Origin of the sequence: Lentibacillus halodurans, from assembly GCF_900112045.1 — a bacterium.
GTDB lineage: Bacteria > Bacillota > Bacilli > Bacillales > Amphibacillaceae > Lentibacillus > Lentibacillus halodurans.
The window spans coordinates 115191-172861 of the sequence record NZ_FOJW01000006.1; the positions used below are offsets into that span (position 1 = coordinate 115191).

Below are 57671 nucleotides of genomic sequence, written 5' to 3' on the forward strand. Positions count from 1 at the left end.
ACTGTTTTTTGCATGCGGCTCCGTTCGTCAAGTTGTGACATTCAAATATTTTGAAGTGCCAGCGTGCAAAACCTTACTAATGGCTCCTGCCTTACCGGAACTTAAGGAGATTGGCTTAATACCAGGAAAGCATTTTGTGACTATAAATGCGAAAAACTTTTCAGAAAGGGCTGCGTACTATCTGAAAAATACCAAAGAGCGGGAAAGAATTACCGCAGAGGGCTGCCGCTTCGTTCATAACCATCATTCAACCGCTCATCGAGCAAGACAATTAGTCCGACAAATAAAGAAGATTTTATAATCGGGGTATTAGATCCGTTAAACAAAAATGAGGGTGGGACACAACTAAAACTTTCCACGCTAAAGACGAACGATTACAGGGCAGAGGAAGTGCAGCATTTTACTTTTTCAACAGTCACATTTGTCTTGGTGCAGCCTTCCTTCCATTCTGATTTTAGTGGCGTGAGATCATTCGCTCCAGCAGCATACTGCGCTTTCCATGGGCACGGCCTCAGCCTCCTCGGAAAGCAAAGACCTCTTTCCTGCGGGGGCTTTGGCTCGTGCGGTTCCCATAGGAGTCTCCGTATGCTGCCTCCGCTCATGTTGGGGTGTTGATGGTTGAAAGAAAAGAACTTATAGAACGATATTCATTGAACTTGCTGTCACCTTATGAGAACACGATTCTAAGCTGCAGAAAAATGCGACACGCCTGGGGGAACAGCGCGAGCAGAAGATCCACTTTGCCAAGTGTGTTTTTTGCAAAGTTAGCTGAGGCCCTGCCCCGGAAAGGGCGTATTTTTCCGCAGCGACCATCATGCATTCACCAACAAAAGCATGGAAAAAAGCGAATCTAAGGCCAAGTAACTTCTCAGTTGATCGATCATTCGCAACCAATTTTCAACAATACCCTCAAAAGATAAATCCGAACTGTTCCAATCATAGTGGAATCATCGTTCGGATGTATCTTTGGCTAATATCCTTTTGTCCCAGCCTCATTTTTTGCATATTTTGACTGACTTTTTTGTCACGCCACTCACCGTCATTTTAAAAAAGTTCCTGTGATGTGATAACATTAGCTTTCATAAGAATTTGTTCAATTTCGCTCGTTGACATTAGTTCGCTATTGGATTGATATCGTTTGAAGGCCACCTTTGGTAAATTCTCATATCTTTTCTTTACCTCCTCTGAAGCATTGACAGGTAAAATAACATAGTAATTATCATCAAATTTATAAGTGTTGCGAGATTCGGCATTTGATACTAACACCTCATGGAGTTTCTCGCCTGGACGTATTCCAATCTCATTGATGACAATGTCTTTTGTGGCAAAATGTCTTTCCAGAACGTCTATTAAGTCAACAATCCGGCATGCTTTCATTTTCATGACAAATATTTCTCCGCCAATCGCTTGTTCGGATGCATATAACAGCAAATCAATGGCTTGAGAAACCGTCAGGAAGAAGCGTGTCATTTCCCTGGATGTAAGCGGAACTGTATGATGGATTGTTATTTGTTCTTTAAAAAACGGGATGACACTGCCATTTGTACCAATAACATTGCCACCACGGATACAGACAAAACGTGTATGACTGCTTAATTGATTGGCCTGAATGATTAGTTTTTCACCGATCGCTTTCGTTAGTCCATAAAAATTTATTGGTTGAACCGCTTTATCTGTCGAAACATCAATAACTTTTTTTACCTTTTGATTTAAACTTGCTTTGATAATATTCTCCGTACCATATACATTGGTCTTTAACGCTTCTGAAGGCTGGTCTTCACATATCGGTACATGTTTGAGGGCCGAAAGATGGAATATATAGTCGACATTTTTTGCCGCTTCATTTACTGCTTCAAAATCTCTTACATCACCAATTACAAATGTTAAATAAGGATTATCCGAAAATGTCCTTTTCATTTTCACCTGAGCAAATTCATTACGTGAGAAGATCCTTATTTCCTTTGGCTGAAATGAAAGCAGTTTTTTTACGAGTTCATGTCCCCAGGAACCTGTCCCTCCTGTAATCAATATTGTCGTATTTTGAAACACATTTAAACAACTCCCTCCAGCGATAATGGCTACTGTTTATATCATTAGTAAAATAAGTCCATTCGAACAGGGCTGATGATTAGGATGACAGTGATTCTTCTAACAGTAGACTACTTGAATTGGTTTACTCAATCCCTGTTTGATAACCGCCTCATTGAATTTTAAAAAGGTTATACCTCAATTTATGAAGAAAATAGTAGACTGTACATGATATATGTTTAAATAAAGGCAAAAAAGGCTGCTGCGAATCCAGACGTGTTCTTTGTTCCAAAACGCATACATGTGTGTAATGCGATATCGTTTCGATATCCCGTGCTTCTGTTTAGAGTGGGTCATCGAGGATCACACCATGAAAAAACAGCTCTCAGTCAAATGTTGGGGTGAGCTGCTTGCTCACTCCTAATTATGCGACCCGAACTTTGAAATGCTTATATTGATGATGCAATAAAATTTTTAATCTGAATCGGTCAAATCGTTTAAAACCAAATGCATTCCGTTTAATGACTTTAGTTTGATTGTTAATACCTTCAACGAAACCATTATGTAAATCCAATCCAAAACTGTTCATAATCTCTTTCTGCCAATTTTGAAAGGTTTCGATCACCTTTTCGAATTCCTTTATCCCTGACGACTTCACAAGATCATAATACTGATAATGCCTCTCTTTGATCTCCTTTAGACCATTTGGAGCTAAACGCTTCGCGGTTTTAAACCACAAACGATAAGCTTCTTTTAATTGATAAGCATTCTTTAGCTTATCTGATTTTTCCAAGTAGTAATTTAAGTACCATAACTGCCTGTCCGTCAGGTTTTCATAATGCTTATAGAACACATGACGCATTCGTTTACACTTCTTACGGTCGTAATCATCAAAATCATTCTGTACTTTCCGCCTTACCCTCTCTAAAGCCCAATAGATATATCGACAAAAGTGAAAACGGTCAGCTACCACCACTGGTCCTCCTAAAGCCTGATCAACAGCTGCTTTAAAGGAATGGCTCATATCCATCACGACAACTTTTACGTTATCTCCATGTTGGCGTAAATATTCCTTTACGGTTTCTTTTTTGCGGTCTTTAAGAATATCTAAGGGCCTCCTTTCAATTGGATCTGCAATGACAGTCTGATACTTTTCGCCGCCTGTATCTCCCTTGTACTCATCAATCGCAATGACTTCTGGTAACTGTTTCGTCTCGCTTAACATCGAGAAACTAATCTGATCAAAACGACGCATAACGGTTGTCGGTGACGTGTCAAAGCGAGCAGCCACATCCTTAAAATTCTTCCCATTGATTAATTCAATCCCAATTGCCTGCTTAAACTCAATTGATTGCCTTTGATAGCGCTCAACAATTGAATTATCTTCATAGAATCGTTTCTTACAGTCGCCACAAACATATCGACGTTTTCGATAAATAAGTTTTGTCCTTCTACTGAAGATTTGCGTATGTTTAATCTTCTGTGGTCTATATTCATGAACTTGATCCGTCCATTGGCCACAACGTGGACAAGAATGGGGTTTCCGCTCCAATTTCACATGAAGTTGATAGTACCCCTCGCTATTAAACGACTCTGTAATGATACACGCTTCTAATCCTGGTAAAGAAATGTTAGAATTCAATTACACGCATCTCCTTTTTGTGGTTGGTTTATTGGGCTAAACTCAGTCTAACAAAACTAGGAGATTGCGTGTTTTCCCAAACGATACGTCCGAACACCCATGTTATGCAGTTCTTTTTCCAGTTCAACCGAAATAGTCGATTTACCTGAACCGGACAGACCTGTGAACCACACCACGGCACTCTTATGGTTATTCAATTGCTACCTGTGTTTTTTCGTTACTTTTGACTCATGCCATTTGATATTTTTTGATTCGGCCATAAGCGCTTCCTCCTAAAACCATACATGATATATGATCAATACAGACGTCATCATCACTAATAGACTAAGCGGGGTCCCCACTTTCACGTAATCTGTAAACTTGTAACCACCAGAGCCATACACGATCAAATTCGTCTGGTAACCAATTGGTGTGATGAAACTTGCAGAAGCGGCTATCGCAATGAGAACCGCAATTCCCATCGGCTCGACAGAAAGTGTCTCCGCCATTTCCATCCCGATCGGCAGCATCATGACGGCAGCTGCGCTGTTGGTGACAATCTCCGTAAATACATTTGTCAGGATATAGATCATAAACAGAATGACCACTAATCCCAATGGCTCACCAAAATCCAACAGACCGTCCGCAATCCATCCCGCCAGACCCGTTTTCCTCATGGCAACGCCAATCCCAAGCGAACTGGCAATCAATAATAAAACATTGAAGTGAACGTATTCCTTGGCTTCCTGAGGTGTGATAATTTTTGAAGCCAAAAATACCAAAACCGCCAATGCCATCGCCTTGAACATGTTTAACCATCCCAGTGTTACCGTCAAAATCATGACGAGCAGCACAGTAATCGAGAACCAGCCTTTCTTAGTGTTTAGATTCAGGTCAGCCAGTGTACCCAATGACGACACAACAAAAAAGTCATTCGACTGCTGATATTTTTCAACAAAATCGGTTCCTGCCAACAGTAACAGCGAGTCTCCGGGCTTCAATACGATATCCCCGACCTTGCTCTTAATCCGTTCATTATTCCGGTGTACCGCAATGACACCTGCATCATACCGTGAACGGAACTGCGACTGTTTAATTGACTTGAATAAAAGCGATGATTGATCCGACACGACGGCATCTACTAAATTGGTCGATCCATCCTTAAGATCATCAAAATCAATGTTCGTCCCAGTTTCCAGCTCCAGGCCTTTAATCTTCTGCAAGTCAACAATGGCTGAAATCAATCCGGTAAAAATCAGCCGATCACCCCTTTGAATCACCGTTGTTGACCTGACCGGTGAAATACGCTCATCACCACGGATAATCTCAATCAGATAAAGACCTTTCAAATCACGAAGCCCCGCTTGCTTGACACGCCTATCAAGATAACGGAAATCTTGTGTCACCTGCATTTCAGCAATATACTCTTTCGGGTCTCCCCTAATCTGCTGGCTGAAACCTTTGTTATCCGGCAATAATTTATATCCGATTGTAAAAAGATAAATGAGGCCAATCAACGCTGCCGGTACACCGACAACAGCCAATGTAAATAATGAAAAGCCCTCTAATCCAAAATCGAGCATCAAACCGTGAACGACGAGATTCGTGGATGTTCCCATCAATGTTACTGTACCGCCCAAAATCGTGGCATATGATAATGGGATCAAAAACTTGGAAGGTGCAATGCCGCGATCTTCGCACCATTTTTTAATAATTGGAGTAAACGTTACAACGATAGGCGTATTGTTCAAAAAAGCCGAAAACGCAGACATCGGCACAAAAAAGCGCAGCATCGAACCTGTATGAGTGCGGCTGTTCTGAAGCCAATTTTCCATCATTTGATCAATTAAACCACTTTTTTGTACGGATCCTGCCACGATGAACAATAACGCGACCGTCAGCATCCCTTCATTGGAAAAACCGCTCAATGCCTCATCAACCGTTAATATGCCTGATAACAGCAATATAACCAATACTGCAAAAATAACCATGTCCGGCCGGGCAACTTCAAAAATCAGCACGGCAAACATAGCCAGAAGTAAAATCAGAACAAACATCATCTCAAACGACATGGGATATCAGATCCCCTTTTTAATCTATGCTCAAAAGAAAAATAGAGCAATCTTTTTAAACAGCCTTTCTCAATTTTCGCGCATTCCTTTAATCAGCACATCAGCAACTTCCGGACGTGAAAATTCTTTTGGCGGACGTTTGCCGTTGCGGAGCAGTTCACGCACTTTTGTACCACTTAAGTGGACATGATTTCCCTTATCGTGCGGACATGTTTTCGCGGATGCCATGTTTTCACAGACTTTGCAGTAAAACGCATATTCAAATTTGAAAATCTGTATACCGAGTTCTTCTTCATATTGTGCTATCAACGGCATGATCACGTCCGACAATAAAATGTGTGCAGCCATAGTTTTTGCGCAAAATGGCATGCAGAATTGCTTCTTTCGGTCCCCGGACATCCGCCGGAATATCATCAGATTTCGTTTCACCGACAAGCGGGTTCAGCAAGCCATCCACCGCCTCGAGTGCGTTCTTTTGAATATGTTCATGCGCACGGTGAACCGGGTTCGTGTTTGGAAACCAACGATTGTTTTCCAGCCCAGGTCCTCAAACATCTTACGTGTATCAGCCGGATCCATGTCATGCGCTGCAAACTGACTGTGATCCGGACGATTAAGCAGCGTAATCGCCCCGCCAAGATAAATATATCCTTTCTCATAGACTTTTTTCACGCGGGATGTGCGGTATCAGCCGTGCCATAGATATTTTGCATTTCCTTCTTTTTATCATATGCATATTTCTCCCTCAGGGTAATGGTTCCATAGATGATGCCATCTTTTCCTTTAAGGGCAATTTGTTCACCAACATTAAAGTTTTTAGCTTGTTCTTCGGTTGCCGGCAGTGTAATCGGAATACTCCAGATTGTGCCATCCACAAGACGTGTATTTTTAACGACATTTTCATAATCATCCTGCCCCATAAATCCTGTCAGCGGACTGAAACCGCCTATCCCAATCAGTTCCATATCAGAAACCACCCAGGAATTGACAGTCATTGACTGAAGCTATTTAGCATTCTTAATCGCCTCTTTTCTTTTCTGTCCAGTTAATTCACAACTGATTAATCTTCCGTCATGTGGTTGATTGACCATACGATAACCCCCGAATTTCTAGTTTCCATACACTAACATATTGAATGAAGACATAAGTTGAAACCATCCATGGCCCAATTTCATTTCACTGATGGATAAAATGGTCATAAAACGTTTACCAGCATTACCAATATTAAAATTACAAAAAAGAATTTCTAAAAACATACCCAATCACTGGACGAAGCCTCTGAACAATAGAAAATGAGGGATTTAACCTGCAAAAAAATTTGCGATTGAGCATGCAAGCAGCAGTAATTACAATACCATGAAAAATCACCATCTGCTGAGATCTCATCATGGTGTTGTTTGACAAGGGGCAAAAACGCTAAAATGCACAAAACAACAGCAAAAGAAAAATCCTCTAATTGGCTAGAAGGCTTATGAAGCACGTTCTAACAAACGAGGATATAACCAATACGCTTTATAAAGTTAGTAACAAAAATAAGGATAAAGGATGTCATACATAAACAGATGTCTTATGATCCATCTGAGGGAAAGTGCTGAAAAAGGATCGACTTCACATTAAGTGCCTGCCATCAAACGATGGCAAGCACTTATGTCACTGCAGTTTATTAAAATAATCAATCATGCCAAGTGCACTGACCTGCATGTCCAGGTTAAGCAAAATATAGACCTCATGGTCGGTCCGCAGCCCTTTAATCGACAAATCTCCTTTGACTTGCTCGAGCATACGTGATGCCAGTACGTCATACCCTTTTCCTTCTGCTACAGCCACTTCACCTATCCCAACAAAAATATCAAGCCATTCCGACACTTGGTCAAGGGCTTGGTTAACATTCTCCGCCATACCGAAATGCCCATAATATATCCTATCCAGCTGCATATTGCGAATACGATCGATGGATGTGTGCATGGCTGTTGGGTCAAAATGGTTCGGGGACGTTGACGGCAAAAAGAAATCAATGCCCTCATCAATCAGCTGCTGATAACGGATACCAGCAGTATCACCCGTGAACAATCCATTGCTGACCGGGTCATAAATGCTGAAATGATGTCTCGCATGACCAGGGGTATTCAGAAATTCCAGTGTGCAGCCCCCACTAATTTTAAGCATTTCGCCTTCGTTCTTAACCATCAGACGTTCTTCTGGCACCGGAACAATCGGATCAAACAATTCACTGAAACTTTCGCCATATACACCTCTTGCCCCTGCAGCCAGTTTTTTCGGATCCATCAAATGCCTGGCCCCTTTTGGATGAACAACTACTTTGGCATGAGGACATTCTTTCAATAGCAGTCCAGCCCCACCGGCATGATCAAGGTGAACATGAGTAACGATGATGTATTTCACCTGTTCCAGGGAAAAACCCAGGTCATCCAGCCCCTTTTTAATATATTTCACCGACGGACTCGGCCCTGTTTCAATCAGCGTCAATTCATCCTCGTCAATGACATATGTACCGGTTCGCTCCGGTACACCTAAATCAAAACCATCAATTAAATGAATGCGTTCATCCAGTTGAATGGGTTGTTTATCCTCCACTACTGTTCTCCCCTTTGCCTTCAAAACTATTCCCGCTTCAGCTCTATCCGGTTAGCTTTTCCAGTCGTTCTAACTAAATAATCAATACATTCTTTAAACTGAGAATGGTTGCTTCTTACCTCAGATCTTTTACCTCCCCACCCTCTTCAAGTCCTCTTTAATAAAACTCCCAATCCATTGTATTAATACCTGTCTTGATCCCAACCTTATCTTTCTTTATTATATCTGAGGTGCATAGCGAAAACGAGTGGTGAAATGCAATTTTTAGTAAGTATCACGAATTAAATTTTAAAATTAACCCAGTAAAAACGCTATTTTGAAACACTTCATTATGATTAAAAAGGAATTTCCCACTTATTCCAAAAAACGATGTTCTTTCAGGAAGTTCACCATCCCTTCCATCAGATCATCGGCCAACGGAAGATCCGGATCGCTATACGTTTCCATATTCCCCTTTTCATCTTCCGGTGCTTCCTTTAATACGTGATTCATTTCTTCCAGAATCAACATATCAGCATTCGGACTGGCTTCATGCAGCAGTTCCGCTTCACTGGCAGAAACCTGCAAGTCACGTTCGCCGTTAACAATAAGCATCGGCATCTCTAATGCAGCCATTTCCTCACGGGGAGCATACTGCATCCATGACGCTAAAAAATCCTGAACAGATGGCCTGAAGACGCTTTGCAGTTCCTGGCTCACATCCTGAACCTGTTCACCCTTTTTGAGTTTATCAAGAATGTCCTCTGCTTCCGCCAGCGAATTCTCGGACAATTGAGTCTCCAATTGTTCATAAAGCACCTGATCGATCGAATGGCCGGCTCCGGCAAGGGAAATGAAGGCATCAGCATGACCAGCACGCGCAGCCAGCATTCCAACTAGTGAGCCTTGACTGTGACCGATAATACCGACCTTAGAATAGTCTTCCTCCTGTGCCAGCAGGTTCGTCCACGCCACAGCATCGTCAACAAATTGATCAAACCGGAGTTCATTTTCCGGGATAGCTGCTTCTAAATTTTCGCCGACCCCTCTCTTATCATAGCGCAGACTGGCGATCCCCTGCTCCGCCAATCTTTCCGCGAGTCGTTTCAAGCTGTTGTTTACCCCAATACCAGCTGAATTACCATTGCGATCAGTTGGTCCTGACCCGGGGATAATAAGCATTACCGGAAAAGGACCTTCTCCATCAGGCACCTCTAACTCGCCATACAGCATCCCTTCATCCGTTTCCACGCTTAAAAAATTCCCGTCATTTTCATCCACAGTCCCACCTTTTGTCAATTGAAATGGAAAGGTCTGACCGTGCTGGCTGAAATCACCCGTCATTTCGTCATCTTTAAACTCACCGTCAAAGGCGATTTGCTGTCCCTGTATATCTGCGAAAAAGGCGACGTCCGTTCCATTCACTGTAACCGACGACAGCGGATACGCTTCGATGCCTTGGACCGGAATACTGATGGTTCCAGTCCATTCGCCATCCTTAGTAAAGCTGACAATAATGTCGAGCGGCTGATTTGGAACCTCAATGGATCCCGTCCATTTGCCATCCACATTAGCATCCTCCTTATTTCCTTCGCCATTATCACTGCATCCTGCGGCAATCGTTAACATGACAATCAGCAAACATAAAATATATGCAGCTTTTTTCATGGGGAATCCTCCTTCTATCTGCCGGTACTACGGTGATTGTCAGCTAAAGGTTTCACAGTGCTGGCAGAAGCCGTTTTAAAATATCAATCCTACAAGCCATGGTGCTGCATACAATGTCATGAATTGGACACCATAATTGACACCTCTTCTATGCAGAAATCCAGCAACCAGACCGATTACCAATACTCCTGCAATATTCAGCACACCGGCATCCATATACGCCAGCATCAGCACAAGACCGAAGAAAAGGCCGAGCATAGCTTCATGAGGGATTCGCCTAAATACAAATGCACATATCGGCTGGGCATACTTAATCATAATGAAAAAAGTTATACTGATGGCAATCACAGCGCCAATCAATGTCGCTACCACAAACTCGTTCATCGATAAGATATGATGCAGATTATGTTCGTATGTGAATACAGGCGGTGCATTGAATAAAGCATGTCCAGGTCCCAGGGCCGTCGGGGAAAGCGGATAGCCAATTGCAATCAGCGGAACCAATGTACCAGCAAGATAGGCGGCATTCGTCAGTCCGTCCATGCTGGAAATCGCACGAGCTGCCCGTTTAACCGGATCTTTAATTTTGCTTGCGATCATTTCACCGAGAAAGATCGTCATACCAACGGGGCTCATGAAAAAGGTGAGCACCCCAAACACTGAACTGACAGCACTGGAGATCGTCTCGTTTTTATCCAAAATTTTGAATGGATTCGGAAAGCCTTTTTCTGGCTTCGATTTTCGCATGGCGATTTCTTTAGTACCGTAACGCGGCTGGTTTCTTCTGATTCTTCCATTCAGCAACTCAAACAATTTTAAAATGACAGGTCCAATTGTAATCCCAAGGAAAAATGATGTGAAAACGGTCGTATCTTCAGGTACAATGCCTAGTTCCCAGTATGCATGCCGCAGTCCCTGAATGATGAACGCAAATGGAACAATCGACAATACGGCAAACCAGCGATTTTTCGTCATCAATGCCAGAAAAATGGCACCGAAAAAAAATACCTGACTGGAATATTGCTCTATTACATCGGCCAGCGGTACCAACGCGGTTGCCAGCAATAGACTGAGCGGTATTGAAATGATCGTTCCAATGACTGAACCTGAAGCCATTTTTCGGATACTTACATCAGGTTTTCCATGTTTTTTCAAGACCATTGCATGATCGACCATTGGAGCGGACATCACACCGCCCGGAATACCTGCGACTGCAACCGGGATAGAGTCGGTCAATTTTTTGGCTACGATGGCAGCAATAAAAAATGTTAAGATAAGGATTGGCTCAAGGCCGGAAATCACCAGAACCAATGTGACTGGTGCAAGAACGGCCGTTTCATCCGTGCCCGGAGCAATACCAATGATCGTGTATAAACCTGCCCCAAGAATAGCCACAATAACCATTTGCACAATTAAAACGATATCCATAATGCCTACTCCTCATCTATATAAGTAAAATTTCGTTTGGGTTGAATCATGATGGTACTGATCATAAAACCTAAGACTGCACCGATCAGCCCGAATATAAGCGGCTGCTGACCCTCAGGTGCAACTAAATATCCGCCAAGCGACGTCACACTGCAAATGGCCAAACCTAATGCCAGATCCTTTATGTTGACCAGGTCTTCCCATACTTCAATGTTTTCTTTTTTATCTTGTTCAGACACCTTTTAACAACTCCTTATATCGCGTATAGACTCGTTCCATAGTGAGAGCTTTCAAATACAACATCCTTCATAACTTTAAATTATACCTATTCAACATTGTTTAAGAAAGCTGTTTTTTAATTTTTATACGGCTCCCGTTTCAGGAAAAATTTGCGTCATGAAGCACAGAATGGAAAAAGCGTAATGTCAGGTTAGCACAGCCTATTTTAACTACAATCGAAACAAATGCTGAAAAGGGGACATCAAAATAAAAATTTAATTTTTGCCCCCTTTTGCGGAAATATATCAATTGCAGCAGTGAAAGAATTCATTTGTATTGATCATGATATTGTACTCTTGGTAGTTGTTTTGACCGTGCTGCGCCAATGGTTGATTGAAGTATGAGTTCGAAAAGGATTCCATTACTGGTTTGTGTGGCACTGGGGTTTGTGCTCGCTCGAGTTCGAAGTGTTTTCACTCAACTTGATTCTGTCCTCGATCAAGTTTGGAGTGTTCTCGCTCGAGTTGGTGTTGCACTCGAATATATCCCCGTACGTAAAAAATGGCAATAAACCAAACGGCTATTCATACATAATGAATCGATTTTATCTCAAAATAACAATGAATACTTTGAGGAGGTTATGTTAATGCAAAACCAACAGCAAAATTTCACGGACACGACACAGCTTCCACCACAACAGCATTATGGCGGTCATGATATGTTTGATGCACATGAGGCCCTATCAGCTCTGACTGGCGCCATGGATCAATGTGTATTGTATGAACAGTACATTCAGGATCCGGAATTGCAAACCATGTCACAGAAACATCGGGCTTTTTGCAGCCAGCTTTACAATACCATTATTGATACGTTTCAATCCGGGCAGGATCCGGCCGTTGATACGAAATCCTACAAAATGGACCAGAGCAACGATGTCACATATGGTATGCAACCACCGTCACAGCCAAAAACACCGATGCAGTCGGTTAATGAATTAAATGACCAATCTATTTCAGGCTTTATGATGGGTTCGTTAAAGTCAGCAGCTTCAACTTTTACGATGGCAGCATCAGAAATGACCAACCCTGTTTTGCGTCGTGTGCTGGCAGATAGTGTCCCAAATTTGCTTGAAATGGCCTATGAAGTATTCCTTTATCAAAACAAAAACCAATATTACCAAGTGCCTCAGCTCAAGCAGCAGGATATGCAGGCATTCCAGCAAAGCTATGCACCTGCTCAGGGAACAATGCCGCATTAAACGGAAGACGGCAGGTAGAAGCGAGGATCGTTGGAATCGGCGAATAAGCCGATTCCTTCTTTTTTCAATTGTATTAGCGACAATCTGGTGCTTTAAATTACTGTCAACAAAATAAAACTGCCTGCTCGCTATCAACAAACAGACAGTTTTTTATGAAAGCCCCTGAGCTCCCTTTTCAGTCCAGCAGCCGGTTATTCATATCAACGGACATCACACGGGCTGGTCTGGAAATGTCATCAATGTCATATGTTCCATCTCCATCACACACGCTGCATTGATACTGCCATCCTTCATCATCTGAAAGCATACCTATTCCTTCACAGGCTTTGCAGGTCTTTTCACGGTCCACGACTTACCCTCCTTGCTGTTGCCGGTCTTTTGCCCAGTTGATAATCCCGCCCTTCAGCATAATATCAACTTGACGTTCAGAAAGACTGTGTTTTACATTAATTTGTTCATCCTTATCTTTTACATCAATGGAAAATTCATTCCCCTGCTGAATCTTGTTCCGCAAATCGGACAACACGAGTACATCACCAGCCGACAGTGAATCGTAATCTTCTTCATTGACAAACGTCAGCGGCAGCACACCAAAGTTGACCAGGTTTTGCCAGTGAATCCGGGCAAAATCCTTCACAAGGGCAGCACGCAGACCTAAATATCTTGGTGCAAGTGCCGCATGTTCACGGCTCGATCCCTGCCCATAGTTATATCCGCCGACAATGGCATGCCCGCCATCATCAACCGTTGCCTTTCCGCGCTTATAGTACGTATCATCAATGATTTCGAACGTAAACTTGCTGATTTCCGGCAGGTTGCTCCGATATGGAAGCACCCTGGCACCGCCAGCCAAAATCTCATCAGTCGATATGTTGTCCCCCATTTTCAGCAGTACCGGCAGTTCCAGGCGGTCAGGCATTTCATCCATTTTCGGGATGGAAGCAATATTCGGACCCTTGTGCAATTCAACGTCTTTCGCCTGCTCATCAGGAAGCGGTTCATCCAGCAAATCCATATTCGCTGTTTCATGTTTCGGTTCCTTAATTTTCGGATAATCCGCCTGAAGTGTGCGCGGATCGGTTATTTCTCCTGTCAAAGCTGATGCAGCAGCCGTTTCTGGGCTGCAGAGGAAAACACTATCCTCTCTCGTTCCGGAGCGGCCAGGGAAATTCCGGGGTGTTGTGCGCAGACTATTTCTGCCTGTCGCCGGTGCCTGCCCCATACCGATACATCCATTGCACCCTGCCTGATGCATCCTTGCTCCCGCCTGAAGCAGACTTGCAACATGGCTTTCCTTGACTAGGTTTGTCAGCATTTGTCTTGAAGTCGGATTAATATCAAAGGAAACCCCATCTGCTACGCGTTTTCCATTGACAATTTCTGCCGCAATGGCAAAATCACGGTAACCGGGATTAGCGGATGATCCGACATAGGACTGATATATTGGTGTCCCTGCCAGTTCCCTTACAGTTACCACATTTCCGGGGCTGGACGGCTTGGCAATTAATGGCTCCAATTCAGACAGATCAACTTCTTCCAAAATATCATACGTTGCGTCTTTATCTGCCGTCAACTCGATCCAATCATCTTCCCGCTCCTGTGCCTTTAAAAAGCGTTTAACCTCTTTATCGGATGGAAAGACCGTACCCGTTGCACCAAGCTCAGCACCCATATTCGCAATCACATGACGATCCATGGCACTCAAACTTTCAACACCAGGACCGAAATACTCCATCACAGTGCCAACTCCGCCCTTCACATCATGTCGGCGGAGCAGTTCAAGAATGACGTCCTTAGCGCTGACCCAGTCGGGCAATTTTCCGGTCAGCTTAATTCCCCAGACTTTCGGCATTTTAACGTAAAACGGTTCACCCGCAATCGCCATGGCCACATCGATTCCCCCTGCACCCATGGCAAGCATTCCCATACACCCATTGGCACACGTATGGCTGTCAGATCCGAGCAGTGTTTTTCCCGGCTTTGCCAATCGCTGCATATGTACAGGGTGACTCACACCATTTCCCGGTCTGGAATAATGCAGCCCGAACCGTCTTGTTGCACTTTGCAGAAACAGGTGATCATCTGGATTTTTACTATCTTCCTGTATCAAGTTGTGATCAACATATTGTGCTGATGCTTCCGTTTTCGCCCGCTCCAGTTCCATTGCCTCAAGCTCGAGCATAACCAGTGTGCCGGTAGCATCCTGTGTCAATGTCTGATCAATTTTCAGTCCGATCTCTTCTCCAGGGGTCATTTCACCGGCAGCAAGATGATCTTTTATCAACTTCTGGGTCATATTAAATGGCATCGAATTCCTCCTATTCACTCATTTCCAGTATGTTCAATACATAGGCATACGTTTGTAGTATATGAAAAAAGCCAGATAATTATTTGCGGGAATGGATGAATCTTTTTCAGGATTTTCCACGTATGAGAAATATCACATGCAAAGGGGCTGGAAAAATTGAATAACCACGAAATTGATTACAAACTCCACGGGGATGATATGCAGTTTGTCGAAGTTGAACTCGATCCGCAAGAAACGGTCATCGCAGAGGCGGGCAGTCTGATGATGATGGATGACGGAATCCAAATGGAAACGATCTTTGGTGACGGGTCTTCCAATCAGGGAAGTGGACTAATGGGGAAACTGCTTGGTGCGGGAAAACGTGTCATCACCGGTGAAAGTCTGTTTATGACGACATTCACAAATGAGGGTACGGGCAAGAAGCATGTATCATTTGCCTCGCCCTATCCCGGCAAAATCATGCCAATGGATTTAAGTGAACTGAATGGAAAAATCATTTGCCAGAAAGATGCTTTTCTTGCTGCTGCCAAAGGTGTATCGGTTGGTGTTGAATTTCAGAAAAAAGTAGGTACAGGATTTTTCGGCGGTGAAGGATTTATTATGCAAAAGCTTGAAGGTGATGGATTGGCGTTTGTTCATGCCGGAGGGACAATGTATAAAAAAGAACTTCCACCTGGTGAAACATTGCGGGTCGATACCGGCTGTCTTGTTGCGATGACGCGTGACATTAGTTATGATGTGTCGTTTGTCGGCGGTGTCAAAACTGCCCTGTTTGGAGGAGAAGGATTATTTTTTGCGACATTACGCGGACCCGGTACAGTATGGGTACAGTCACTGCCGTTCAGCCGTCTCGCAAGCCGTGTATTTGCTTCAGCTCCACAAGAAGGCGGTTCCGATAAAGGAGAAGGAAGTATCGCCGGGGGATTATATAACCTTTTTGGCGGTGACCGGCGCTGAAAGTACAGCTCAAGGAAAACTATTAAAAATTATATGTTCATGGGTCAGTAGCTTCATCAATAATACAAATGAAGATAATATGTACCGGAAAAAACACGATCAAGACAGATTCCATCGACCGGCCAGTATCCCATGGAGGTTTATGAGCTACATATAAGAATGGGATGATTAAAGTAAAAATGCCTCATGACAGAAAGAAAATTGATGTGAAATTTCATGGACCATAACCGTTAGGAAAACATATGGCATATCCAATAAAAAAACCGTTTCTGCACATACTATCTCTGAAAATGATTTTAAAGAGGTGGATTGTATGGGCAGAGATGAACACCGCACCAACCGCAGAGGGAGACCTCAGTTGAGACAGACACCTGAATATGCGAAAACAGATGGCAAGGATGTTGAGTTTTCCGAGGAATTTGCGGACCACGAGGATAAGGAAGCACAAGCCAGAAGCCGTGCAGCGGAAAATCGTGTCAAAAACAGAAAATCCTGATAAAAGTGCCCTGGCTCTTGGCCGGGGTATTTTTTTGAAGCTTTCTTGCACATCATATACAATTTAATTATGTATGACTGACAAGGAGGCAAATTTATGGGAAAAAAGAGTGTAGATGACTATTTGACGGAAGGAATATACGGTTCCCGGCAAACCAAAAGATCAGAGCGAAAACAATTCCTGGGAACAATCAGGGAGCGCATTGTCATCGCTCTTACAAAAGGCCAGGTCATGTCAGATAAAGGGCTTATAAAGCTGGAAGAAGCCATGCAGGCCAATAAAGATGCCAAATTGCTGATAAACGGCGATGTGTCACATAAATTTCTGAAAGAAGAGAAAGCACTTGCCAACAAATACAATATTCCCTATACCGAAGTCACCAACGAAGATGCTGATACAGACATTGGGGCAGTACTTGCGTATGATTATGCAATTGATCAAGCGCATATTTTTATTGATGACGATGCCGATGAAAAAATAGATAAAAACACGGAAACAAACAAATCCTTCTTTGGCAAAATCAAGCATTGGTTAACATAGGCTGCTCAATATGGTCTTCTCATCTAAATTGTTTCTGAAATTGTTCTTTAAACAGACATCACTCATTCTTTTAGGATTTGGTCTGGGCGGATTTATCGCACCGCCTTATATGGTTCTTAAATAGGCCCAAGGGATAGTGACACTGGGGTCTTGATGATGAAAGTGAACATCGACATTTGATCAACACACGGAACCATCCATCACGATTCAGATGAATGAATGGTCTGAGGAACTGGAAGAAATCATGGCCATTATTAAGCGAAGAAATCGGCAGCGATTATTTGATCAAGCCGTACTGCTTAACCCAAATAATATTGATTTTGTGTATGCCCAAAAGCGAAAAGTCTTCGAATGAGATCCGATAATTGCGGAATATTAAAGGGTGGAGGTGTCTGATATGAACCAGCAATACCTTTGCCCGAATTGCAAAACAAATCGTTCACGGTTTAATATGATTGAACAAGTGGCCAAACCAGTAAAGCTGGATCCACAGACCGGTGATATTTTAAATGACTACCGTGATGAGCAGCCGGAAGTTTTTCATATAACCTACAGCGGACCTGAATATCGAATACAATGTGGATCCTGCGGGCTGATTGAAGATGAACGCACTTTTGCGAGGTTTGCTGAGCATGACCGGAACAACCAATAACAGCAGTTCATCAATATGTGGTACGCTTCGGGAACTGTCAACCGAGGTGTTATATTGTGCAGATCACGAATTCAGTGTATCTAAGATAACATGACATTCGAAATCACTCTCACGCTTTTGATACAGTTTTTGCTGATAAGCTGGCAGAACAATAATACGACAATCCCCGCAGCGGCCACGGGGGATTTCATTCTCTTTCACATACCGCACACTAATTTACCTTAAAATCTAAATCTGCAATAGAAAATGTCCGGGCTTACTGAGTTAAAACGAGTCCAGCTAAAAACCAAAGCAGCTTTACACAGCGGAAACGGTTTCATATAATAGTTATAAGTGGAGATAAAAGGAGGGGCAGCATTTGAGTGAAATAAAAGAGGGTACCCTGCTATGGGAACCTGATGAAAAACGAAAACAGCAATCTAATATCTATGACTATATGAAATGGCTAAAAGAACATAAAAACCTGCATTTTGATGATTATCATTCGCTCTGGAAATGGTCCGTCAATGAACTGGAGGAGTTCTGGGCTTCCATCTGGGACTATTTTGATATCCAGGCAAAACACCCATACAAAACAGTACTGACATCGTATCAAATGCCCAGAGCCAAATGGTTTCCCGAAGCAACCATCAACTACACCGAGCATATTTTCAGAGACCGTGATGAACATCAACCGGCAATCATACACGCCTCAGAATTACGCCAAACACAAGAAGTAACTTGGAAAGAACTATACCGGGATACAGCCGCACTGCAACAGACCTTTCAAAACCTTGGCGTCACAAAAGGAGATCGTGTAGTTGCCTATGTGGCCAATATCTATGAGTCTATTGTGGCATTTCTGGCAAGTGCAAGCCTTGGCGCCATCTGGTCTAGTGCTTCACCGGATTTTGGTACACAAAGTGTCATTGACCGTTTCAAACAGATCGAGCCAAAAGTCATGGTGACCGTTGATGGGTACCGTTATGGCGGAAAAGATTTTGACCGCACTTCTGTCGTGGAAAATATTCAATCAGAACTGCCCACATTGGAAGCAACCATCGTCATTCCATATTTGAACAAAAATCCGGAAGTCAGCCGTTTGAAAAATGTCAGCTTATGGAATGATGCTTTGGCAAAACCAGGAATTTTAACATACGAACATGTCGCCTTCAACGATCCGCTCTGGGTATTATTTTCCTCTGGAACAACCGGCAAGCCGAAACCAATCGTCCAAAGTCAGGGCGGTATTTTGCTGGAGCACCTGAAAGCTTTAACCTTTCATGCAGATCTTCGAAAAGACAATCGCTTTTTCTGGTTTACCACAACCGGCTGGATGATGTGGAATTTCCTTGTCGGCGGCCTCCTGACCGGAAGCACGATTATTTTATACGACGGCAATCCAGGATATCCTGATAAACGAATGCTGTGGAAATTTGCCGAAGATACGAAAATGACAACATTCGGTACCAGCGCCAGTTTTATTACCGGCTGCATGAAAGATGACCTGAATCCCGGCGAGGAATTTGATCTGAGCCATCTTGAAAGCATCAGCTCAACCGGGTCACCGCTGCCGCCTGAGGGATTCCAATGGTGCTATGACCATGTGAAGGAAGATCTTTGGATTGCCTCAGCAAGCGGCGGGACTGATGTTTGTACAGCGTTTATTCTCGGATCGCCCATTTTGTCGGTATATGCAGGTGAGCTGCAATGCCGCGGACTGGGTGCCAAGATTGAAAGCTTTGACAATGATGCCAAACCGCAAATCGAGAAAGTCGGCGAGCTTGTGTTGACCGAGCCATTCCCGTCCATGCCGATTTATTTCTGGAATGACGAAGACGGCAGCCGCCTTCACGACAGTTATTTTGATGTTTTCCCGGGCATTTGGCGGCACGGTGACTACTTAAAAATCACTGAACGCCATACATGTGTCATTTACGGACGCTCAGATGCCACTATCAACCGCGGGGGAATCCGCATTGGCACAAGTGAAATCTATCGTGCGGTTGATCACGTGAGTGAAGTGCGTGATAGCTTAATAGTTGACATCCCTAAAGGTGACGGTGATTCATACACACCGCTCTTTGTCCTGATGAAGGACGGAGAAGAACTGACCGATGACGTCAAAAAAACGATCAAAAATCAGATCCGGATACACTGCTCACCAAGACATGTCCCAAGCGGCATTTACGAAGCGCCAGATCTGCCCAAAACCTTGAACGGCAAAAAACTGGAGATTCCAATCAAGAAAATCCTGATGGGCAAATCGGTTGATGAGGTTGTCAATAAAGGATCGTTGAGTAATCATGATTCACTGAATTATTTTGTGCGATTTGCGAATGAACAGGTTGAGTCGAAATGACTGGTTTACTGGGAAAGCAACTATTCTCCCCCACACCATCAAGGGATTTGTAATCAGTATGACCAGCATGTTATTTTGTTGGTCTTTTTTTTATTCAAGTGACCCTTGCAAACTAGGAGTGGATGTTTTGCTAATAACAGAAAAATGTCTTATTCATGACCGTCATGTATCTGATTATACTGATGTAAAAAAGCTTTATGAAAATCCAGAAGTAAGAAAGCACCTTACCATTTGTTAGGGGGAGTTAATGCTGCTCCGCTTCCCACTCCCGGCGCAAAATGCCAAACAGGAGCATATCCTCGGTCTTGCCATCACGCAACAGGTAATCCCTGTGCCCGCCTTCATGCTTGAAACCACTTTTTTCATAAGCTGCAATGGCTCGCTTATTGCTTTCAAACACAGTTAACTGGACGCGATTCAGATTCATCTCGTTAAACGCAAATGTAAGTGCCAATCTGAGCATTTCCTGACCATATCCCTTGTTCCAGTTCGCTTTGTCGCCAATTCCAAGCGCAAGCCAGGCATTCCGGTTTGACCAGTCAATGGAATCCAGTGCAACAAAACCAATCAGTTCATCCAGCTCCAACGTCCGTACTGCGAACTGATATTCATGATCTTTATGCTTTTTCAGGTATGATTCCTTTAACTCCTCCTCTGTTTTCGGAAAAGCAGGCGACGTGTCCATCAAACGCATGAACGCCTCATCATGATACCAATGTTCCAATATTTTTAAATCATTCTCTTTGAATCTGGTCAGTTTGATTTTATTTCCTGTCAGTAACTTCAAATTGCTCTCTCCCTGTCTTATTTCGTTGTCAAAATGCCACATAAAACGGCTGAAGTTCTTCCTTTAGACAATATTCAATTCGCTGGCTGAAATTTGACCACGTTACCATTTCCAATGCGGTTTCAACCGGAAAATACCCTGCCTCAAGTGCTTCTTCAGTTGTCGTTAGATTGCCTCCTACTGGTTTCGCCAAGAATAATGTATTGCATATGGATTTTTTTACATTTTGAAACACACCGCAAAATTTTATGATTTCAACATCCACGCCGCATTCTTCTTTCGTTTCCCGTATTGCGGCATCCTTCAGTGATTCCCCTTCTTCCACTTGTCCGCCCGGCATTTCCCATCCTCTTTTCGGTCCTTTTATCAGCAAAAGTTCGTTTTGTTCATTTAATATAATCGTGGCAGCTGAAACAATATGCTTCGGTGGTGCAGTCATGCAGTAACCCCCAAAATATAAATCTAGTACATTTTAAGTGAATCACCTTTTATCAAATGTTCTGTACAATTATATAAATGGCAGTCCCATCCATGCTCACACTTTACCAAAGAAGTGAGTGACGTATTCTTCAAGGATTCGTTCATATCCGAGCCTGGTATAAGCACATTAAGGAGATGTTTAATGAAACTGCCATGGCTCACAACCAAAACATTCTGATCATGATGTTTATCAATGATTTCTTCCATAAAGGAGATGCCTCTGGCAATAATGCTGTCCTGAGGTTCAAATAGCATATCCAGTTCACGCCAGTCAGGTCCCCATGTTTGCACCCGTTCTTCTTCAGTAGTTCCTTCAATCAGTCCGCCCCCCACTTCACGGAGCCGGGAATCCAGGTGCAGTTGTTTTCCAAGTTTTTCGTTCAGGACTTCCGCAGTCTGCTCAGCCCGCAGCAGATCACTGGCATACACCACATCCCAATCATCGATTTCCATCCATGCTGCAAGTGAACAGGCCTGCTCCAAGCCTTCTTCATCCAATGGAATATCAGAACTCCCCTGCGCTCTTCCTTCTTTATTCCACCGTGTAACACCATGACGGACAAATCCGACTTTAGTCATATAAGCAGTCCCCCAAATTATTCGCTACAGATACTAAAACCATATTAACATAATTTGTTTAGCAAAAATCTCAAGTTTTCAAAATAAGAAAAACGCATACAACGACATTAAATTATTACAGTCATACAATAGCCAAATAAGTAATTGAGCAATTATTGCTGCTATGAAGTTCCCGGTCAGGTCGTTGAAGTGTTATTCTAAGCACAGTCAGAAACGACCGTCTTTTGAAAAAGCGTTATTATGAAAAAGTTGGTGTGAAGGAATATTTGATTGCCGATCATCAAAACAGATTTATTGAAAAATTTGTTTAAAATCAGCATTCATTTATCCTGGAAAATGTATATGACCAAGAAAATCAATCCTTCCATTCAACCATCTTCCCTGATGTTGCCTTTTCCATAGATGACATATTTTGTTTTTGGATTGAATAAGCAATTTATCCTATATTATTGCTTCCCGTATATACACCAACCTTCCCCCATATCTGGGCAAGTTTTTCCGAGATGAAGGATCCAGCGCTTGAAAACCCTGTATAGACATACAATCAGGGGAAGCTCCAAGTATATAATGATATCCGCACGTTTCGCCCGAATAGAATAAGTGCTGCTATAGTTTCCTTCAATAATCCATTGCTTCTGGATAACCATTTCCTCTTGAGCGCCAGCAAATTCTTCCGGAGAAGCTTCTACCCATCCGGGCTTCCAGTAGAGCGCATCAAGGTGATGAGCTTCTATATCCAATATGCTTTCCAGCTTCCGGGCAAATGTGGACTTCCCCACACCTGCTTGACACGCCCATCACCATAATGCGGTTCATTGTGCCACCAACCCCCTCTCTCTATAAATATATGAATTTCGATCTATCCACTTATCTCGAAGCCTGATTCATCACTCTATCCTGCGTCCCCAAACTTACGAGCACATAAGCAAAGAATGAAACGGCTACCGGCAGTACAACCGAATGCAATCCGAATGGCTGCGGGAAAAACGTATCTGATAAAATATAGAATCCGACGCCAGTAACCATCGAAGCAAATGCACCATATTTGTTTCCTTTTTTCCAATACAGTCCCATGACAATCGGCCAAATAAAGGCTGCCTCAAGTCCCCCGAATGCGAACAAATTCAGCCAGATGATCAGATCAGGCGGATTGAGTGCCATCAGGAATACGATAATTCCAAGCACTGCAGTAATGCCGATGCTTAATCTCTTTACCCGCTGATGTGATGCTTTTGATTCAACATAATTCAAATAGACATCTTTAACAATCGCTGAACTCACCAGCAATAACAGTGAGTCCACCGTTGACATAATCGCTGCCATTGGCGCGGCCAGTACGATACCCGCCAGCCAGTTCGGCAAAACTTCCAGTGCTATCAGCGGCATAACCCTGTCGCCCACTTCAATGCCCGGTAAAATCGGTCTGGCGAACACACCAATCAAGTGCATATTCAGCATAATGACACCGACAACGATCGTGCCGATAATGATGGCACGATGCATCGAGCGGGAATCTTTATAGGACATCGCCCTGACCGTAATCTGCGGCAGTGCCACAACCCCAACACCAACAAGTATCCAGAATGAAGATACAAAGGCTGGTGTGAGTGTTCCCTCTGCCCCATAAGGCGTGATCAAATTCGGATTCTCAGCGGTAAGGTTAGACATGATATTGGAAAGACCACCCCCTGCGATAATCGTCGCAATCAGTAGTATGAGCGTTCCGACAAACATAATCGTTCCCTGAATAGCGTCAGTCAAAGCAACTGCCCGGAATCCGCCAATCGTCACATAAATCAGCACGAATAAGGCGAAAATGAATAGGGCTGTCGTGTATGGTATTCCGACCAATGACTCAATCAGCCTTGCTCCGCCAATCCACTGAGCTGCCATGGCGGAAAATAGAAAAATAATAATGCTGAATGCCGAAAACAAAACAACCCATTTAGATCGGTAGCGTTCTTTCAGAAAATCCACCATTGTCACTGCTTTATATTGGCGTGTCACAATCGCAAATTTTTTACCCAGCACCATCAGCACAAAGTACCCCGTTGAAACTTGTGTCATCGCCAGCAGCACCCAGCCAAGCCCCTCGGTATAGGCTGTACCCGGTCCGCCAATAAAACTACTGGCGCTGCCATATGTCGCCGTCATCGTCATCGCCAGGACAAACCCGCCGAGATTTCTTCCTCCAAGAAAATAATCCTGCATGAATGTATTGGACGACCTTATATGTTTCCCTGCCCACACGCCAGCACCAAATATAACCAACAACACACCAATTAATGGCACCAATGCCTGCCAATTCATTTTTCTTCCCCTTCTTCATCAAATGGAATTTCCACAAACCACTTTTTTACCACAATTGTCACCAATATGGCCATAACAACAAATCCCAGCACACAACTATAAAAAAACCATGCTGGTAACCCGAAGGCATATGTATATTCAGATGGATCCTTGCCGCCAAGGCCGTATGCAAATGCAAACCACCAGATAAAATTGAAAATGACCAACCCAACTCCGATTAAGGCTTCTCGATTGGCATCTTTATAATTTGAATCACTACTATGCGAATGCTGCTCTTCCATTGGGCTTAAACCTCCCACACAATAAATACTTGTTTATACTTTATAAATATAACGGAAAACACATTTATTGTAAATATTTTAAAAATTCATTACAACCTCTCGCAGAATCGACCATGCTTTATATTTCCTGACACTGCAAAAAAGAGGCTGGAACACAATGAAAACTTTCCACGCTAAAGACGAACGATTACAGGGCAGGAAGGGCAGCATTTGACTTTTTCAACAGTCACATCCTTATTCATCGTTGATAACGACTGCAAACGCCCATTCTGATGTTAGTTGCGTGCGATCATTCACTCCGGCAGCATAGTGCACTTTCCATGGGCACGGCCTCAGCCTCCTCAGAAAGCAAAGATTTCTTTCCTGCGGGGCTTCGGCTCGTGCTGTTCCTATAGGAGTCTCCGTATGCTACCTCTGATTGGTGAAAGAAAAGAACTTATAGAACGATATTCATTGAACTTGCTGTCACCTGATGAGAACACGATTCTAAGCTGCGGAAAAATGCGACACGCCTGGGGGAACAACACGAGCCAAAGATCCACTTTGCCAAATGGATTTCTTGGCAAAGTTAGCTGAGGCCGTGCCCCCGGAAAGGGCGTATTTTTCCACAGCGATCATCATGCACTCACCAACAAAAGCATGGAAGCAAGCAAATCTAAGAACAATTGACTTCTCAGTTGATGGATCATTCGCAATAAATGTTCAAACATACCTCAAAAGATACATCCGAACTGTTCCAATCATAGTGGAATCATCGTTCGGATGTATCTTTTGGACTAATATCCTTTTGTCCCAGCCTCTTTTCACCGCCTATTCCGTTGGTGTTGTCGCTTCCGGGGATGCTTTTCGTGCCAGACACATAATACCTGCGATTAAATAGAATACACCGCTGAATATCAGCGCTCCGAATGTTACAAGAGCCCCTAGAACTGACATTACAATCAACATTATCCCTGCAGCTTTCGGTTTTTTATCGCCTACCATGAACACGATGGAAACGATACCTAAAATAAGTCCAATTGCCGAAATAACGATCATAAGCCAGCCGCTTCCCTGAAACATCTGCAGTGCTGCTTCCATCTCCCCTGGTGCTATATCAGGCTGCTGCTGTCTGAGTTCTTCCGTTGCCTGATCCCATATGGCTTCATTATGAAAAAACCATACCATCAATGCACCTACTACGGCGAAAAAGCCATATATGAATCCACCAATGACAGTTAACACAATTTCGCCTGTTCTGCTCATTCATAGTCCCTCCCGTTTCATCTTCTTCATTCTAAGCATGCACGCTAATTCAATTATTCAACGCCAGCATTTTTCATCAATTGTACCATAAAGAGAAACATTCCATCAGTGGGGTTTTTTGTACAGTGAGTGCTAATAAAGGAAACTGACGAATGGCACCGCGTTCATAGTCTGACTTCATTCCCACTGATGGGTAATTGAACTGATCGGGGGTGTTAGCTTCCGTTAAATCCCACCTATACACTTTTGTTTCACCTTTTTACTGAGGCGGGGATTTCACGAACATTTACACCTGGATAAATGCATCCAGTCTTTTCTTGATTAAGGAATCTGTTAGCCCCGTCACACCAAAAGCTTCCCAGCCCGGGTAAACTTCTGGCGGGCCATCCAGAAAATCTATCAGGGCAATGACATCCCAATATGGATCGTAAGTGAAACGTTTCCCAGCATAACGCTTGTAAGCCAGCAAAAATCTATTAGCCCATTCAGGACCATACAGCATTGCCAGATTTAACCTGCAATGTCCGATATCTACCTCACGTGGCCCTTTGCATGCATTCACCCAATCCACCACACCGCTGACATTCCCATTCTTCCAAAGCACATTGGCAGGGTGGTAATCGCGATGGATAAAACATTCATGGGCATCTGGCCTTGAACCTTTCACCAGATCAAGTACCTTTTCCCATAATCCTGGAACGCCCGACCAATACGGTACATCAAACGAATCAGCATCATTATATGGAAAATACTCATAGGGAAAACCATCCGCATCCAATGAATGGATGTCGGCGAGTGCACCAGCCAAACCATCCAGCCACCGATCCTGATCGTCAGGTTTTAATTCGACAGTACCTTCCAGTTTTGTCATCAGCACTGCCGGCACCCCGCAATGATCTCCTAAGGCATCATTAGCAATCACTTCTAGAACAGCAACCTTGACACTGTCTGCCATTTGCAGACTTGCCGCTTCATGGACAGCTAAATCAGGTTCCTTCACCAGCCAATCTCTATTATCAAACTGCCTAAGAACATAATGCTTGACCGAATCCCCCACCCGTAACGCAATTCCATGCAGTAAGGATGAGGTACTGCCCTTCAGCTTATAGACTGATTCTACCTGAACACTTGGATCAACAGAATGGATGATCCACCGTAGCACATAATCCGGTAAACTGGTACCATACATGTTCATCATAACCTTTCCCGTTCATTTAAATATATTAAGTATAGTCATTCCGATTTAGTTCTGATTTCCCAGTCAATGTCGACGCGCCCCTTTGCATTGTCCCCATGAATAACAATATAATATTGACCCGCCGCAACGTCTCTTAAAGCCAATTTATCCCCGATTTCATGCATTGGAACACGATCGCCATCCTGGTCCTCCGCATGGTGGCCATAGCCGCCACTTTCAACCGAAAAATCAGCCTGAAACATCAACGTCTGATTTTCCTTAAGTTTAACGGGGATCTTATGCTCACCATTAAAATAGGTGAAAGATACCTCATAACTGGAAGTTTGACGCTGTACTTCCCATCCTTCTTTTTCCGTGAAATCCATGATTGACACCGCCAGAAATATGAGAGGCAACACAAGTGCAAAAAGGGATGAAATCCACTTCCGTTTCCTAAAATAGGACATGCCCGCATAAAAGAGCAGTGCAGCTGCAGTTCCAATTGTTCCAGCAATTAGTATGTAGGCAAAGTTGGCCATCAAAAATATAAAAATCACGAAACCGGAAGCAATATAAAGAGAAATTTTCCAGGGATGCAGCATCGGCCAAACGTTACAAATACCATCAATGATGATGGAGCAGTATATGCCATATCCATAAAAAGCTGCCCAAAGCATCGGCGACGATAAACTTTCGGATACCTCAAACAAATCAAAGGAACTGGATAATAGCATAATCAACCCATATATCGAAAAGGAAAAACCTGCTCCAATCAATTTTTCATACCCATACCACAGTATCTTCATGAACGATTTCCTTCCTCCCTTCATTCTACCAAATCTAATTTGAAATTTTAATAAAATCATGACAAATCCTTTCCGATCTGTTACACTTATGATGTATAAAATAATACTTTTTGAACTACTAGGGGTGCCCAATAGTCGCGGGCTGAGAGGAAAGCGCGTATTTAAGCTTTCCGACTCTTATGGACCTGATCTGGTTAATACCAGCGTAGGGAAGTAGTCTGACGGAATATTGCTATCAGCTATTTCAAATCAAGCCAGGTCCACTGTATGGACCTGGCTTTTTTGATTATTTTTTCCGCTGCCCCTAATGAGAGGAGGTTTTTCTTGAGCCGGACGCAATTACTGACAACGATGGCCGTTTTTGCAGCAATTGGAACAATAGGCGCACAATTGCTATGGTTCCCGGCAGGTGTCGCTAAAGCTTATCCGGTGCAGCACGCTGTCAACGTCATAGCGGCTGTCACACTTGGTCCCGGCCCGGCAGTCATCATAGCCTTTATGATTGGTCTGCTTCGTAACATGCTTGGTCTCGGGACATTGCTGGCATTTCCCGGTAGCATGATTGGCGCTTTTTTGGCAGGTTACCTCTATCAGAAAACTGACAAAAAAGAGATGGCTGCGTTCGGTGAAGCGATCGGTACGGGCATCGTTGGATCACTGTTTGCTGTTCCGTTCGCACGTATTCTGATGGGCAGTTCGGCCGGTGCTTTCTTCTTTATGCCATCGTTTCTTGTCAGCAGTGCTGCCGGTGCCTTGATCGGCTGGTTTGTTGTTTCCAAGGTCAAACGGAAGAACTTATTAAAACACATATAGGAAAAACTGCTAGGGGTGCCGAAATGGCTGAGAACTTGTCCCTTTGAACCTAATCCGGATAATACCGGCGAAGGAAAGCAGACAGAGGATCGCATTTATCCTCTATTACACTGCTTTTATCCCCTACAGATTCCTGTCAACTTTAGGAGGTTTAATCATGACATTCACACAGTTGCTGCGAAAAGAAAATGATGATATTTTCCAGGCCATATTTAACCATCCATTTGTTGATGGCATCGGAAAAGGAAACGTTCCCGATAAAGCAATCGCACATTATATAAAAGCTGACTTCGAATACTTAAATGCTTTTATGCGGATTTATGGGACGGCTATTTCCAAGTCAGCAAAACGCGAGGATATACAGTTTTTTAATGAACAAATTCGATTTGTGTTAAATAGTGAAATCCATCCGCACCATAACTTTTGTGACCATATCGGTGTCGGCTATGAGGAGCTTCAAGGTTATGCGCTTCCGCCAACTGCGGATCATTACATGAAGCATATGATGTATCACGCTCACATGGGTGGTTTGGGTGAAACCATCAGCGCCCTTCTCCCTTGTCCATGGACTTACTGGGAAATCGGTCAGGAATTAATGACCAAATACGAACCATCAGCTGATCATCCGTTTTATCAATGGATTAGCTTTTATGCAGATGAAAGCACAGGCGAAATAACTGAAGAAATGCGAAATCGATTGGACAACATCGCAGAGGAAGCTTCCGTTGAAGAACAAAAACATATAAAAGAAGCATTCCGCAAAAGCTGTCAATTGGAGCTATCCTTCTGGGAGATGGCTTACACTTGCGAAAAATGGCCTGGCAAAGAGAAGGTGAACAGTTAATGAAACCTATTCCCGCAGCATTAACAATTGCCGGTACCGACCCTAGCGGCGGTGCCGGCATCCAGGCTGATTTGAAGACATTTCAGGAATTAAAAACGTACGGTATGTCTGTTATCACATCAGTTGTCGCCCAAAATACAACAGGCGTACAGGATGTCCATCACATACCGGAGCATATGATTGAGCAGCAATTGAAATCGGTTATGTCTGATATACCGTTTCAGGCATTCAAAACTGGCATGCTCGCCAATCCCGGCATTATGGATGCTGTTGCGGAGAAAATTTCTGAATTGAATGTCCTCTATATCATGGATCCGGTTATGGTAACAACAAGTGGTGATACGTTAATTTCCGAGGATTCTCGTGATTATCTGCGTGACATCCTGCTGCCAATGTCGACACTGGTTACACCGAATATGCCGGAAGCAGAGGTGATTACCGGTGAAAAGATCGACACATCCGAAGACATGCAGCAGGCAGCTAAACAGATTGTCCATGAATTTGGTGCAGATGCCGCCCTTGTAAAAGGCGGTCATCTGCAAGACGAAGCAGTCGATTTTCTATATGACGGCAAAATGATGCACACGTTTTCTACAGAACGCATTAATACGAAAAACACACATGGAACTGGCTGCACCTATTCAGCAGCCATTACAGCCTATTTAAGTCAAGGCTGTACACTGTCGGATGCCGTTCAAAACGCCAAGGATTTTATAACTGCTGCCATCCGTGATTCGTTTCCCATCGGAAATGGCAGCGGTCCGACCAATCAATGGGCACACCGAGCAGAAAGGGTGAATTAAATGAATGAAGCCATTATGTATAAAGTACGCGAAACAACCCCCCTTATCCATCATTTGACCAATCAAGTCGTCATCAATTTTTCAGCAAACGGATTGTTATCGTTTGGTGCTGCACCGGTGATGGCAAAGGCCGAAGAGGAAGTGCATGACATGGCATCCAGTGCTGATGGCGTTTTGCTTAATATTGGCACACTCACTGCCGATGAACTGCCGGCCATGATTAAGGCAGGCAAAGCGGCAAATGAAATAGGAATCCCCGTCGTCCTTGATCCGGTTGGTGTTGCAGCAACCCCATTCCGGACAACAGCCGTGAAAAAAATCCTTGCTGAAGTACAGATGACAGTCATTAAAGGAAATGCCGGCGAACTTGCACATCTCGTCGAAATCCCATGGGAAACAAAAGGCGTCGAATCGGTTGGTAAAGGCAATACCGATGAGATAGCCTTCAAAGTGGCCGAATCCTATCAGACGACTGCTATGATAACCGGGAAAACGGATGTCATTTGTTATGATGGCGAGATGTCGTATAATCAGACCGGCCATCCAATTTTAAGGAAAATAACCGGAGCAGGCTGTCTGTTAGGTTCTATTTTATCAGCATGTCTGACAACAAAAGACACGATAACAGAACAGGCACAGACCGCCGCTGAATTTTACGGGCTCGCCGCGGAATATGCGGCCAAAAAGCCAAATGTTAATGGCCCGGGGACGTTTCTTCCCAATTTCATCGATACGCTATCTTTTGATCCTGTGGAGCTGAAAAGGTGATCATATATGAACCTGAGAAAATATTTTATTATGGGAAGTCAAAACTGTGACCACAGCCCTGAGGATATTCTTGAAGAAGCAGCAAAGGCTGGTATTACGGCATTTCAGTTCCGGGAAAAAGGGGGCGGATCTCTGACTGGGCAAGATAAACTGGCATTGGGCTACAGACTACGCAACATTTGCGCACGTCATCACGTCCTGTTTTTCGTGAACGATGATATTGATTTGGCTGAACCACTGGAAGCTGACGGTATCCATGTTGGACAGGATGACATGCGACCGGAAAAAGTGAAGGAGATGTATCCCAATAAAATCATCGGCCTGTCTGTGTCAAATCAGAAGGAAGTTGAAAACAGCCCCATTCAGCTGGCAGACTATCTTGGTGCCGGTCCAATTTTTACCACATCGACAAAGGAAGATGCCAAACAAGCAGTCGGAACCGAATGGATCAAAACATTAAAGCAGCAATATCCTGGCACTCCAATTGTCGGAATCGGCGGCATCACGGAACAAAACGCGGCCTTCGTCATGGAAGCTGGCGCTGACGGTGTTGCTGTTATTTCAGCTATTGCAGGTGCTGATAATATTGAAACAGTAATTAGGAGGCTCTAGTTGATTGAATGGTATAAATTTTATATTGAAATCGTAATCTATTCCCCATATAATATCGATAGAATAATATACTGAAAATAATTAAAACTCCAGTATATTTGCTTATTTATTTCATTCTGGATGATTAGTAATGAGAGCTTTCTTTTCTCTATTGAGTGTCTTTATTATAATATTAATGCTGGCAGCACTGCCCGATACCATGCACGATGAAAACGGTAAATTTTCATTTGAACCTGAAGCAGGATGGACTTCGTTCAAAGACTACGTTGGAGGTCTTGCAAATGGGGAGTCATTCCATTATCAACAGGGAACAGATCGAAATCCCAGCTTTTTTGATGATATGGGAAGGTATTTTACCATATCTTTTTTGTATTTATTTGTTTCATCGGTTATCGCCATTACGATCAGCTTAATAGTTGCCAGCTGGCAGGCGCAATCGGACAAAGAATGGATTAAGGATATCATTGGTTTTTTTGGTGTGCTGCCAGATTTTATATTGATTCTATTTCTACAAATGGGGGCGGTTTTCATCTTTCAATCAACAGGCGTGCATGTCGCCCGTGTGGCATCTAGTAGCATTGATAATCCTGCAATTTTACTTCCGATTATGACATTGCTGACTATACCGGCCATTTATTTGATCCGCACGCTGTCTGAACGCACTTATGAAGTGTTGACAGAGGATTATATCCTTATGGCAAAATCAAAAGGGATCAACAAACTGACGATTTTTTTTCAGCATGTTATCCGGAATGTTCTCCCCTATTTAAAAGCAGATTTACATAAAATGATGGCCATCATGATGGGCAATTTATTTATCGTTGAATATTTATTCAATATACCTGGTGTAACCAGACTAGTTTTCAATGATTCCGCTTATCAATTTAATTTAACCGTTAATGGGCTGCTGACATTTGTCGTATTGTATCTCATGCTTTATTGGAGTATTCGGGGGTTTGTTTACGGGCTGGAAAGAGTGTTTGCCTATGGGTAACTGGCGTCTTTGGAGTGGCTGTCTTATAACGGGGCTTTTATTGATTATTGCACTGGCCGGCCCCGCTTTTGCCCCTTATGATTCGGATTTTCAGGAGCCAGCCGGATATGTTGAAACAGATGACGGAAAAGAGATGATGGGTTCACCTTTCCCGCCATCGGAGGATCACTGGCTTGGCACGGATGAATGGGGATATGACATTCTCTCTATGCTGCTTTATGGTGCGAAATATACATTTTTCACAGCTGTTTTCACCGCCTCGGCACGGGTACTGATCGGTGGAAGTGCCGGATTAATCGCAGGTATGGGAAACAGAAAAGTGAGAACAGGTAATGGTTTTGGATTGCTTGGCAGTATTCCCGCCTTTTTGATATTTATTTTGTCATGGCTGGAATTATTGTCAATTCTTCACTTTCATCATGGAAGTTAGCATTATTGCAGGGAATTTTAATGGCACTCGTCGGGACTCCCGGTGTGTATGCAACCGTATTGAAAAAGACATCAGAAATAAACAAAAATTTATTCGTTACTGCTTCATCATCACTAGGCGGCAGTAAAGTCCATATCATAACAAAACATATCTTTCCATATGTAAAAGGAAACTTGTCCGTTTTATTTGTCAAGGAAATTATATTGGTGCTGGGGCTAATTGGTCAGCTCGGTATTTTCGACACCTTTTTAGGAGGGACCATCAAACGCGAGACACCGCCGTATATTCATATCTCCGAAACACATGAATGGGCTGGCATCGTGGGGCAATGGAGAGGATTCATTTACGGTTCACAATGGATCCTGTTCTTTCCCTTATGTGCATATATCGTGCTTCTACTCGGATTTTATCTTATATCAAGAGGGCTGGAACAGAAACAAAGGAAAACATTTTATAAGGTTCCTTACTTATAAAAAATTGACGCACGAAAGAAAAAGAGACTGGGACAAAAGAACGTTTATAAAATAAGAAACGAACAACAAACGCTGCGGAAAACTACTTGGTGCTCGTCGTGTTGAATGAGATTTCGGAGAAGCAGCACTCCTCGCAACTCGCAGTTTAATCGGCGGATGTTTTGCTCGTCGCTTTCCGCGGGCGGCTTGTGAGCCTCTGCGTCTTTCGCACTGCGCGGTCTGACCCAGACCATTCCTCCCGCTGGAATCTACGCATATTTCTTCAGCTAAAACGGCCGATTGGTCGTCTTTAAGACCCCTTACTTTAGTTTTTTCCCAGCCTCGTTTTGATGTGATACGATTGTATCAGTACAAACCTACTTTTTACTCCGGTCTGCATATACCGCCATGGCATCACGCATGAACACAGCCAAACCCTGACCATACTTATCGATATTATTTGTAAATCGCTTATCATCGACATACATTTGGCCGAGTCCCTTGAAAGCTTCCAATGAGTAGCTGCCAATTTTGTTCAAGTAATTATACCAGAGTTTAATGGCCTCTTGCGCTTCATCTGAATCTGGTGCTTTATGGCGAATCGCTGCAAGGTCTTTATAAATTTGGTCAAATGCTTCACCAACCGCATTCTGCTCATCCTGTGACATTTTGTTAATGATGGCATTTGATCCATCGACTGCTCTGTCACCCCAACGCTCGCGGGCTTCTTGTTCATACGGATTTTTACTGAAATCAAATCCAGCAAACTTCTCTTTATCACCCATGTGAATCTCTCCTTTCGTGTGCAAAATCGTCTTATCAATCGTCACAATCATATTATCCAGACGGGCACGTTCTTCAAGCAGCATCTTGCGCTGGACCTGAAGTGCCTCTTCCCGGTCAAACGACGGACTGTTGATAATATCCTTTATTTTTTTCAAAGGGAAGCCAAATTTTTTAAAAAACAGTATTTGCTGCAATGTTTCAAGATCTTTTTCCGAATAGATTCGATAGCCTGATTCCGTTGTCTGTTCAGGCTTTAACAATCCGATGTCATCATAATGATGCAGTGTGCGCACACTGATTCCGACTAATTCGGCAACTTCTTTTACTTTCATTGGTGAAGCCTCCCTTTAATGATTACAGTAAAGTATAACGTAACGTGAGAGTCAATAGGAAATCACCAAATAAAAAAAGTAACCGGATTTCTTTTGAAGCTGGCGATTCAATGTGAGAATTGGCCGGATTATATTGGAAAGTGACCGAAATCTCAAGTGAGACGACCGAATCAATCGGCACATCACAAAATGCGTATCAAATTGCCGGGACGTATAAAGAGACAGAATGCACCTGTTCATACGCCCATACAAAGTTAGACGAATCCCCATATAGTGAAGAGAAGGATTTTTTAGGGAGGAAAATAACATGTACCATTACCAGCCACCATATGGTGATACACGAATATTAAATTTCCCCTGGTTCCAGGGAGACGGGCCAGGAGCAGAGCCACCATTTGACGGGCCGCCCGGGCAGATGGGAGGAGGCCCGCCATTCAGTGAATTCCCGGGAGGACAAGGACAAATCAGTGCCCCCACTTCGCCGCCGCCATCGTTTATACCACAGCAGCCGCAAACGCAGCAGGCACAGGAAGAAATCGGCGTCTTTGCGGTTGACCCGGGTGCCATTCAGGGCTGTCTATTCCGATTTACGTATATCTGGCTAAGATGGGAATCTTTCTGGTTTTTCCCAGTCTTTATCGGCAGACGGTCGATCGCCGGATTCAGATGGCAGCGGAACAGATGGGTATACTACGGTGTTGATCTTGACAACATCCAATCATTCCAATGCTATTAACGTGTTTTCCGTAATCCTCTAACCGAAGTCCATCACGCAAAGGAGGGATACTATCTATCAATTAGCCTTACTGTATCTGGCATGTGTTTTGGCAGGATTCGCACTAGCCAATGTGCCGGATTCTTCCATCATTTCAACAGGGCTTGCAGCTTTTTTGGATGTGCTCAGTGGTATTGTGATCATTGTATTTTCCGCAGCCATTCTTTACCTTGGAATGAAGTCACTGTTGAACAAATGATTCGTTCATACAGTAAAAGAGACCGTACTGAGCGGTCTCTTATCTTTTCCTGTTTTTTTGATCGATAACCGGCACCAAAATAGCACAAAAAATGGCTGTAAAATAAGACAGGTACCTAAAGCCAATCGGTTCATTGAATAATATCATGCCAAGTATTCCGATGAGACTGGAAAGTGCAATCCCAAGGAAAAATCCCCCGATTAGTCCGACAATGACAGCTAAAAATGATCTCATATCATTCCTCCCCCTTCTTATTTGCAGAAATCAGCTTCCAAACTCGTAAAACAATCGAGCATGATAATATGAACAATACAACCGCTATAACTGGGTGCAAGGCACCTGCCCACGGTAATGCGCCCGTGATATTGGCTGTAAAATACATGAGAAATATCAGAACTAGCACTCCAAACAGCTGCCAGTACACCCAACGCGGAAAAACGCCAACAATTGCGAAGATCAGCATCAGAACCGGAATGTTAAACCCAAACAGGTGAACAAATATGATATGCTTCACCCAATTTTCAGGACTTACGAATATGGCCATCCCTGCCAAAAAGATTTGTACTGTCACACTTAATGTGAACATAATGGCTAAAACGAGAAAGGTCATTCTTCCAAAAAGGATTCTAGTTTGATTGTTTTTCAATTCGTATCCCCCCCTTTATGCAAACTCTGTGTACATCATACAAAAGATATCTAAACTGCCTCTTATGAAATCCTTAAATAAAGATTAAATATGACCTTCATTCCTAAAACAGTAAAAATCGCTGGAGTTTATATGTTGAACTCCCGCGGTCTTATTGTTTTAATCATTTATAAACCGGTATCCGACACCCCATATCGTTTCAATAAATGCCGGATTGGACGGGTCTGTTTCAATTTTTTCCCGGATTTTGCGTATGTGAACAGTAACTGTTGTAATATCCCCCATGGAGTTAATCCCCCAAATTCGTTCAAACAAATGATCTTTACTGAATACTCTGTTCGGATTGGCTGCCAAAAAGACCAGCAAATCAAATTCCTTTGCAGTAAACTTCTTTTCTTCCCCATTTACAAATACCCGACGTGAATCCTGGTCAATAACAAGGCCCTTAATTCGTATTTCATCGTGTTTATCACGGTTCACCAGCCGTTCATACCTTGATAAATGTGCCTTAACACGTGCAACCAGTTCATTCGGATTAAACGGTTTGACAATATAATCATCTGCACCTTGATGGAAGCCCCGTATCTTATCAATATCTTCTTTCCGTGCAGTCACCATCAAAATAGGAATATCCAATCGCTCTCTGATTCTATCACATAGTTTGAGTCCATCCACTTCCGGAAGCATCAAATCAAGCAAAATTAAATCATAACATCCAGCTTTTGCCTTTTGGAGTCCTTCTGCACCTGTACCGGCAATATCACTGGTAAATCCATTCACTTCCAGATAGTCCCGTTCCAGTTCGGCAATACTCTGCTCGTCCTCGATGATCAGAATATGTTTCATTTTGTCACCTTCTTCCTAAGGGTAAAGCAAATACGTGTTTCTTCCCCTAAACGACTATCTGCCCAAATTTCCCCGCCATGCGACGTGACAATCCGTTTCACAATCGCGAGACCAAGACCGCTGCCGCCGGTTTCGGCATTTCTCGATGCATCTGCCCGATAAAAACTGTCAAAGATAAGCGGCACATTTTCTTCTGATATGCCGTTGCCGTTATCTTGTATCTCAACGAGCACATAACCGTCACCAGCTGTCAAATGGAACGCCATTTTTTTGTGTTGTTTATCCATATGCTTCAAACTGTTTTGAACGATATTCGTTACAGCGCGTTTCAGTTGATCCCTGTCAGCCTCAACAAAATAATTATTCTGCCAGTCAGCCTGAAAGTTGACTGTTCCGCCATTCTGCTCAAGATCCAACCTCAACTCTTCAGCAAAATCAGAGAAAAACGCATATAAATCCAATTCTTCAAACGCAAATGGGATGCGCTCTAAATCCAGCTTTGAATATAAGGATAACTCATCGATTAATGCGTCCATTTCATTGGCCTTGCGATAAATTGTTTCCATATAGCGATCCAATTTCTCCGGTGTGTCTGCAACCCCGTCCTGAACACCTTTGACATACCCCTTTATCGACGTCATCGGCGTTTTCAGGTCATGGGATATACTGGCTATCAATTCTTTACGATTTTCCTCATACCGGTTTTGAAGCTTGTTTGCTTCCTTCAACTTCAAACGCATTGATTCAAACGTATCCGACAACAGACCTAATTCATCATTCCTGCTGGATACAATGCTATAATCAAGGTTTCCTTCACTAATTTCCGCCGCAGCCTTTGACAGACGTCGGACAGGTTTGATAATACTTCTCGAAACGAAGTATGTCAGCAGCCCATTCGTTACAACTAAAATAAGCAGCATTCCAATAAACCGTAAGCTGATAAACGCCTTTAATTGTGCTCCCTCTGGATTACCATCAAACGCAACAAAGAGAACATACCCTAACATTATTTCAATTAAGAAGAAGCCGATGATTGGTATAACAATCATCGCGATATTGGATAAAAGCAGCCTTTTTTGAATGGACAATCATTCCACCTGCCTTGTAGTATGACTATACAATTATTGTAACCAACAATTATTAACAATTTCTTAAATAACATAAAGTGAAACTTCATTCGGTGGGGTTTTTCCCCACTGAATGTTAGTTAAACAGAATCGGACATTTACGACGCACAGGACGTGCTAGTACAGGCGTTGTCATAGGATGTGACGAACTTAGCCTGCCAGGCAGTTAATCCACGAAATCAGCCATTGATCAAATTCTATTTCATGATTCACGATTTTACTGCCAGTTACATGTGGTAAATTATTATATTCCACAGTAAAAAGGAAGCCACTATTCTTATGGAACAGTGGCTTCTCTTCAGTCATTTTTAATATTCTCCACAATGGTTTCGACTTCTCTTCTTGATATCTTTTCGCGTCCTTCTTTCAGTGCTTTGACGGTTCTTTTGGCTAAAGCAAGCGGAATCCGGCAAAACAGCATAATCGTACGTGTGTGAATATCTTTCATATACTCGTCAGCCTGAGCAAGGTTTTGTTCAGTATAGCTGAACATATCATCCTTGGTCCATCCATCCGGTACAAAATTGACACCGCGTTCGCTGTCCTCATCCTGATTACGCAAAATATTAACTGCCTGCAGTCCCCGGCCATAGCCAATGGCAAGCTCCCGGTCTGTTTCCGTCCCGTCATACCATTTCCAAATGTCAGATAGCATGACACCTACAAGTCCCGCTACATAATATGTATAATCATCAAGATCGTCTTTATCCCTGATATTCCATCCCTTTTCCACCCAGTCACCCATTCCTGCGGCCATAATGCCAGTCGATTCTTTCACATTTTCCACAATACCCTCCGGACAAAGATTGATCCAGTCGCCTAACCTCAGCGTTACTTCTGGAAGCTGGGACTCATAGGGCCGAACCAATTCACGGTATGCCCGATTGTCAAATTTACGCTTCAACAAGTCGCTCGTTGACCGGAGCAGACGCTGTTTTGTCTGAGAATCCAGCTCTTCATGATCCTCTATCTCATCGACAGCACGCATGCATAAATAGGCTGATCCGACCGTTTGTTTCAATGGCGATTTCAGCATGGTTATCGGTATGTAAAATGTTCTGCTTGTCTGTTTCAGGATATGAATTGCATCTTTTTGCAACTTTTTCGCTTCACTCAACGGTGACGCCTCCCTTATTCTATATACATTATACCAAAAAACATCCATAAATAATATATGAATAGAACAAAAAAAGGGAGTACCTTAAAGTACCCCACTCTACTTTTTATGATCAATTTTAATGGGTCTTCCCTTTCTAGGGCGCTCCCACATCAGTCCTTGTTCAAGTGCCATTTTTTTGGCGATTTGCGGTGCATTCCACAGCGGTGGCAACAGCAGAAATGATACCGGCACAGCCGTGATGACAATTGAATTTTGAATAGCTGTGATACTGCCCTCGCCTATTGTGAGAATCATCATCGTCGTTCCACCGAAAATTAATGCCCAGAATACTCGCAGCCAGCGGGCAGGGTGATCATTTCCAGTCAGTGTCACCGATACAGTATATGACATCGTGTCTGTTGTCGTTGCCACGAAGACAATCGATATGAGAAGAAATGCTACGGCCATAACAGTCCCCATTGGTAATTGATCCATGATTGCCATAACCGCTGCGGGCATGCCCGCCTCATTCAATGCTCCGGAAACGGATCCTTCGTTTTCCATTTCAAAGAATACACCGGTCCCGCCCACAATAGAAAACCAGAAATTCGTAACAAGTGGTGCGACAATCGATACCGCGATGATCAATTCGCGAATGGTTCTGCCGCGGGAAATGCGGCTAATAAAGATAATCAGCATCGGACCATAGCCAATAAACCATCCCCAGAAAAAGATAGTCCAACCCCCAAGCCAGGCGCTGTCACCTCGGTAAAAATTCATCGCAAAGAAATTTTGCAAATGCATTCCCGTACCACCGATAAACGCATCAATGATAAACAATGTTGGACCGATCAGAAGCATAATAATTCCTAACAGGAAGGTCATACTGACATTGACACGGCTCAGCAGCAAAATTCCCCGGTCGACCCCAGTCGCAGCTGATATCGCTGCAATTGCAACCAAAACAACAACAATCAGGATACTTACGGTTACTGTGTTAGGAACACCAAACAAATGATTGAGTCCATATGAGATTTGCAAACCGAGAAACCCTAATGGTCCTAAAGTCCCGGCAGCTGTCGCGATAATTGAAAAGATATCTGCTGCGGAACCAAGAATACTTTTTTGAAAGATTTTTTCCCCGAATATCGGGTATAACAAAGCCCGTGGCCGCATCGGGTAGCCTTTGCTGTAATGCACATACATCATGACGATGGTTGCGAGTGTTCCCAGTATCGCCCAGGCTAAAAAGCCCCAATGCATGAAACCCTGGGCAAATGCAGCCCAAATGTTATTAAATTCTCCTCCGCCAAACAATGGTGGCGTTGTCATGTAGTGATACATCGGCTCAGAGGCTGCCCAGAAAACACCACCACTTGCGAGAAGGGTTACCAAAATCATAGCAACCCAGCGATAATAGCTGTATTTTGGTTTATCCATATTACCTAATCGAACCTTACCAAATCTAGAAAAGGCTAAAAATATACCAATGGCAAAATTACCGAACAGCAAAACCTGCCAATACGCTCCAAAAAGATCCGCAGCGTAATCAAATAATATCGTAATCCAATCCCCAACCATTTCACTGTTGATAAACGATAAAATAATAAATAAAATCAAAAGACCGCCACTTACTGCAAATACGGTCCAATCTGTTTTCACTTTCTTCGTGTTCTGCACGTTTTTCCTCCCATTTTTTAGGAACAAGTGTCTATAATTCGTGCTATCATTACAGACCGTTGGATGGAAAATGATTACACTTTGCTCGAACCATTTTTAATACCATCTCTCTCTCTAAAAACCATCGGCTTGCTCTTATTATTTTAAAACATAGTTTTATATTATAGTTTCGATTAAGCAAAACGTCAAACACAACAATATTTTTTTCGTGCAGGTGTAGTATTTCCGCATTGCAGGAAATTATTCTGAACCGCATTTTCCAAACAAAGCCATGGCTAAAAATCCAACGCCCATCCCGATCATCGTACCAGCTGCTGTATCCCCTGCCCACATGCCCATACCGATGCCAAGGAAAAAGCATCCTGTAAAGGCAATGCCGCCACGTTCATAATTCAATTAACTCACCCCACTAATAGTTATAAAGTTATTAACGTTAACCTTACCGTATCATTATTCGATAAGATTCGATGAATCCCTTTTTAAAACAAAAATTCCCGCATCAATATGTGTGTGATGCAGGATATTATATGCAGCACCTTATGATTTGTACGATTTATAGGTTTTTTGGCTTGACATAATGAAGATTTATACTATCTTGATAATCTAACTGGACTTCATCAGGGATTTTTAAGTATATGAGACGTTCACCGCCTGTATATGTTTTTTCATCCATTGTTCACCTTCCTCACCTGTGAACTGTGAAATCGGAAATTCCCGCTTGAACATGGAAAGTTCAATCACTGACGGCACAGGAGCATCAATCGTGACGATTCTTGAGGAAAGCTTGACGTTCAAAGGATTTAACTTAATCTTATCTGACATATCTCTTCCCTCTACAATCAATGGCGGCTGATAGTACAAAGCATCAATAGTGTTGTTTCGATCAGGATCTCTTTCCACAAATACAGGAATATCGGCGTGGGGGTCATGGCCGTTTACCATTTCCAAGCGAAGTTCCGCACTTTCTGTTGTCATCTTCCATGTGTCCTGCTGATAAACCTGGCAGTCGTTGTCGATATCACCTGCATCAGCTAGCGCCCATAGTGATGGGAGTTCTCCGGAACGTTCTCTACCTTAGCCGGAAGATCCGGATCTTCCGGGAGCAGGTACTGCTAGAAGCAGCACCGCCAGATAAATACCAAAAAGCCATTGTACCAGTTTACTATAACTATACTGTTTACGCCTTTTCGGTATGAGCTTAATCACAACGAATACCAAAAAACCGATGGCCAGCAACAGGATGATAGTCGGCACCAATTCATTTACGTCCGCACCTCCAATCGGCGGAAAATCAAAATTGAACCAGCCAACATAAGCCCCGTGGTTCCGATAATCTTAAAGGTGAGAAGCAAGAATAATCTCTCCTGAAAGTAAAACTCACCGATTGCCGGCAGGAAATGGGAACCGGTCATCTGGGGTCAGATAATGATCAGTCCAATGACTGCTGCAGGGAGGCTGTAAGCCAGGATTTTATGCAGGTGCGCTTTTTGGCGTTCTATCAGCGAATTTCAGTGTTCTATCAGCATATTTTCCAATTTTATCAGCGATTTCGGTTTTTCTTATTGAGTGGTTTCACAATCAAACATCTGCTAGAATGATACCTAGAGGACGGAGGAGATTTTAATGAAAGTTTATGTTGACGCAGATGCCTGTCCGGTTAAAAAAACGATTATTTCGGTAGCCAGGGAGTTTGATGTTCCGGTCGTGCTTGTGAAAAGTTTGTCCCACTTTTCACATGATGATGAACAGCCCAGTGTGGAGACCATATACGTGGACACAGGTGCTGAAGCTGCGGATTATCGGATTATGCAGCTGGCTCAAAAAGGCGATATAATCGTTACACAGGACTATGGGCTTGCTTCATTGGGGCTTTCCAAAGGGTGTACTGTACTGCACCATAAAGGCTTTACATATACAAATCAGAACATCGATCAACTGCTGCAAACCCGTTATGTGAACGCATTGGCACGTAAAAGCGGCAAACGGACAAAAGGGCCAAAGGCTTTTAACCCTGATGATGAGGCAAAATTTCGCGACCTTTTCAGAGAAACATTGCAAAAGTCGCACTAATCCACACCAATAATAGCACTTCTGCGTTCCAGAATTACCACATCCCGCCATACACCATTTAATTTACCGAGTCGGTGTCTGACCCCAACTTCGGTAAATCCGCACTTTTTATGTAATGAAATGCTGCTTTTGTTTTCAGGAAAAATATTTGCTTCCAGTGACCAAAAATCATGATCTTCACTGGCATTGACCATGACCTGCAGCAATTTGGTTCCGACACCATTACCCGTACTGCTGCCGCTAATATAAATGCTCACTTCGGCTGCACCAGCATGTGCCTCACGCTTGGAAATGGGAGTCAGAGCTGCCCAGCCGACGACATCTTCACCTTTACGTGCGACCAGCCGGCAAACAGAGAAATGCTCACGATCCCACTCTTCCCAGGTTGGGGCTCCCGTTTCAAATGTGGCATTTCCCGTATGAATCCCTTCTATGAAAATATTACGGACCTGATTCCAATCTGTTTTTTTCATACGGTCGATCACAATTTGGCTGTTCATGGTAGTCACCTGCTTACTCCAATGGTTGATTATTTGTCTTCGTCGAACGAAATATATTCGATTATTATATCATAAATACGATGTGTTTAAATAAGAAATCTTCAGTCAGCTATTGTCATGTTCATCTAATTAGATTATAATCTAATTAGATGTTGTTTTGGAGGGTAAGTATATGCAGCTTAACAAAATAGTTCACTTCCATAAAACGATTGGTGACAAGACACGCATTCAAATCATCGCCTTGTTAAAGGATGGGCCGCTGCACGGGCAGGCCATTGCGGGAAAACTGGGACTGACCCCGCCAACCATTTCGTATCACTTAACAAAGCTGAAAGAAATCGATGTCATTTATCAGCGCCGTGATAAAAATACCATCTATTTTCACCTGAATGAAAAACAGCTCACCTTTATGGCCGAGGCCATTATACGGATCGGAGGTGAAAGCGAAATGGACGAATACTATGTGGACGAAAAAGAAAAGTATAAAGTCATCCAAAACTTCTTTGCACAGGACGGTTCACTCAAAAGCATCCCGGCGCAGCGCAAGAAAAAACTCGTCGTGCTGGAGCATCTTATAAAAGGACTGCAAAAAGGCAAAATCTATCATGAAAAAGAAATTAACGATTATATTAAACAGTTCCATGAGGATTTTGCTACGATCAGACGTGAATTTGTCATGTACGGTTTTATGACACGACAAGGCGGAGAATATGAATTAAACCCCGAAGAATTATGGCTGATTTATTAATCAGCTTCTTTCTTCGTCAGATAATTAGATAAATATAAAATTAGATGAAATTGAAAATAGGTGACGATCATGTCGAATTGGACCGTATGGAAACAGGAAAAAAATTATCGAAAACTATTCTGGGCGGGTGCCATCAGCGGAATTGGGAGCCGTTTTACGCAAGTTGCCATTCTGACTTTACTATACCAAATAACCGATTCAGGACTGGCGATCGGGATATTTTTCACAGTAAGAATGGCGCCATTTTTATTAGTGGCACCACTCGGGGGTATGCTTGCGGATCGAATGCCAAAAAAGAATCTATTAATCATTACTGATATTTTACGAGTCCCGTTTGCCCTATCTCCCTTGCTTGTACAAGGACCCGACCATTTATGGATCATCTATACCAGTGCATTTTTTCTTGCTTCAGGAGATGCGTTATATTCACCGGTCAGAATGGCTTCCATACCTGCCCTGGTTAAACAGGACCGGCTGCTGTATGTAAATGCAATTGAACAGATCATGCTCGGTGCTGTCCTTGTGGTCGGTTCCAGTACAGGTGGTATTATCGCCTATTTATTTGGCTTGAGTGTACCATTTACTTTGGATGGGATATCGTTTATGATATCCGCGATGTTTTTGACTGGATTAACAATTCCCGTTACAGAAAAACCCATTAAACAAATGAAACCAATTCAACATGAACCATCAAACTGGAATTATATTCTCAGTTCAGCTGCACTTATTATATTCCTGGTTATTGAATTAACAATGCCATTGGCAAATGGAACCGATAATGTTTTGATGAGTGTGTATGCTCTGGATGTTTTTGAAATGGATGATCTTGGTGTCGGGTTTATTTATGGCGCACTGGGATTAGGGTTTATCATCAGCTCGTTCTTTTCCAATATGCTTAAACGTAAACTTGTTCCGCTCATTGTAATTTTTATTGCACTGGAGGGTACAGGACATTTGATTTTAAGTTCTGTTCCCACCTTCTATATTGCACTTCTGACTGTTTTATTCATCACGTTCGTCGGCGGGATCAGCAATATCTGTCTCAGTACACTCACGATGAAAGTCGTGCCAAGATCAAAGCAAGGAAGCTTTTTCGGGCTGACTGAAATGATCTCCAATACAACAATGGGCGTAGCAATGGGCGTGGCAGGCGTCCTGCTGAAAATATTTGAGCCGCGGACCTTGAGCTTTTTGGTCGGCATCACATATATTGTCTTTACAGTGGTATATGCCATCCTATTTTCCAAAATTGATCTTGTAAAAGCAAAACGGGAACTGAGAAGGGCGTAGACCGGTCATCAAGATTTGGTTGATATATCCTAATAAAACCCTTTGAAATAATAGCCTCTCTACCGTTTCAAAGGGTTTTCTATTACAACTTGCTGATCCTGAAATCATCCTGCAGCACAGCCCAGTTTTGCGGGAATGGACTGCCCAGCGCCCAATAACTCACGCCTCTCAGACCATATTCCTTCACGGTATCGTACTTGGCTTGAACACTGCGGGCATCCTCAAACCAGACTTCATGTTCCTGTCCGCTCTCATCGACATAATGAAAAAATGGTGCTTGATACGTTTCATGATATTGAATCTGCACACCATACCTTGCTGCCAACTGTACCGCTTCCTTTGGCCCTACAGTCTCCGCAAACGTCCCCTCGACCCACGGGATGTTCCAATCACGCCCATACAATGGGACGCCAATCATAATTTTGTTACGTGGAATCACAGTCACGGCATAATCGAGCACATCAATTACTTCATTAATTGGAGCGATCGCCCACGGTTCACCGCCAGCCCAGCCCCATTCGTATGTCATCAATATGACGAAGTCTGCAATTTCTCCGTGCGCCTGATAATCATGAGCCTCATACAACAGCCCCTGCTGATCAGCCGTTTCCTTTGGCGCCAATGCCGTCGTGACCAGAAACCCTTCCGGATGCAGCCGGTCAACGACACGTCTCAGGAACGCATTATAATTCTCACGATCTTCCGGATATACATATTCAAAATCAAAATTGACACCTGCATACCCCTTCGTTCGCATGACTTCCAGCAGATTCGTAATCAGACGCTCCTGGGTTTCAGGATTACGGAACACGGCTGCTGCCAAGTCTGAATTGAATTCACCCTGAGCGAAATTGGTCACAACCATCAACGGTGCAACATTAGTCGCTCCGGCAGCTTCCAAAACCGGCCTTTCCTGCATTTGCGTGAGCGTGCCGTCTTCACGGATACTATACCTAAACGGGGAAAGATAGGTTAAATATCTTCCTAAACGCAAGATTTCAACTCTTCCTTCCTCACTCAATTGTGTTGTATAAGCATTCACTTCGGTTACAGGTTTAGCAGCTATCGGAATCCGTAATGTCTGCCCCGGGAAAATCAGACCTGGCTGGGCAATGTCGTTAGCTGCCATAATTTGCTCAGCGCTTACACCATACTGCTGTGCAATTCCCCAAATGTATTCACCCGCCTGGACAATATGCGAAAAATAAGGATGCGTCAGCATTTGACCAACATATATCAAAGAAGGATCTGTAATATTATTGGCCGCTGCCAGTTCCTGAATGGTTACCCCAAACATCTGTGCAATTGCCCACAAATTATCTCCGGACTGGATAACATATTCACGGCCGGGCTCCGGAATAACCAGCGACTGTCCGGGGATGAGCACATCAGGCGTATCCAATTCATTCAGCAGAACAATCTGGTTTATATCCGTCCCATAATTTTGCGCAATCTGCCATAATGTATCACCACTTTGCACGACATGTATTTCCATATATACTCCCCCAATTTGATCTCTACATATCATCCTATTCATTGGATGATTGTCCCAGTAACAATTCTGAGGGAGAAAATAACCAAATTTGGATTACAAACAATCAATAGGTTTCTTTATTTCAATTGGATTGTTCAGCATAAAAAAAGTCCTCCCTTTTATAGGAGAACGTCAGATAACCATCCTTGTTTTTACTTTCTCACATCGCTTATCACAAATCTGCTTTTCGGTATAGACGGCATTCGTACCAGGCTATAACCCAAATCCTGTTTTGGCACCTTATAGTCCACCCGTTTCGCCAAAAAACCAAGACTCACTTTCAGAACCTCAATCGTCACCCACTCACCGGCACAGCGATGTCCCATATTGTAATCACCACCGCCCTGTGGGATAAAGTTAAACGGGCTTTCACTCCATTCCTCAAATCGTTCCGGTCTGAATTCATCCGGTGCGTTCCATAGATCCGGATCACGGTTCGTTCCATAAACATCAAGCAGAACAAGCGTTCCTTTTTTGAAGTGATATCCACCCCACTTGAAATCACTGCGAACCTTTGCACCTAAATACGGACCAAACGGATAGTAACGACGAACCTCCTGGACAAACATTCGGATATAAGCATCATCACCCGTCTTCAGCTTTTCTTTCGCTTCTGGAAAGTCATGCATTGCCAACGCACCGAACGTAACATAGCGGCCGATAGCTGTGATTGGTCTTATAATATTAATCAGTTCCACTGCCGCAATTTGCAAGTCCAGCAGTTCACCATTCAAACCACGATGCCAGGCCATTTTATATAAAGCAGTATCTTCACGCGAATTGCGCTTTCCACTTCTGACCTGATCGATCACGTTTCTGATCCATCTTTCCGTCCTATTACGCGCTGTCCTTCCACGCCAATATCTTGGCCCGACTGCTCCGAAAGCGTCGATCATCGACGAAAGATCACTCGTACGCCGGTTCAGTTCGCTGGCAAATAACGGAACACCAGCCCATTCACAGGCGATGCGGCACATGATTTTTTCCGCTTCATGAAACAGAACGATTTTTCGTTTACTGTGCCAATGATCCATAGCAATCTCCCATTGCTTTGCCGTTATGTCTGTCAGATCGCGGAGACGGTCGCGAGTCATAAGCGACATAAATAGTTGTTTTCGATGCTTATGAGCGGCACCATCCAATCCCTGTACAGCCTGTTTGCCAAATAATGATTCCTTGATCCGGTTAGGGACCGCACCTTTTCGTTTAAATTTTTCCTCGTCATAGAAAACTTCTGCCGCCTCTTCACCGCCTATACAAATTACCTTTTGGCCACCCAGCAGCCTGGTTTGGAAAATATCTGACTGAAATCGTCTGCGCCTGTTGAGGATGTATTGGTAGCCTTCCGATAACATAGTAAGTGTATGATCCAAACCCTTTTCACGCGGAATTGTCATCAATATTGACTCCTTCCTGGATTTATTCTGTTATCAATTCTTTTTCCCCCATCCACAAAATTTATTCCGTCAATAGATCCACGAATCCATTGATATAGTTCGCAACATGGAAGTTTATATGTGAACCTGTTACGATTGGATATATGAATTTCAAACCAAAAGAAGGTGACCATGTGCATCAGAAAATTATCATCAATGATATGGAAATTGACGCCTTAAATATTAAGCTGGGGTCAACTACAAAAAATGGAGAAGAGCGGACGAAGATAAGTTTTGACTTTAAAGTAACGCACGAGGCTTACCATGACATCACAACTTTATTATATAAAAATGACTTTATTGTCAAAGTTCCCGATCGACACCTTCAATTTCCGGCCGTCATCAGTAACTATTCAACATCAATCACCAATTTATATGAGGAAGGTGCCATTGGAGATTTTAAACTGGAACTGATCGAAAAATCATCGTGCCATTAATCGTCAAACCCACACAGCCGAAAAGAATGCTGTGTGGGTTACCTTTCATGTTTACTGCTTGCATCAACGGTCGCCCCGCCATGATCCAACTGCAACAATGTCACCTCATAATCAGACAGCAAGTTTATAAAATGGGTAATGATTGATTGTCCTTTTCCTTTTGGAGCAAACGAAATCATGGTAGGACCCGCCCCGCTGATCACTGTTCCGTAAGCACCATATTTTTTCGATTCATACCTGATATCATCATAATTCGGAATCAATTGTGCCCGATATGGTTCGTGGAACAAATCACGTTCCATCATCTTACCTGCCAGCTCGTAATTCCCCGAAGAAAGGGCTGCAATCAGTACATTGCTGACAGCACTCGCCGAAGCAGCCAGTTCTCTTGAATATGATTCCGGCAGAACTTTGCGGGCTGCTTCCGTCTTTAAGTCATAGCCGGGGATGTATACAATCACCTCAACATCAGGCGCGGGCAATTGAATCCATTCAATCGAATAATCATTTGCAGTTGATATGACAAAGCCTCCCATCACAGCAGGTGCAATATTGTCTGGATGCCCTTCAATCTCGGATCCAAGCTCGAGTTTTTGTTCGCGTGAAAGCGAGAGACTGCATAACTGATTGGCAAGTTCGATGCCGGCAACAATTGCTGATGCACTGCTGCCAAATCCCCGAGCCAGCGGAATCTCACTCTGGACAGCCATTCTGCACACCGGCAGTTCCCGGTTCCATCGTAATGCAATATTACGGGCAATCTGAAAAATATAATGATCTTCATCATCTGCCTGCACAGGCAGATGTCGAGAATGCTGTATGACCTCCCATTCAGCTGAAAGGGAAACATCCAATGTTAAATATAAATTCAGCGCGAGACCGACCGAATCAAATCCCGGCCCAATGTTAGCCGAGCTTGCCGGGACACGTATCCTGAACGGCTTCATATGTTCACCAAGTTTCCAATATAATTCATCACTGCCTGCTCATCATTCCGCAACGTTACCGGATCTTTATCAATTTGATCGATTGCTGTTTGCGGATCCTTCAACCCATTTCCGGTAAGAACCGCAACAACCTTTGATCCTTGTGAAATCGTTTGATCTTTGCACTGCCGGATAATGCCTGCAATCGAAGCACAGGATCCCGGTTCGGCAAACACACCTTCTTTGCTTCCCAAAAGTTTTTGTGCATATGCAATCTCAGCATCGGTCACATCATCAATATTCCCGTTTGATTCATTCCGCGCCTTGACAGCCAAGTCCCAGCTTGCCGGGTTTCCAATTCTAATAGCGGTTGCGATCGTTTCCGGGTTGGAAATGACGTCATCCCGGACAATGGCTGCTGCCCCCTCTGCCTCAAAACCAAACATGCGTGGAAGACCTGTCTGCTTTGTTTCGTTATACGCTTTAAAACCTTTCCAGTACGCGCTGATATTGCCTGCATTTCCAACAGGAATGGCCAGGATATCAGGAGCTGAACCCAGCACATGGCAAATCTCAAACGCGGCTGTTTTTTGTCCTTCCAGCCGGTATGGATTAACCGAATTAACAAGTGTTACAGGTGCATTCTCGCTTATTTTCCGGACGATTTTCAAGGCGTCGTCAAAATTGCCGTCAATCTCCACAATATCTGCCCCATACATTACCGCTTGAGCCAGTTTACCCAGAGCAATTTTTCCTTTTGGAATGACAATGATTGCCCTAATGCCAGCTCTTGCTGCATAAGCTGCTGCTGAAGCGGAAGTATTGCCAGTAGAGGCGCAGATGATCGCCTCACTTCCTTCTTCAATTGCTTTAGCAACAGCCAGGACCATTCCCCTATCTTTAAATGATCCGGTCGGGTTGACGCCTTCTACCTTTCCATATAATTCAATCCCCAGTTTCTCCGAAATTGCCGGAAAGTGAATAAGTGGTGTATTGCCCTCTTGCAGCGACAATTCAGGCGTTCTGTCCGTCACAGGCAAATACGAACGATAGTGTTTGATTAAGCCTTGCCACGTCATACTTCAGCATCTCCTTCTACTTTGTAAAAACTCCTTATGTTAAGCACTTCACCAAGGTTGTTAAGCGCCTCTAACGCCTGATGTATTTTGTCCAGTGATGCCTGGTGCGTAATCACGACAATTTCCGCAGTATCCGGATTTTTCGACGGATTTTGAAGAATTTGTTTAAAACTGATATGAAATTGATTGAATAATGACGATATGCGGGAAAACACACCTACTTCATCCTTTACGTGAAAACGAACGTAATATTGCCCAAAACGTTGGTCTTCAGTTTTTAACTCTTTTTTGAAGCGGGGTTCGACAACCTGGCTACCGGTCACGCCTCGATGCATATTCTTAATGACGGTAACCACATCCGATATGACAGCTGCAGCAGTTGGCATGCTTCCTGCACCAGCGCCGTAGAACATGGCTTCACCAACTGCCTCACCATAAACATAGACAGCGTTGTATTCATTTTTAACATCTGCGAGCGGATGCTGCTTGGAAATAAATGCCGGCTGAACATTCACTTCCACTTGCTTATCATCAAATTTCGCAAATCCAATCAGCTTCATAATGAATCCCAGATTATCGCCATACTGCAAGTCTGCTAAGTCAATTCCGTTAATGCCGGTTACTTCAACATCTTCCAAATCAATGTACGTTGAAAAGGCAAGACGGCAGAGAATTGCCATTTTTCTGGCAGCATCGAGGCCGTCCACATCAGCAGCCGGATCAGCTTCAGCAAACCCGAGTTCCTGGGCTTCCTTCAGCGCATCTTCATAGCTTACGCCTTCATTGTGCATTTTCGTCAATATGTAATTCGTCGTTCCGTTCACAATCCCCATTAACTGTTCAATATGATCAGAGGCGAATCCATCGGTAATCCCTCTTAAAATAGGGATTCCCCCGGCTACGCTTGCCTCATAATAAAAATCACATTTATTTCTTTCTGCAGCTTCATGCAATTCAGCACCATACAGGGCCACTAAGTCCTTATTTGCCGTCACCACATGTTTTTTGGAAGCAAATGCTTTTAAAATGGATTCACGTGCTTCTTCAATGCCGCCCATCACTTCAACAACGACCTCAATTTCCGGATCATTCAGGACATCGTCAGCGTTCGTTGTAAACACTGTTCCATCAAGGTCAGCCTCAACATGACGGGATTTATTCGGATCCCGGATTAGTGCACTTTTGACATGGACATGGCACCCAAGCTGATGAGCAATTTTTTCCTGATGTTTTTCAATCAGACTGATAACACCCGAACCGACTACGCCAACACCTAATAAACCAACCGATACCTTGTCTTCCAAACCATCACCTCATATTCAAATAAATGATATTTTATACATTTAAACATGAATATGAAAGTGTGGCAATAGCGAATTTTTAATCATTTTAGTTTTACCGGCAGAACCACCAAATAGAATTGATTTAGTTGACATGGCGTTAATAAACGTTTTACAATTAATTTTAATTAAAATTAAATTAATTTAAATTAAATATGATGGAGCGAGATTCATTATGGAAGAAAATCTATCATTAAAATCGTTTGTTGTACTGATGAAAGCATCAAAATCAGTAACGGAACGGGTGAAAAAAGATATCAGCCGCTATCACATGAAAACATCTGAATTCGCTGTATTAGAAGCCTTATATCATAAGGGAGATCTGACCGTGAAACAGATTTCTGAAGCAGTCCTGATTAATACTGGGTCAATGACATATGTGATTGACAAGCTGGAAGCCAGAGATTTGCTCGAACGCCGGCCATGTAAGAATGACCGCCGGGCTGTCTATATCCATATCACGGATGAAGGAAGGCAGCTGATGGACGACATTTTTCCAAAACACCAAAAGGCGATTGAGGAGATATTTCAGAACGTAACAGCTGAAGAAAAGAAAGCAGCTATTGATATCCTAAAAAGAATTGGACAAAAGTAGATATATTACAGAAACATGTATCATGAAAGGAGAAGCTTGATGCAGCATATTTTTCAAAAAGGGAATGAACAATCAAAAACAACGTTACTGCTGCTTCACGGAACAGGCGGAACGGAGCAGGATTTATTGCCCCTTGCTGGTGAAATCGACAAGGATGCCAACGTCCTGAGTATCCGCGGGAATGTATCTGAAAACGGTATGCCGCGCTTTTTCAAACGGCTGGCAGAGGGGGTTTTTGACAAGGAGGATCTGATTGCCCGTACCAAAGAGCTGAATGCATTCCTGAATGAAGCTGCAACAGAATATGACTTTGATCGCGATGATATCATCGCCATCGGTTATTCCAACGGTGCCAATATCGCGGGCAGTCTCTTATTCCATTACCGGAGTGCATTGAAAGGCGCGATCCTCCATCATCCGATGGTTCCAAGGCGAGATATTGGACTGCCTGACTTATCCGGGAAACAAATCTTCATCGGTGCCGGAACCAATGACCCTATCTGCCCCTCGCAGGAATCCGAGGATCTAAAGTCGCTACTGGAAAATGCCGGTGCGCAAGTCGAATTGCATTGGGAAAATATGGGTCACCAACTGTCGATGGAAGAAGTGAAAGCAGCCGGCGAATGGTATAAGAATCAATAGAAGCAAAATCGTTCGGGTTAAATACCGAACGTTTTTTGTTCGCCTGCCAGTAACAAATCATGCTAAGACGGCTCCTATGATTTGGTGTTTTTTAGCAAGATTCTATTTTAAACAATTGATCAGTTTTTGTATACTGACCATAAGAAGATACTGGAAGGTGGATCGCTGATGATAGTGCGGGAGCGCCAAAACGCATATATTATGATCGAACAAGATCATCATGCGCACATTTCTGCTAAAATGGCAGCCGGACTGAAAGATTCGTTTTTTTCAGGAAAAATGTTCAAGCCATCCGTTCTGTATGCGATTGAAAAGCACGATTACGCTTGGAAAATGATCGACAAACAACCTTTTTGGAATGATAGGAAACAGGAACCTTACATGTTCACTGATTTCCCTAATCCAGCTAAAACCGTTTTTTATCAACACGGCGTTGATGAAGTGGAAAAATATGATCCATACGCTGCCCTATTATGCAGTGAGCACTACACACGTTTTCTTCAGCATGATCCGGAAGAAGAGTCCCGGTTGTTTGTACAACGTGAAAGAAAACGTCAGGTACGGATCATGCAGCTTTTGGATGATTATGATGATAATATATTCGATATCCATTATGGTTTGCTTCAGTTCTTTGATGGCCTGTCATTGTATATATGCATGAACGAGCCTGGCGTGACGACGGAGAATGAGCATCCATTTTTCAAGGATGGAATTCCAGTTTCTCCATCACTCCCCTTTTTTCACAACAGTAAAATGCATGTTTTCTGGAAAGATGAACAGACAGTCGTCATGGACGAATTTCCGTTCAACAACCCAATCGACATAATCATTCAGCAAAAATCTGTTCCAAAAAAAGCAATAGCTGAAAAAGGGGTGATCAACAGTTACCTGAATGCAGAAGTACAACAAGTTTATATTTGTTTAGTGGGGGAGGCATAGTGTTACTTTAAAACTAAAAAATCATAAAAATGATGCAGTGTCGGAATTATATTTTCATGCTTCCTCGCGTGATTTATGCACTATCGCAAACTCAGTGCATTAATGCTTTAATACTCACGCGGCTGTGTGGTCAAAAGCCGCAGCCGATACGCGTTCATGGCTGTTTCACCTAACGTATCGAGCAAGTTATGATTGGCATATGCTCCGACAATAGCGCCAAAGCCCGGAACAAGCTGCAAAAGTTTAACCAAATCAATATAATCGCGGTACTCCTGCTGAAACGTGCGCCAATCCATATCAGCAAGCTTCTCCTTTTCATACTCCCAATTCTCCAGTGTATAGAATGTTTCCTTGCGTTTGGCATCGCTTGAGAAAGCAAGTTGAAACACGTGAAGAATAAACAAGCGCTCCTGGTATTGACGTGTATCAAACCCATAAATGGCTGCAGTTTCAAATAAAAACTTCATTTTAATAGATAAAAGCATCGGGAAATCAGCAAGGCCCAGAAAAAACCCGCCAGCACCTGTTCCGGCTCCTTCAATAACAGCTGATTTTCGGTAAGATATCAGTTTTTCCTTCAACAATTCATCTTTTTCATATAGCGTCTGACCTGTTGGCTGCTGTTTCTTTGTTGTCATATCAGATCCAACCAGGGTTGCTTTCACCATATTTTTAATACTTTCCGTTATAATGTTGTGGGCTTTTTCAGGAATCCATCCGTTTATTTTTGTCTGCGTCTTTTTTGACAGCTGCTTGAAGAGACCAGATTTTTTTAAGACGTTTCGCCGCCATACATTCAATTCCTCATACACTTTTTGTTCATAAGCATTCATGTTGATACCATCCTCTTTTATTCCATACTAAATGATACGATATTCCCGAAAAAAAGATTCAGGTACGATTGTAATCCTGAAAGTGAATCCTGATTATATTATCCCGATTCAGGAAATTATCTCACATTTTCGGAACCATTTGCTAAAGAATAAAGTATCTCGCCATACTTCATAATTTCATTTCTCAAATTTTCCGAGACATCTTCAAACGTTACCAAATCCAAGAAGTCATGCTGCTCAAGCCGAAGTGCCTCCTTGTCACTGGCAGTGCTTAATTTATTATAACGCAACTGTATGACCAGCTGCACGAATAAAAGGACAGAATCTGGACCGGTTTTTTCTCCCGCCTCGGGTCTTAATTTTCTAGACCGGAAAGCCTAATAATTTAGCCCATAAAATTCAGTCACGATACTAGCGAATTAAAATATTTTTCTAGCTATCATGAATATTGAAAGACACACTAATGAAGAGAGGCATTCACAATGATTCTTTTGCTAAAAGCACTGCTGAAGCCAAAATAAAGCACATTAAAGAAGGATATTCGGAAATGAAACCATTTTATTGCTCACATCCTGTAAAGCGGTTCCCCCTCCAAACAATGGTTCTCATGCCTTTTAAAAGCGACAGACGGAAGATGGATTAATGCAACTAAAGTTGGTCAAACTAAATAAAGTAAATACATTAGGAAAGACTCGACTGCCGCATCGGCTTTCTTCCACTGGCCAGGAGCTAGAAGGTCAGATTAGCGGAAGTCGGCGAACAGCCAATTTAGTATAAAATTTTATACTTTCTTATCAAAAAAATGGAGGATGGTATGGATGGCTGAAAACCAAAATGATAAAAATCAGACGAATATTGAACATGACGACACGATGACAACTAGACAGGGGCATCCGGTCACAAACAATCAAAACATCCGGACAGTCGGCAATCGAGGCCCCGCTACACTGGAAAACTATGATTTCATTGAGAAAATCAGTCACTTTGACCGGGAAAAAGTGCCTGAGCGAATTGTTCATGCCCGTGGAGCCGGTGCACATGGATATTTTGAAACGTATGGAACAGTAGGGGAAGAGCCTGTTTCCAAATACACACGGGCAAAAGTTTTTCAGGAAAAAGGTAAACAAACCCCTGTATTCGTACGTTTTTCAACAGTTGTACATGGCAAGCATTCACCAGAGACAGTAAGGGATCCGCGCGGGTTTGCGGTTAAATTTTACACCGAGGACGGGAATTGGGATCTTGTCGGGAACAACCTAAAAATCTTCTTTATTCGTGATGCGATGAAATTCCCGGATATGATCCATGCATTCCGGCCTGATCCGATCACAAACATTCAGGACAGTGAGCGTTTCCTCGACTTTTGTGCCAACTCGCCGGAATCATTTCATATGGTGACATTTGTCTATTCACCTTGGGGGATCCCAGCCAATTACCGAATGATGCAGGGATCCGGCGTCAACACGTATAAATGGGTTAACCATGACGGAGAAGCAGTACTTGTAAAATATCACTGGGAACCAAAACAAGGCATCAAAAACTTGACGGTTAAAGAAGCGGGAGAAATCCAGGGAGAAAACTTCAACCATGCCACACAGGATTTGTACGATGCCATTGAACAAGGCGATTATCCGGAATGGGAGCTATTCGTACAGATTATAAGTGATGATGAGCACCCTGAGCTGGATTTTGACCCGCTGGACGATACGAAGATTTGGCCGGAAGATCAATTTCCATGGCTGCCGGTCGGTCGAATGGTATTAAACCAAAACCCGGAAGACTTTTTTACAGAAGTTGAGCAATCCGCATTCGGAACCGGGGTGCTTGTGGATGGTCTTGATTTTTCAGATGACAAAATGCTTCAAGGGCGGACATTTTCCTACTCCGATACCCAACGTTACCGCGTCGGTGCCAATTATCTGCAAGTACCTGTTAATGCCGCCAAAAAACGGGTGGCGACGAACCAGGAAGGCGGGAACATGCGGTATGAGCCTGAACGGTCACCCAAAAAGAACCCGCACATCAATTATGAACCTTCATCCTTAGGTAATTATAAAGAAGCGGAACAAGTCGGCAAGGAATACACCCCAAAAGTAGAAGGAAATCTTGTCCGGGAATCGATTGACCGGGATGATAATACGAAACAGGCCGGCGAGACGTATCGCTGGTTTGAAGACTGGGAAAAGGACGAACTGATCTCGAACCTCGTCGGTGATCTTTCTGAATGCGCACAGGATATTCAGGATAAAATGATCGCCCTTGCCGAAGA

The 57671-nt window shown here is 43.2% G+C and carries 60 protein-coding genes, 3 pseudogenes and 2 riboswitches (2 of these 65 cut by a window edge); of the genes and pseudogenes, 26 read left to right on the plus strand and 37 right to left on the minus strand.

Annotation, left to right across the window (positions count from 1 at the left end; translation table 11 throughout):
• Positions 1-301: the 3' end of a glycosyltransferase family protein gene (locus BM195_RS08785; protein ID WP_090236691.1), read on the plus strand. The gene continues 626 nt to the left of window position 1, outside the view; only the last 301 of its 927 coding nucleotides appear in the window; its start codon lies off the left edge, out of view; its stop codon occupies positions 299-301.
• A 743-nt stretch (positions 302-1044) separates the two neighbouring features.
• Here the strand turns inward: BM195_RS08785 and BM195_RS08790 are convergent.
• The 9 genes and pseudogenes from BM195_RS08790 to BM195_RS08830 form a co-directional block, all read right to left on the minus strand.
• The gene (locus BM195_RS08790; RefSeq protein ID WP_090236694.1) at positions 1045-2049 is read right to left on the minus strand and encodes a polysaccharide biosynthesis protein; all 1005 of its coding nucleotides are present in this window, start codon (positions 2047-2049) and stop codon (positions 1045-1047) included.
• Between the two features lie 403 nt (positions 2050-2452).
• The gene (locus BM195_RS08795) at positions 2453-3670 is read right to left on the minus strand and encodes an ISL3 family transposase (RefSeq protein WP_090236697.1); all 1218 of its coding nucleotides are present in this window, start codon (positions 3668-3670) and stop codon (positions 2453-2455) included.
• 77 nt (positions 3671-3747) lie between these two features.
• Positions 3748-3930: pseudogene (locus tag BM195_RS08800) on the minus strand (adenylyl-sulfate kinase); the annotation flags it as partial.
• 12 nt (positions 3931-3942) lie between these two features.
• On the minus strand, positions 3943-5721 hold the full coding sequence (locus tag BM195_RS08805) for an SLC13 family permease (RefSeq protein WP_090236699.1): 1779 nt from the start codon (positions 5719-5721) through the stop codon (positions 3943-3945).
• 69 nt (positions 5722-5790) lie between these two features.
• Positions 5791-6812, minus strand: a pseudogene (gene sat / locus BM195_RS08810) (sulfate adenylyltransferase).
• Between the two features lie 559 nt (positions 6813-7371).
• A complete protein-coding gene (locus tag BM195_RS08815) occupies positions 7372-8316 on the minus strand; it encodes an MBL fold metallo-hydrolase (RefSeq protein ID WP_090236700.1) in 945 nt (314 codons plus the stop codon).
• A 354-nt stretch (positions 8317-8670) separates the two neighbouring features.
• On the minus strand, positions 8671-9963 hold the full coding sequence (locus BM195_RS08820; RefSeq protein WP_090236701.1) for an alpha/beta hydrolase: 1293 nt from the start codon (positions 9961-9963) through the stop codon (positions 8671-8673).
• Positions 9964-10038: 75 nt separating this feature from the next.
• Positions 10039-11391: a tripartite tricarboxylate transporter permease gene (locus tag BM195_RS08825; RefSeq protein ID WP_090236702.1), complete on the minus strand. Its 1353-nt coding sequence runs from the start codon at positions 11389-11391 to the stop codon at positions 10039-10041.
• 5 nt (positions 11392-11396) lie between these two features.
• Positions 11397-11630 carry a hypothetical protein gene (locus tag BM195_RS08830; protein WP_090236703.1) on the minus strand — a complete coding sequence of 78 codons (234 nt, stop codon included), beginning with the start codon at positions 11628-11630 and terminating at the stop codon, positions 11397-11399.
• A gap of 626 nt (positions 11631-12256) precedes the next feature.
• On the opposite strand from BM195_RS08830, the gene BM195_RS08835 reads away from it, so the two are divergent.
• Positions 12257-12868 (plus strand): spore coat protein, encoded by a 612-nt coding sequence (locus tag BM195_RS08835; RefSeq protein ID WP_090236705.1) that lies wholly within the window; start codon positions 12257-12259, stop codon positions 12866-12868.
• A 175-nt stretch (positions 12869-13043) separates the two neighbouring features.
• Here the strand turns inward: BM195_RS08835 and BM195_RS18305 are convergent, their stop codons facing one another.
• Positions 13044-13217: a hypothetical protein gene (locus BM195_RS18305; RefSeq protein WP_170848202.1), complete on the minus strand. Its 174-nt coding sequence runs from the start codon at positions 13215-13217 to the stop codon at positions 13044-13046.
• 3 nt (positions 13218-13220) lie between these two features.
• Positions 13221-15176 (minus strand): aconitate hydratase, encoded by a 1956-nt coding sequence (locus tag BM195_RS08840; RefSeq protein ID WP_090236707.1) that lies wholly within the window; start codon positions 15174-15176, stop codon positions 13221-13223.
• 156 nt (positions 15177-15332) lie between these two features.
• Here BM195_RS08840 and BM195_RS08845 point away from each other — a divergent pair, with 156 nt between their 5' ends.
• The 5 genes from BM195_RS08845 to BM195_RS08865 all read left to right on the plus strand — a co-directional run bounded on the left by BM195_RS08845 (position 15333) and on the right by BM195_RS08865 (position 20162).
• Positions 15333-16133 carry a TIGR00266 family protein gene (locus BM195_RS08845; protein ID WP_090236711.1) on the plus strand — a complete coding sequence of 267 codons (801 nt, stop codon included), beginning with the start codon at positions 15333-15335 and terminating at the stop codon, positions 16131-16133.
• A gap of 313 nt (positions 16134-16446) precedes the next feature.
• A complete protein-coding gene (locus BM195_RS08850; RefSeq protein ID WP_090236713.1) occupies positions 16447-16629 on the plus strand; it encodes a YfhD family protein in 183 nt (60 codons plus the stop codon).
• 96 nt (positions 16630-16725) lie between these two features.
• Positions 16726-17169 carry a YueI family protein gene (locus BM195_RS08855; protein ID WP_090236716.1) on the plus strand — a complete coding sequence of 148 codons (444 nt, stop codon included), beginning with the start codon at positions 16726-16728 and terminating at the stop codon, positions 17167-17169.
• A gap of 397 nt (positions 17170-17566) precedes the next feature.
• A complete protein-coding gene (locus tag BM195_RS08860; protein ID WP_090236720.1) occupies positions 17567-17821 on the plus strand; it encodes a DNA alkylation repair protein in 255 nt (84 codons plus the stop codon).
• A 358-nt stretch (positions 17822-18179) separates the two neighbouring features.
• On the plus strand, positions 18180-20162 hold the full coding sequence (locus tag BM195_RS08865; RefSeq protein WP_090236723.1) for an acetoacetate--CoA ligase: 1983 nt from the start codon (positions 18180-18182) through the stop codon (positions 20160-20162).
• Between the two features lie 244 nt (positions 20163-20406).
• Here BM195_RS08865 and BM195_RS08870 read toward each other — a convergent pair whose 3' ends face one another.
• The 6 genes and pseudogenes from BM195_RS08870 to BM195_RS08895 form a co-directional block, all read right to left on the minus strand.
• The gene (locus BM195_RS08870) at positions 20407-20949 is read right to left on the minus strand and encodes a GNAT family N-acetyltransferase (protein WP_170848203.1); all 543 of its coding nucleotides are present in this window, start codon (positions 20947-20949) and stop codon (positions 20407-20409) included.
• Between the two features lie 28 nt (positions 20950-20977).
• Complete coding sequence (locus BM195_RS08875; protein WP_090236728.1) at positions 20978-21388, minus strand: NUDIX hydrolase; 411 nt, start codon at positions 21386-21388, stop codon at positions 20978-20980.
• A gap of 23 nt (positions 21389-21411) precedes the next feature.
• Positions 21412-22008: a histidine phosphatase family protein gene (locus BM195_RS08880; protein ID WP_090236731.1), complete on the minus strand. Its 597-nt coding sequence runs from the start codon at positions 22006-22008 to the stop codon at positions 21412-21414.
• Positions 22009-22478: 470 nt separating this feature from the next.
• Positions 22479-22824, minus strand: a pseudogene (locus tag BM195_RS08885) (P-loop NTPase family protein); the annotation flags it as partial.
• 51 nt (positions 22825-22875) lie between these two features.
• Positions 22876-24318 (minus strand): sodium/pantothenate symporter, encoded by a 1443-nt coding sequence (gene panF / locus BM195_RS08890; RefSeq protein ID WP_090236735.1) that lies wholly within the window; start codon positions 24316-24318, stop codon positions 22876-22878.
• A complete protein-coding gene (locus BM195_RS08895; RefSeq protein WP_090236738.1) occupies positions 24315-24599 on the minus strand; it encodes a YhdT family protein in 285 nt (94 codons plus the stop codon). Before BM195_RS08895 ends, panF begins: the two co-directional genes overlap by 4 nt.
• A gap of 405 nt (positions 24600-25004) precedes the next feature.
• Between BM195_RS08895 and BM195_RS18310 the strand changes: the two genes are divergently transcribed.
• Complete coding sequence (locus BM195_RS18310) at positions 25005-25175, plus strand: hypothetical protein (protein ID WP_170848204.1); 171 nt, start codon at positions 25005-25007, stop codon at positions 25173-25175.
• Positions 25176-25409: 234 nt separating this feature from the next.
• Here the strand turns inward: BM195_RS18310 and BM195_RS08900 are convergent, their stop codons facing one another.
• From BM195_RS08900 to BM195_RS18065, 3 genes are all read right to left on the minus strand, one after another.
• Positions 25410-25844, minus strand: a complete 435-nt coding sequence (locus BM195_RS08900) for a DUF4064 domain-containing protein (RefSeq protein WP_090236741.1) — start codon at positions 25842-25844, stop codon at positions 25410-25412.
• A 286-nt stretch (positions 25845-26130) separates the two neighbouring features.
• Positions 26131-27042 (minus strand): aminoglycoside phosphotransferase family protein, encoded by a 912-nt coding sequence (locus tag BM195_RS08905; RefSeq protein ID WP_090236744.1) that lies wholly within the window; start codon positions 27040-27042, stop codon positions 26131-26133.
• A gap of 35 nt (positions 27043-27077) precedes the next feature.
• On the minus strand, positions 27078-27827 hold the full coding sequence (locus BM195_RS18065) for a hypothetical protein (RefSeq protein WP_139223989.1): 750 nt from the start codon (positions 27825-27827) through the stop codon (positions 27078-27080).
• 110 nt (positions 27828-27937) lie between these two features.
• Positions 27938-28056: riboswitch (TPP riboswitch) on the plus strand.
• Positions 28057-28151: 95 nt separating this feature from the next.
• Here BM195_RS18065 and thiW point away from each other — a divergent pair.
• The 8 genes from thiW to BM195_RS08945 all read left to right on the plus strand — a co-directional run bounded on the left by thiW (position 28152) and on the right by BM195_RS08945 (position 33564).
• Complete coding sequence (thiW, locus tag BM195_RS08910) at positions 28152-28640, plus strand: energy coupling factor transporter S component ThiW (RefSeq protein WP_090236747.1); 489 nt, start codon at positions 28152-28154, stop codon at positions 28638-28640.
• Position 28641: 1 nt separating this feature from the next.
• Positions 28642-28733: riboswitch (TPP riboswitch) on the plus strand.
• 64 nt (positions 28734-28797) lie between these two features.
• The gene (gene tenA, locus BM195_RS08915; protein WP_090236749.1) at positions 28798-29484 is read left to right on the plus strand and encodes a thiaminase II; all 687 of its coding nucleotides are present in this window, start codon (positions 28798-28800) and stop codon (positions 29482-29484) included.
• On the plus strand, positions 29484-30287 hold the full coding sequence (gene thiD, locus BM195_RS08920) for a bifunctional hydroxymethylpyrimidine kinase/phosphomethylpyrimidine kinase (RefSeq protein WP_090236751.1): 804 nt from the start codon (positions 29484-29486) through the stop codon (positions 30285-30287). Before tenA ends, thiD begins: the two co-directional genes overlap by 1 nt.
• A complete protein-coding gene (gene thiM / locus BM195_RS08925; protein WP_090236754.1) occupies positions 30288-31055 on the plus strand; it encodes a hydroxyethylthiazole kinase in 768 nt (255 codons plus the stop codon).
• 6 nt (positions 31056-31061) lie between these two features.
• Positions 31062-31667: a thiamine phosphate synthase gene (thiE, locus tag BM195_RS08930; RefSeq protein ID WP_090236757.1), complete on the plus strand. Its 606-nt coding sequence runs from the start codon at positions 31062-31064 to the stop codon at positions 31665-31667.
• 130 nt (positions 31668-31797) lie between these two features.
• On the plus strand, positions 31798-32661 hold the full coding sequence (locus BM195_RS08935; RefSeq protein WP_090236761.1) for an ABC transporter permease subunit: 864 nt from the start codon (positions 31798-31800) through the stop codon (positions 32659-32661).
• Complete coding sequence (locus tag BM195_RS08940; RefSeq protein WP_090236763.1) at positions 32654-33091, plus strand: hypothetical protein; 438 nt, start codon at positions 32654-32656, stop codon at positions 33089-33091. The genes BM195_RS08935 and BM195_RS08940 overlap by 8 nt, the downstream gene beginning before the upstream one ends.
• A gap of 5 nt (positions 33092-33096) precedes the next feature.
• On the plus strand, positions 33097-33564 hold the full coding sequence (locus BM195_RS08945) for a hypothetical protein (RefSeq protein ID WP_090236766.1): 468 nt from the start codon (positions 33097-33099) through the stop codon (positions 33562-33564).
• A gap of 356 nt (positions 33565-33920) precedes the next feature.
• Here BM195_RS08945 and BM195_RS08950 read toward each other — a convergent pair whose 3' ends face one another.
• Positions 33921-34661, minus strand: a complete 741-nt coding sequence (locus tag BM195_RS08950) for a MerR family transcriptional regulator (protein ID WP_090236768.1) — start codon at positions 34659-34661, stop codon at positions 33921-33923.
• Positions 34662-34968: 307 nt separating this feature from the next.
• Between BM195_RS08950 and BM195_RS08955 the strand changes: the two genes are divergently transcribed.
• Both BM195_RS08955 and BM195_RS08960 read left to right on the plus strand, forming a co-directional pair.
• A complete protein-coding gene (locus tag BM195_RS08955; protein WP_090236771.1) occupies positions 34969-35397 on the plus strand; it encodes a hypothetical protein in 429 nt (142 codons plus the stop codon).
• Between the two features lie 88 nt (positions 35398-35485).
• A complete protein-coding gene (locus BM195_RS08960) occupies positions 35486-35635 on the plus strand; it encodes a hypothetical protein (protein WP_244535713.1) in 150 nt (49 codons plus the stop codon).
• Between the two features lie 39 nt (positions 35636-35674).
• On the opposite strand, the gene BM195_RS08965 is transcribed toward BM195_RS08960, so the two are convergent.
• The 9 genes from BM195_RS08965 to BM195_RS08995 form a co-directional block, all read right to left on the minus strand.
• A complete protein-coding gene (locus BM195_RS08965; RefSeq protein WP_090236777.1) occupies positions 35675-35869 on the minus strand; it encodes a DUF5957 family protein in 195 nt (64 codons plus the stop codon).
• A gap of 1 nt (position 35870) precedes the next feature.
• Positions 35871-36281, minus strand: coding sequence for a DUF6220 domain-containing protein (locus tag BM195_RS08970; RefSeq protein WP_244535714.1), 411 nt, complete (start codon positions 36279-36281; stop codon positions 35871-35873).
• Positions 36282-36440: 159 nt separating this feature from the next.
• Positions 36441-37127 carry a response regulator transcription factor gene (locus BM195_RS08975; RefSeq protein WP_090236779.1) on the minus strand — a complete coding sequence of 229 codons (687 nt, stop codon included), beginning with the start codon at positions 37125-37127 and terminating at the stop codon, positions 36441-36443.
• Positions 37124-38215 carry a sensor histidine kinase gene (locus BM195_RS08980; RefSeq protein ID WP_090236782.1) on the minus strand — a complete coding sequence of 364 codons (1092 nt, stop codon included), beginning with the start codon at positions 38213-38215 and terminating at the stop codon, positions 37124-37126. Before BM195_RS08980 ends, BM195_RS08975 begins: the two co-directional genes overlap by 4 nt.
• A 189-nt stretch (positions 38216-38404) precedes the next feature.
• Positions 38405-38560 (minus strand): hypothetical protein, encoded by a 156-nt coding sequence (locus tag BM195_RS18315; protein WP_170848205.1) that lies wholly within the window; start codon positions 38558-38560, stop codon positions 38405-38407.
• On the minus strand, positions 38553-39371 hold the full coding sequence (locus tag BM195_RS08985; protein WP_090236784.1) for a squalene/phytoene synthase family protein: 819 nt from the start codon (positions 39369-39371) through the stop codon (positions 38553-38555). Before BM195_RS08985 ends, BM195_RS18315 begins: the two co-directional genes overlap by 8 nt.
• A 99-nt stretch (positions 39372-39470) precedes the next feature.
• The gene (locus tag BM195_RS08990) at positions 39471-41033 is read right to left on the minus strand and encodes a BCCT family transporter (protein WP_090236790.1); all 1563 of its coding nucleotides are present in this window, start codon (positions 41031-41033) and stop codon (positions 39471-39473) included.
• A gap of 240 nt (positions 41034-41273) precedes the next feature.
• A complete protein-coding gene (locus BM195_RS18320) occupies positions 41274-41429 on the minus strand; it encodes a hypothetical protein (RefSeq protein WP_170848206.1) in 156 nt (51 codons plus the stop codon).
• A 231-nt stretch (positions 41430-41660) separates the two neighbouring features.
• Positions 41661-42008 carry a hypothetical protein gene (locus tag BM195_RS08995; protein ID WP_090236794.1) on the minus strand — a complete coding sequence of 116 codons (348 nt, stop codon included), beginning with the start codon at positions 42006-42008 and terminating at the stop codon, positions 41661-41663.
• A 648-nt stretch (positions 42009-42656) separates the two neighbouring features.
• On the opposite strand from BM195_RS08995, the gene BM195_RS09005 reads away from it, so the two are divergent.
• The gene (locus BM195_RS09005; RefSeq protein WP_090236799.1) at positions 42657-43103 is read left to right on the plus strand and encodes a YaiI/YqxD family protein; all 447 of its coding nucleotides are present in this window, start codon (positions 42657-42659) and stop codon (positions 43101-43103) included.
• On the opposite strand, the gene BM195_RS09010 is transcribed toward BM195_RS09005, so the two are convergent.
• Positions 43100-43603: a GNAT family N-acetyltransferase gene (locus BM195_RS09010; RefSeq protein WP_090236802.1), complete on the minus strand. Its 504-nt coding sequence runs from the start codon at positions 43601-43603 to the stop codon at positions 43100-43102. The two genes, BM195_RS09005 and BM195_RS09010, sit on opposite strands and share 4 nt — an antisense overlap.
• Before the next feature lie 172 nt (positions 43604-43775).
• Between BM195_RS09010 and BM195_RS09015 the strand changes: the two genes are divergently transcribed.
• Positions 43776-44351 (plus strand): DUF2087 domain-containing protein, encoded by a 576-nt coding sequence (locus BM195_RS09015; RefSeq protein ID WP_090236805.1) that lies wholly within the window; start codon positions 43776-43778, stop codon positions 44349-44351.
• Positions 44352-44420: 69 nt separating this feature from the next.
• Positions 44421-45641, plus strand: coding sequence for an MFS transporter (locus BM195_RS09020; RefSeq protein ID WP_090236808.1), 1221 nt, complete (start codon positions 44421-44423; stop codon positions 45639-45641).
• Positions 45642-45723: 82 nt separating this feature from the next.
• Here BM195_RS09020 and BM195_RS09025 read toward each other — a convergent pair whose 3' ends face one another.
• Positions 45724-47136, minus strand: a complete 1413-nt coding sequence (locus BM195_RS09025; protein WP_090236812.1) for a LysM peptidoglycan-binding domain-containing protein — start codon at positions 47134-47136, stop codon at positions 45724-45726.
• Positions 47137-47327: 191 nt separating this feature from the next.
• Positions 47328-48572, minus strand: coding sequence for a CYP152 family fatty-acid peroxygenase CypC (gene cypC, locus BM195_RS09030; RefSeq protein ID WP_280141252.1), 1245 nt, complete (start codon positions 48570-48572; stop codon positions 47328-47330).
• Between the two features lie 173 nt (positions 48573-48745).
• Between cypC and BM195_RS09035 the strand changes: the two genes are divergently transcribed.
• On the plus strand, positions 48746-49048 hold the full coding sequence (locus BM195_RS09035) for a DUF3219 family protein (protein WP_280141253.1): 303 nt from the start codon (positions 48746-48748) through the stop codon (positions 49046-49048).
• Positions 49049-49086: 38 nt separating this feature from the next.
• Here BM195_RS09035 and thrB read toward each other — a convergent pair whose 3' ends face one another.
• The 3 genes from thrB to BM195_RS09050 are packed head-to-tail and all read right to left on the minus strand — an operon-like array spanning position 49087 to position 52357.
• Complete coding sequence (thrB, locus tag BM195_RS09040) at positions 49087-49995, minus strand: homoserine kinase (protein ID WP_090236827.1); 909 nt, start codon at positions 49993-49995, stop codon at positions 49087-49089.
• The gene (thrC, locus tag BM195_RS09045; protein WP_090236833.1) at positions 49992-51053 is read right to left on the minus strand and encodes a threonine synthase; all 1062 of its coding nucleotides are present in this window, start codon (positions 51051-51053) and stop codon (positions 49992-49994) included. The genes thrB and thrC overlap by 4 nt, the downstream gene beginning before the upstream one ends.
• Positions 51050-52357, minus strand: coding sequence for a homoserine dehydrogenase (locus BM195_RS09050; protein ID WP_090236839.1), 1308 nt, complete (start codon positions 52355-52357; stop codon positions 51050-51052). Before BM195_RS09050 ends, thrC begins: the two co-directional genes overlap by 4 nt.
• A 211-nt stretch (positions 52358-52568) precedes the next feature.
• Here BM195_RS09050 and BM195_RS09055 point away from each other — a divergent pair, with 211 nt between their 5' ends.
• The 3 genes from BM195_RS09055 (at position 52569) to BM195_RS09065 (ending at position 54569) form a co-directional block, all read left to right on the plus strand.
• On the plus strand, positions 52569-52988 hold the full coding sequence (locus BM195_RS09055) for a MarR family winged helix-turn-helix transcriptional regulator (protein WP_090236842.1): 420 nt from the start codon (positions 52569-52571) through the stop codon (positions 52986-52988).
• Between the two features lie 39 nt (positions 52989-53027).
• Positions 53028-53630, plus strand: a complete 603-nt coding sequence (locus BM195_RS09060) for an alpha/beta hydrolase (protein WP_090236846.1) — start codon at positions 53028-53030, stop codon at positions 53628-53630.
• A gap of 168 nt (positions 53631-53798) precedes the next feature.
• Complete coding sequence (locus tag BM195_RS09065) at positions 53799-54569, plus strand: DUF3891 family protein (protein ID WP_090236848.1); 771 nt, start codon at positions 53799-53801, stop codon at positions 54567-54569.
• A gap of 107 nt (positions 54570-54676) precedes the next feature.
• Here the strand turns inward: BM195_RS09065 and BM195_RS09070 are convergent, their stop codons facing one another.
• Positions 54677-55402, minus strand: a complete 726-nt coding sequence (locus tag BM195_RS09070; RefSeq protein ID WP_090236850.1) for an EcsC family protein — start codon at positions 55400-55402, stop codon at positions 54677-54679.
• Between the two features lie 818 nt (positions 55403-56220).
• Here BM195_RS09070 and BM195_RS09080 point away from each other — a divergent pair.
• Positions 56221-57671, plus strand: the 5' portion of a protein-coding gene (locus BM195_RS09080) for a catalase (protein WP_090236855.1). The gene runs 160 nt beyond the window's last position; only the first 1451 of its 1611 coding nucleotides appear in the window; the start codon lies at positions 56221-56223; its stop codon lies beyond the right edge, outside the window.

Excerpts from the sequence above, each read along its gene's own strand:
- BM195_RS08805 (WP_090236699.1), bottom strand. The coding sequence starts at position 5,721 with ATGTCGTTTGAGATGATGTTTGTTCTGATTTTACTTCTGGCTATGTTT.
- BM195_RS08820 (WP_090236701.1), bottom strand. The coding sequence starts at position 9,963 with ATGAAAAAAGCTGCATATATTTTATGTTTGCTGATTGTCATGTTAACG.
- BM195_RS08825 (WP_090236702.1), bottom strand. The coding sequence starts at position 11,391 with ATGGATATCGTTTTAATTGTGCAAATGGTTATTGTGGCTATTCTTGGG.
- BM195_RS08835 (WP_090236705.1), top strand. The coding sequence starts at position 12,257 with ATGCAAAACCAACAGCAAAATTTCACGGACACGACACAGCTTCCACCA.
- BM195_RS08840 (WP_090236707.1), bottom strand. The coding sequence starts at position 15,176 with ATGCCATTTAATATGACCCAGAAGTTGATAAAAGATCATCTTGCTGCC.
- BM195_RS08850 (WP_090236713.1), top strand. The coding sequence starts at position 16,447 with ATGGGCAGAGATGAACACCGCACCAACCGCAGAGGGAGACCTCAGTTG.
- BM195_RS08855 (WP_090236716.1), top strand. The coding sequence starts at position 16,726 with ATGGGAAAAAAGAGTGTAGATGACTATTTGACGGAAGGAATATACGGT.
- BM195_RS08860 (WP_090236720.1), top strand. The coding sequence starts at position 17,567 with ATGAACCAGCAATACCTTTGCCCGAATTGCAAAACAAATCGTTCACGG.
- BM195_RS08875 (WP_090236728.1), bottom strand. The coding sequence starts at position 21,388 with ATGACTGCACCACCGAAGCATATTGTTTCAGCTGCCACGATTATATTA.
- BM195_RS08880 (WP_090236731.1), bottom strand. The coding sequence starts at position 22,008 with ATGACTAAAGTCGGATTTGTCCGTCATGGTGTTACACGGTGGAATAAA.
- panF (WP_090236735.1), bottom strand. The coding sequence starts at position 24,318 with ATGAATTGGCAGGCATTGGTGCCATTAATTGGTGTGTTGTTGGTTATA.
- BM195_RS08895 (WP_090236738.1), bottom strand. The coding sequence starts at position 24,599 with ATGGAAGAGCAGCATTCGCATAGTAGTGATTCAAATTATAAAGATGCC.
- BM195_RS18310 (WP_170848204.1), top strand. The coding sequence starts at position 25,005 with ATGCTACCTCTGATTGGTGAAAGAAAAGAACTTATAGAACGATATTCA.
- BM195_RS08900 (WP_090236741.1), bottom strand. The coding sequence starts at position 25,844 with ATGAGCAGAACAGGCGAAATTGTGTTAACTGTCATTGGTGGATTCATA.
- BM195_RS08905 (WP_090236744.1), bottom strand. The coding sequence starts at position 27,042 with ATGATGAACATGTATGGTACCAGTTTACCGGATTATGTGCTACGGTGG.
- BM195_RS18065 (WP_139223989.1), bottom strand. The coding sequence starts at position 27,827 with ATGAAGATACTGTGGTATGGGTATGAAAAATTGATTGGAGCAGGTTTT.
- tenA (WP_090236749.1), top strand. The coding sequence starts at position 28,798 with ATGACATTCACACAGTTGCTGCGAAAAGAAAATGATGATATTTTCCAG.
- thiD (WP_090236751.1), top strand. The coding sequence starts at position 29,484 with ATGAAACCTATTCCCGCAGCATTAACAATTGCCGGTACCGACCCTAGC.
- thiM (WP_090236754.1), top strand. The coding sequence starts at position 30,288 with ATGAATGAAGCCATTATGTATAAAGTACGCGAAACAACCCCCCTTATC.
- thiE (WP_090236757.1), top strand. The coding sequence starts at position 31,062 with ATGAACCTGAGAAAATATTTTATTATGGGAAGTCAAAACTGTGACCAC.
- BM195_RS08935 (WP_090236761.1), top strand. The coding sequence starts at position 31,798 with ATGAGAGCTTTCTTTTCTCTATTGAGTGTCTTTATTATAATATTAATG.
- BM195_RS08940 (WP_090236763.1), top strand. The coding sequence starts at position 32,654 with ATGGGTAACTGGCGTCTTTGGAGTGGCTGTCTTATAACGGGGCTTTTA.
- BM195_RS08950 (WP_090236768.1), bottom strand. The coding sequence starts at position 34,661 with ATGAAAGTAAAAGAAGTTGCCGAATTAGTCGGAATCAGTGTGCGCACA.
- BM195_RS08955 (WP_090236771.1), top strand. The coding sequence starts at position 34,969 with ATGTACCATTACCAGCCACCATATGGTGATACACGAATATTAAATTTC.
- BM195_RS08965 (WP_090236777.1), bottom strand. The coding sequence starts at position 35,869 with ATGAGATCATTTTTAGCTGTCATTGTCGGACTAATCGGGGGATTTTTC.
- BM195_RS08975 (WP_090236779.1), bottom strand. The coding sequence starts at position 37,127 with ATGAAACATATTCTGATCATCGAGGACGAGCAGAGTATTGCCGAACTG.
- BM195_RS18315 (WP_170848205.1), bottom strand. The coding sequence starts at position 38,560 with ATGACTGAAGAGAAGCCACTGTTCCATAAGAATAGTGGCTTCCTTTTT.
- BM195_RS08995 (WP_090236794.1), bottom strand. The coding sequence starts at position 42,008 with ATGACAACAGAAAGTGCGGAACTTCGCTTGGAAATGGTAAACGGCCAT.
- BM195_RS09005 (WP_090236799.1), top strand. The coding sequence starts at position 42,657 with ATGAAAGTTTATGTTGACGCAGATGCCTGTCCGGTTAAAAAAACGATT.
- BM195_RS09010 (WP_090236802.1), bottom strand. The coding sequence starts at position 43,603 with ATGAACAGCCAAATTGTGATCGACCGTATGAAAAAAACAGATTGGAAT.
- BM195_RS09015 (WP_090236805.1), top strand. The coding sequence starts at position 43,776 with ATGCAGCTTAACAAAATAGTTCACTTCCATAAAACGATTGGTGACAAG.
- BM195_RS09020 (WP_090236808.1), top strand. The coding sequence starts at position 44,421 with ATGTCGAATTGGACCGTATGGAAACAGGAAAAAAATTATCGAAAACTA.
- BM195_RS09025 (WP_090236812.1), bottom strand. The coding sequence starts at position 47,136 with ATGGAAATACATGTCGTGCAAAGTGGTGATACATTATGGCAGATTGCG.
- cypC (WP_280141252.1), bottom strand. The coding sequence starts at position 48,572 with ATGACAATTCCGCGTGAAAAGGGTTTGGATCATACACTTACTATGTTA.
- thrB (WP_090236827.1), bottom strand. The coding sequence starts at position 49,995 with ATGAAGCCGTTCAGGATACGTGTCCCGGCAAGCTCGGCTAACATTGGG.
- thrC (WP_090236833.1), bottom strand. The coding sequence starts at position 51,053 with ATGACGTGGCAAGGCTTAATCAAACACTATCGTTCGTATTTGCCTGTG.
- BM195_RS09055 (WP_090236842.1), top strand. The coding sequence starts at position 52,569 with ATGGAAGAAAATCTATCATTAAAATCGTTTGTTGTACTGATGAAAGCA.
- BM195_RS09060 (WP_090236846.1), top strand. The coding sequence starts at position 53,028 with ATGCAGCATATTTTTCAAAAAGGGAATGAACAATCAAAAACAACGTTA.
- BM195_RS09065 (WP_090236848.1), top strand. The coding sequence starts at position 53,799 with ATGATAGTGCGGGAGCGCCAAAACGCATATATTATGATCGAACAAGAT.
- BM195_RS09070 (WP_090236850.1), bottom strand. The coding sequence starts at position 55,402 with ATGAATGCTTATGAACAAAAAGTGTATGAGGAATTGAATGTATGGCGG.